Origin of the sequence: Massilia sp. CCM 8734, assembly GCF_011682155.1 — a bacterium.
Classification (GTDB): Bacteria; Pseudomonadota; Gammaproteobacteria; order Burkholderiales; family Burkholderiaceae_D; genus Telluria_A; species Telluria_A rubra.
Genome location: NZ_WHJI01000010.1, coordinates 112,203 through 169,482 on the forward strand (window position 1 = coordinate 112,203; position 57,280 = coordinate 169,482).

Here is a 57,280-nt window from a genome sequence, read left to right on the forward strand (position 1 = left end):
TCCTGCAAGACCTGCTGCTACCCGATGGCGATGGCCTGGAACTGGTGCGCACCTACCGTGACAATGCGCGCACCCGCGATGTGCCGGTGATCGTGTTGTCGGTCAAGGAGGAGCCCGCCGTCAAGAGCGATGCCTTCAAACTGGGCGCGACCGACTACCTGGTCAAGCTCCCCGACCCGATCGAACTGGTGGCCCGCATACGCCACCATGCCAGGGCTTTCCTGAACCAGATTCAGCGCGACCAGGCTTTCCGCGCCCTGCGCGAGAGCCAGGAACAGCTGGTGGTCATGAACCTTGAACTGAAGCGCCTGAGCAATAGCGACGGCCTGACCGGGCTGGCCAACCGCCGCCACCTCAACGAGCTGCTCGAGAGCGAATGGAAACGCGCGGTGCGCTCGCGCGAAGCGCTTTCGGTGTTGATGATCGACGTTGACGACTTCAAGCGCTACAACGACCATTACGGCCACCTGGCCGGCGACGAAGTGCTCAAGACGGTGGCCGACGCGGTCAGGGCGGCAGCCGAGCGCCCGGCCGACCTGGCGGCGCGCTTCGGCGGCGAGGAATTCATCCTGGTGCTGCCGTGCACGGAACTGGCGGGCGCGCTGTTCGTCGCAGAAAAACTGCGCATGACTCTGGACATGCTGGCACTGCCGCACGCGGCGGCCAGCAGCAATACCCACCTAACCGTCAGCATCGGCGTTGCCAGCACGGTTCCCTTGCTGGGGGACCGCACGCAACGCCTGGTCGGGGCCTCCGATGCTGCGCTGTACGAGGCCAAGCGCACCGGCAGAAACCGGGTATGCGGGCACCTGCTCGAGCCGATAACTGTAGCCTGACAAAAAATCCTTCGTCCCACTCCTACCCCTGCAGGCGGATGCCTCCGATGCCGCGATCAGGCAATGCTCTATACGCTTTTCCCTTGCGCACTAATCGACTACCAAAACTCCAAGGCGGAATCATATGCGTGCACTCACTTACCACGGCAGCCATGACGTTAAGGTTGAACGGGGCTCGGATCCAATACTGCAGGATCCGGACGACATCATCCTGAGCAATGACTGAGGTTGCAGGTGCAACGGAACGCTTATGCAAATCTTCACATAACCGTTCATATTTCTTATGGAAAGTGCGTGGTTATGCAAAGCTGCTTCCGAACAACGCCGCACATGCAAGTCGCAGACCCGTTTTTTCTTGGCATGATCAGGATCGCCTCTGAATGGCCGGTTACCCCCCTATAAAGACTATCCTGCCGTTAAAGCGCTGGCGACTTTAAGATTGGTGGCTCGGTCGGGTGACACGCAGGGCAGCAATTTACCGAGCGGTCAGTGCCGATAATTATTTTCCACCGTCGCAGGAACCGGATTATCTAAAGCGATGGCAATGAATATGATTTTTCACCGTGTTTAGGGCAAACGTGATGGTGAACGGCAGGTAGCTCCCGGCATCAAACAACAAACAGCGCCGCACGCGGGCCAGTCCGCCTGGCTGCGCAGCTCAGCATTCCTCCTGCACGAGTTTCAGCGCGTTCGCGACGAACGTCAGCTTCAGATTGAGAATCCTGTTCTTTTGTACCTGAACGTTCAAGGTATTCGACTCCGCGCGATCAATTTTTGTGGGGGCGGCCTCTCGAACAACAACACGATATGCACCAGGTTCCAGTCGCGCATGTAGGCCGTTGGCAGGGGCCGGATCAGCAAAGTGTGAAGGCGTTCCACGGATGTTACCGTTTACATACAACTTGTATCCTTGCATGCTATGGGGGACCGTTTGATCAGCGCTTACTACCAGGGACCCGCAATGTAACGCATCCCACTCTTGCTGGAAACGCTTCTTGTCATGGCCTTCCCTACGCTTCCATCGGGTTTGATCACAGACGAGATATCCATTTGCGAAGGGAACTTTAACGCCATCGCCGGTAAACGACTCCCGAAAATCAAGCCAGAAGCCGCCGCGAAGCAGCTCCTGTACTTCATCAGGCGCAGCTCCCTCCGTGAAGGGGTAATTCAGTTTCTCCAGGCAGAACGTGCCGTCGGATCTCAGTCTGTAGGTAGAAATATAGCCACGCCACAGTGCGCTACACATCGTCATCTTGGCCTTGTTTCCTTTTGTCTCGAACAGGTAAGGTCCCCAAGATGCAGGCTCGTCAAGATTACCAGCGACGACGCCGTACAGCGCCATTGCCGGCAGATCGATTGCTGCGCTCTCGATGATCAGGATTTCCGACGCCTGGTTGGTCATTTCTTGCTCGCTTTGTAATAAGATGATCCCACTTTATTGGCATCGAACAGTATCAGTTGCGAACGACTAATGCAGCCGGACACAAGACGATAAAGTGAGTCCCGAGTGATGTGTTTGGAGTGTACACGTGAGACAATATTTAAGGCTGATGCGTCGGCGCGTCGTGACTGCGCATTCCCAGCACGAACGCGATGCATTGTTAAAGCTGCTGACGGACGCGTGTGGAGTATCTGAAATTGATTTCCAGGGGCTGCATCCCAAAGGCGGGTATCGAGTTAGGTTGAATGTCGCTGACGAGTCCTTGCAAGACTTCATTGGCCTGCTCGAGAGAAGCGATTGGATGTCCGTGCTGTGACATCCTTGCGCCATTCCCGGCCCACTCCTCTGCTCGAACCCTTCGGGTCAGCGCTCGGGCGGCTCATCGCGTCGCTTGAATGGAGGACACCATGGGACTTTTGACCTTTAGCATCAATGTTACGCTTGATGGATGCGTGGACCATCAGGAAGGCATCGCCGACGACGAGACACACGCTTTCTTCACCCGCCTCATGGACGAGGGCGGGGCGATGCTCTGGGGCCGCGTCACCGACGAGATGATGGAAAGTTACTGGCCGGCGGTCGCCTGCGGCGACGCCGAGGCACCACCGGCGATGCGCGAGTGTGCGGTCAAGCTCGAGGCCAAGCCGAAGTACGTGGTGTCTTCGACGCGCAGTGATTTTCCGTGGACCAATAGCCACCACATCGCCGGCGATCTGCGCACAGGCGTACAGAAGCTCAAGGACGCGACCCCGGACGGTGTGCTCCTCGGTAGCGGCAAGCTCGCGACCGAACTCGATCGCCTAGATCTGATCGATGAATACAAATTACTCGTCCACCCCAGGATCGCCGGCCACGGCCCGACCCTGTATCAGAGCGGGCTGCCCGGCACGCGCCGGCTTGAATTGATGTCGGCGAGGGCGCTGCGCAACGGTGCGGTCGCCATGCACTACCGGCGCGCGCGCTGACGCGGATCATGAACGACCGCATTGTAGACGCTTGAACGTCCGCAATGGCGCCTTAGCTGACCTGCAACATTCGAAAGCAGCTGGACGCGCCGGGTTCCAACCGCTGCGACAGCATGTTTCGCTTGGATAGAAACGCATGACCGACGTCGTCTGATGGGAACAAAGAAATGCTGAGTAAAGACCTCCTGTACGCTCTGCAAACCCGCAGCAAGAAACTGATCCGCGAGTTAGAGAATTTCACGAACGATATCAAGAACGTTTCCGCCCAGGACGGCTGGACACTCGTGATTGAAACCATGAAGTTGGTCCGGGAACTGACGCCGACGCACGAAAAATACAGCCACGTCATCAAGGCGGTCAATCGGGCGTGGCTGGCGTTCGCCGACCAGGCGGATGCCGCCGCTGACGAGCTCTACCGGTACGTTGCCGAATGGTTGGGGCAAACGGACTGGATGCATGAGGATGAGGCGCAGGCCGCGTACCAGTTGCTGTACGCGTTTCACGCCAACCATCTGCGTTTCCCGGGAGCGAATGAACACCTGCGTCACGGCCTGCGCCAGCAATCGTCAAGCATGCTCTCTCTGATCCTGTACCTTGTTCCCTACTCGACGCAGACCTTGTTCAAGGTGCCTGTGAAACCACACACTGGCGTGGGCGCGGATGCGATCAGGATGCTGCTTCGCATGTATTTCTATCACACCGGTCTGTGCGAGGACGATGACTTGCGCGCAGATGCCGCCGGCATGCTGCCGTTATTGGTGCGCGCCAATCCACATATCGGCGACGGCCTCGCCTTGTGCCTCTTGAAGGGCCACCCGGAGCGCGCGGACATCGTCTGTCAGCTCATCGAACTGTACCTCGACGCCAGCGAACGGGAACGCGTGTTCGGCATGTTCCATCACACGATGCTGGAGCTCCTGGATAACGATGGTGACAGTTTCGTCTACGAGGAGCTCGACAAGATCACGGCAAGGCTGGCCGTGTCTTCCGCCAGATGGACGAGCGATCAGCTCGATACGTTTGCCGAGCATGCATTTTTCTACCGGTTGAACAACGATGAAGACCGACGCCTGCTGCTGTCGAAATCAGCGAAAGCCAGGCGACTGGCGCGCATGATCATCGACAGCGCACACTGCGGAACCCATATCGACATGCTCCGATCGCTGTATCACGCGCTTGGCGACGACAAGCCGGTGGCGCCCCCGCTGGCGAGCGCGCCGCAATTCGCCGACCTGAATTTCAAGCTGCTGGTTATTCAGAAGCTCATGTATGAGGAGGAGACACTGCTGCCGCGATTCGACGTTCAAGAGTTCATCAGGCAATACACGAGCCGGGAAATCATGATCAAGAAGGAAGGCTATGATGTCATCCCGGAAGTGCTGGGCTATTTCGACGCGCTGGTCATTCCCCCACAGCTCCTGGCGCAGGTTGAGGAACTGTCTTTCGACGCAAGCGCGGAGATTTATTCCCAGGTGTTCCCCTACTGGGATGGCGAATGCGACACGTTCGAGCTTGCCTCCGTCATCGATATCGGCTTGCTGCCGAATCTGAAATGCATGTCGTATATGTCCGATCAATTTCTCGAGCGGCATGCAACGACCTTGCGCCAAAAGGGAATTGACATAGACTGAGATGTGACGAACATTGACAGCTCGCTACAGGGTGTAAGTGCTTGATTCGAAGTCAGTCGGATTTTCTGGACAAAATACCGGTTGAAAACACGGTGTTTTTTCAGCGGCTGACTTTCTTGATTGCTAAGAGCGTTCTTCGTGTCCGGGACAACGCAATCGAGTCCGGGACAGATGTCATTTTTCGGAGAAACGCATCCACGATCGACACGCGGGGCCATCGCCTGCGCGATGCATGGCGCCGCCGCCGCAGACTGCCCCCTCAGTCCCTCACGGATACAAGCCGCGCACCTCGCGCCTGCAGCACGCGCGTGCATGCCACGACGAACGCGGCCGTCCCCAGCGACAGGTCCTTGTCCTGCGCCCCCTGCCAGATGGCCGCGAACGCATCGCGCATGATGCGCGTCAGGCGGGCGTTGATATCTTCCTCGCTCCAGAAAAAGCTCGAGAAGTCCTGCACCCATTCAAAAGTAGCTGACCGTGACACCGCCCGCGTTGGCAATCACGTCCGACACCACCAGCACGCCGACTTGCGCAGGATGTCGTCGGCCTCCGGCGTGGTCGGTCCATTGGCGCCCTCAAGGATGATGCGCGCGCAAATCTGGCCGGCGTTCTCCTTGGTGATCTGCTGCTCCAGCGCGGCCGGAATCAGGATGTCGCAAGCGACGCTCCAGAAGCGCTCCGGCGCAATGCTGTCCTCGGCGCCGGCAAAGCCCGCCACGCTGCCCGTGTGCGCCACGTGCGCCAGCAAGGCTGCCACGTCGAAGCCGCCGTCTGAAGGCGGCCGGTGTCGAGGCGTTCTAACGCCCGAGGTCCCTCCGGGCCGCCGAATTTGAGCAACGCAGCGTGGAAAAGAGGCCGGGGAACAGTGCCGCTCGCGCAATACCGGCCACATTCAAACGCCCCGCTCGCTGGCAAACCGCGACATCACGGCCTATTCGAGGTGCCTTAAAGCCGAAGGGAGCACGATGGCGGCAACCTTAGGTAGAGCGCTTACTTGCTGGCACGGAAATTTGTGTACGTTATGCGCCGGAACATGGCGGAAGACGCATAGATACAAATGAACAATCTGGTTAGGCTACATCGCCGACGCTATTTCCGTCATCACGGCTTCGGCATGCATCAGATATGGCGCGTTCCAGCCGGCTTCAAGCACGCACTTCGCGACGCTACTTGGCACAAGCGGAGCAACGGCCTGGAATCGCCATATGTATGCATTTTGCATGGTCCTATAAGCCCGGCATGCCGTTCACCCAATACCGATGGACATAGCCGGACAAACTCAGGAATCAACTAACCAAATGTTGGGGAGACACCCGTGAAAGAGAAATCGATTTGTGCAGCGATACGACTTCTATGTATGACTGGTCTGATCGGCGGCAGTACTGCACTTTGCCTGAGCGCTAACGCTCAGGAGGCAGGATTACAGCGAGTGGAAATCACTGGCTCGGCGATCAAACGCATCGCCAAGGAAGGGGCGCTGCCAGTTCAATTTTTGAGCGCGGCGGATATTCAGAAAACTGGCGCCAAAAGCGTTGAAGAGCTCGTTCAGTCGCTCTCATCAATGCAGGGCTTTACCACCGCATCGGAGTCCGTGAACGGCGGCGGCGGCGGCGTTCAAAACGCCTCGATCCACAGTATCGGAGCCGCTTATACGCTGGTATTGCTCAATGGTCGCCGGATCGCGTCCTACGGATCGGGCAGCGCCGTTAACCTTGCCAGCATTCCGATGAGCGCGGTCGAGCGCGTGGAAATTCTGACTGACGGTGCTTCAACCTTATACGGGTCCGATGCCATTGCTGGCGTCATCAATTTCATTCTGAAAAAGAACCAGCAGGATTTCCGATTTGATGCTGGCGCGAATCGCCCAGGAAAAAAGGGTGGAGCAAACGCCAATTTCTCGCTATCCAAAGGGTTCGGCGACCTCGACAAGGATGGCTACAACTTCCTGGTGACGTACGCTCATGACGCTCAACGTGAACTCAATGCGAAGGATCGTGATTTCGCAAAAACCGGACTGCGGCGCTTTAACGAAAACGGAAAAAACTATTCCACTTACCTTCTGGCGGCCAATACCGCACCGGCGTCGGCCACGTTGAGCCTCAAGGACAACACGGTGAAGATACTCTCGCCTGCCTACTATAAAACCGGCGCCTGCGCTCCTGACACCGCATTTGTTGGTACGGCGGACGACAAGTCGTGCTGGTACGACTACGCGGGGACTGTGCAGCTGGTTCCGAAGTCTGAGCGGGACAGTCTCTTCTCGTCCTTCAACATGAAGCTCAATCCTGACCTGAATGTGTTTGGTGAGCTTGTGCTCTCAAAATACAAGCAGACGGCGCGCTATGCGCCCGCTGCCCAGCGCCTGAGTCTGCCGTTGACCGGGGCTCTGTATGCCAATGAAGTGGTGCCGTATCTTGGTAAGATTGGCGTGTCGCCAGGCGACGTGGCATCCGCTTCGATGAATATCCGGTTCACGGACGCCGGAGGCAGGACCAGAGACTATATTACAGATGCAAAGCATCTCGCCTTTGGCGCTTCAGGCATGAAGAATGGCTTCGATTATTCGGCATCGTTTACGCACTCCGAGAATAGTCAGGAATCCAATTTTGTGGGCGGCTTCCTGAGCAAGAATGCCTATAACGACATTGTCGCTTCTGGTCAGTTCAATCCATTCGGTCCATCGGGTAGTTCGTCTGCTGTTCTGGCGCCGGCAATTTTGCATACCAACGAAAACAAGACCGAAGTAAAACTGGACAGGATTAGCGGGACGCTCAGCCACGCATTGTTCGACGCACCTGGTGGTACTTCCCAGCTGGCGCTCAGCGGTGACTATGCGCAGCAACGTTACAATTCCATGCCGAGTCCAATCTCGCAGGGGGCGAACGCGCAACAGCCCAATTTTACCGACACCCCTTTGGGCGACTCGGCCGATCACCTGCCTGTCGCGGCCAAGCGCAACAACTGGGGCGCGTCAGCCGAGTGGATGACGCCAGTGTTGAAGACCTTGGAAGTGACGGCTGCGGCCCGCTACGATGCGTATTCGGCCGTGAAAAACCGCATGGTCTTCGATCCCTCGGACGGGAAGCTTCTGCCTCCAGCGGAACAGGGCAATTCCAACAAGAAGGCGACCTACAAGCTCGCGTTCCGCTTCACTCCGGTCGAGAATTTGCTGTTCAGGGGATCGTATGGGACGGGCTTCAAGGTGGCGAATATGGACTCGATCGCTGCGCCGACCGTTCAGGCCGGCAATACTTCCGGGGCGTATGCTTGCCCTGTCAAAGCCCCGGATCCTCGCGCGGCGTACTGTACGGGAACGACGCAGCAGTACTTGCTCTCGGGTGGAAATAACCTCTCCGGAGCAAGTGGTTTGCGGCCCGAGACGTCTGAGCAATTCGCAGTCGGTGTTCGATTCGATCCGGTCAAGAGCTTGTCGCTCGGTCTGGATTTGTGGTCGGTGAACATGAAGGACCAGCTCACTACCCTTCCGGAACAGTTTCCCTTCGCAGATCCGGCCAAATTCAACAATAACTTTTCCGTCGTCTATGACCAGGGTATCGGCGCCAACAAGCTGGTCACCCTTCTTCCAACCTTTAACCTGGCCGCGGCGCGCTACCGCGGGATTGACTGGGACAACTCGTATTCAATGAAAACCGGCGTGGGCAAGTTCGACTTCAAGTGGAATGGAACCTACATGTTGAAATCCGAGGTCGACGTGCCTGGATCGCCCACGGAAAGCAGCGTTGGCCGGTTTGATGCATACAACAACGTCACCGCGCGCATTGTTTCGCGGCTGTCGGCCAGCTGGGCTAGTCTTGATACCTACACCCACACCTTGGCGATCAATTTCCGCTCCGGTTATCACGACCAGGTGTTGACGGCGGACGACAATGCCTTAAAGCTGGTCAACGATGACGGCACTTTGCCGGTCGGGTTCACCGGTCTCACACGTGACGTCAAAGCGTTCACGACCGTTGACTGGCAAACGCGAATTCAGCTGAAACAATACGCTAAGCTGGGCATTTCCCTGGGCATTCGTAATGTGTTTGATGCAGAACCACCTCTCAGTATTCGTACTGCGGGCGGCGGAAATCAAGCGGGATTCGACGCGCGCTATGCGAATCCGTTGGGGCGTCAGTTCTACGTCACTGGCGGGGTCAGCTTCTAAAGTACTTTGAACAAAGGGAAGTGCTCCTGGAACACTTCCCGCGTCTGTGAGGTTTTGGATCGGCGCCGCAGCATTCGAGATGCATGGCGCCGCCGACGCAGACTGTCCCCTCAGTTCCTCACGGATACAAGCCGCGCACCTCGCGCGCCTGCAGCACGCGCGTGCACGCCACGACGAACGCGGCCGTCCTCAGCGACACGTCCTTGTCCTGCGCCACCTGCCAGATGGCCGCGAACGCGTCGCGCATGATGCGTGTCAGGCGGGCGTTGATGTCTTCCTCGCTCCAGAAAAAGCTCGAGAAGTCCTGCACCCATTCAAAGTAGCTGACCGTGACACCGCCCGCGTTGGCGATTACGTCCGGCACCACCAGCACGCCGTTCTCGCGCAGGATGTCGTCGGCCTCCGGCGTCGTCGGTCCGTTGGCGCCCTCAAGGATGATGCGCGCGCGAATCTGGCCGGCGTTCTCCTTGGTGATCTGCTGCTCCAGCGCGGCCGGAATCAGGATATCGCAAGCGACGCTCCAGAAGCGCTCCGGCGCAATGCTGTCCTCGGCGCCGGCAAAGCCCACCACGCTCCCCGTGTGCGCCACGTGCGCCAGCAAGGCTGCCACGTCCAAGCCGCCGTCATGCACGATCGTGCCGCCGTGGTCCTGCACCGCCACCACCAGCGCGCCGGCCTCCGAAAACAAGCGGGCGGCGATTCCGCCCACATTGCCGAAGCCCTGCACCGCGACCCGTGCGCCCTCGATCCGCATGCCGCACTTGACGGCAGCCTCGCAGCCGGCGACGTACACGCCGCGCCCGGTGGCGTCGCGCCGTCCCAGGCTGCCGCCCAGCGAAATCGGCTTGCCCGTCACCACGCCGGTCGCCGTGCTGCCCTGGTTCATCGAGTAGGTGTCCATCATCCACGCCATGGTCTGCTCGTTGGTGTTGACGTCCGGTGCGGGAATGTCCTTGTTCGGCCCGATGATGATGCCGATCTCGCTGGTATAGCGGCGCGTCATGCGCTGCAGTTCGCCCTGCGACAGCGTCCTCGGGTCGACCCGGATCCCGCCCTTGGCGCCGCCGTACGGCACATTGACGGCGGCGTTCTTGACCGTCATCCATGCCGACAGCGCCATCACTTCCGACAGCGTCACGTCCTGGTGGAAGCGCACGCCGCCCTTGCCGGGGCCGCGCGACATATTGTGCTGTACGCGGTAGCCCTCGAAGTGGGCGATGCTGCCGTCGTCGCGCTCGATCGGTACGTCGACCACCAGGATGCGCTTGGGCCGCTTGAGCGTCTCGACCCAGCGCGCCAGTGAACCAAGGTGCGGCGTAACGCGGTCGATCTGTTCGAGGTAAACGCTCCAGGGGTTGTTTTCCTTGGGGACGAGGTAGGAGGGAATGTCGTGCTGGCGTGTCATGCGGCGGCTCCGTTGTTGTAGTTTGAAGGTGGTACTGTTTAAGTAAGTGCGCATAAATTCTTGTCATTTCCAGCTTCCATAAGCGGCGCCTTGCTGCGTTACCCACCGCTAGCAGCCTGTCGGACTTGGGATCGTCGGCTGCAAAAATACCTGGGACGGTCCATATTTCGCCGCTTTCTCGGCCAATAGCTCGCTATTGGCACTGCGAAATCGTCAAAATCTGGCCTCGCCCAGCTATTTTTTCGCTTCGACTCCCCAAGTCCGACAGGCTGCTAGCAGTGCTCGCACTGCGTCGCGGTGTGCGCCTTGCCAGGCATCTGCTTCTGTTCGCTATAAATGACAATAATTTCTGCACACTTACTTAGTGGATGATCTTGGCCAGGAAGTCGTGCGCGCGGTCCGAGCGCCGGGTGCCGAAGAACTCGTCCTTGGTGCAGTCCTCGATGATCTTCCCCTGGTCCATGAAGACGATGCGGTTGGCCACCCGCTTGGCGAAACCCATTTCGTGGGTGACCACCATCATCGTCATCCCCTCCTGCGCCAGGCCGACCATCACGTCGAGAACTTCGTTGATCATTTCGGGGTCGAGCGCGGAGGTGGGCTCGTCGAACAGCATCGCGATCGGATCCATCGACAAGGCCCTGGCAATGGCCACGCGCTGCTGCTGGCCGCCCGACAGCTGGCCCGGAAATTTATCCTGCTGCGCCAGCAGGCCGACCCGGTGCAGGTACTTCAAGCCCTTGGCGTTGGCCTCGTCGGCGCTGCGCCCCAGCACCTTGACCTGTCCGATGGTCAGGTTTTCCCGGATCGACAAATGCGGGAACAGCTCGAAATTCTGGAACACCATCCCGATCCGCGCGCGCAGCTTGGATAAATTGGTTTTCGGGTCGCCCACCGCCACGCCGTCCACGCTGATGCCCCCCTTCTGGAACGGCTCAAGGCCGTTGACGGTCTTGATCAAGGTCGACTTGCCGGAACCCGAGGGGCCGCAGATGACCATCACATCGCCTTTGCCCACCTGCGTGGTGCACTCGGTGAGCACCTGGAATTTGCCGTACCATTTGCTGATATTGTCAATTTTTATCATTTTTCTTCTCTAATTGGAAAGCGCTAGCGGATGATCGCCACGCGCTGCTGCAGGCGGCGCACCAGGGACGACAGCCCCAGGCCCAGGACCAAATACACCAGCGCCACGAAGCTGTACATCTCGACCAGGCGGCCGTCGCGCTGGGCGACCTTGCTGGCGGCGCCGACAAAATCGGGAATCGACAGCACGTACACCAGCGACACGTCCTGGAACAGCACGATCGTCTGCGTCAGCAGCAGGGGAATCATGTTGCGAAACGCCTGCGGCAGCACCACGTGGCTCATCGTCTGCCAGTAGGTCATGCCCAGCGCCCGCCCCGCCCATACCTGGCCGCGCGCGATCGAGCCGATCCCGCTGCGCATGATCTCGCAGTAGTAGGCCGCCTCGAACATGATGAAGGTGATCAGCGCGGACGTGAAAGCGCCCACTTGTACCGGCGTGTCGGCGCCGATGATCCAGGCGGCGATATACGGCACCAGGAAGTAGAACCAGAAGATCACCAGCACCAGGGGGATCGAGCGCACCAGGTTGACGTAGCCGGTCGCCAGCAGCGACACCGCGCGGATGCTGGACAGGCGCATCAGCGCCAGCAGCGTACCGAGGACGATCCCGCCGGTCATGGCCAGCACGGTCAGCTTGAGCGTGAAGACCATCCCGGTCTGGAACAGATAGACCCACGAGCGGGCTATCACGTCGAAATCGAAGTCGAGCGCCATCTCAGTGTCCCCCCGCCGCGCCGGCGACGATCAAGCCGGGAATCGCCACTTTTTTCTCGATCCGGTGCATGATGAACACGACCACGGCGTTGACCAGCACGTAGACCAGCGTCGCGGCGCTGAAGGCCTCGAATACCTGGAACGAAAACTCCTGGATCGCGCGGGCGCTGGCAGTCAGTTCCATCAGGCCGATGGTCAAGGCCACCGAACTGTTCTTGATGATGTTGAGGAACTCGCTGGTCAGCGGCGGCAGGATCACGCGCGCCGCCATCGGCAGCAGCACGTAGCGGTAGGTCTGCGCCAGCGTCAGGCCGAGCGCGGTGCCGGCCATTTTTTGCCCGCCCGGCAAAGCGGCGATGCCGGTCGAAACCTGGACCGCCACCCGCGCCGAGGTAAACAAGCCCAGGCACAGCACCGCCGTGACGAACGGCGCGTTGGGCAGGGCCTTGATCCAGTCGCCGGCGGCTTGCGGCAGCACGTCGGGAGCGACGAAATACCACAGGAACATCTGCACCAGCAGCGGCACGTTGCGAAAAAGTTCGACATAGCCGTTGGCCAGGCGTACCAGCCATTTGTTCGGTAGGGTGCGCACGGTACCGACCACAAGGCCAAGCGCCAGCGCCATGATCCAGGCCGTGAGCGCGGTGGCCAGGGTCCACATCAAGCCTGAGCATAAGGTGTCGAAATACGTGCCGGCACCATCGGGCGCAATCTCCCAGAAGATGCGCCAGTTCCAGTGATAATTCATAGTATTGTTCCAGGCTGGGCTACAGAAAAATTAACGCTTTTTGGATGCTGCTTTTTGCGCGTCCGGCACCACCGCATACGCGGCCGGGTCGGCCGAATCGGTCGGCCTGGCGAGCACGTTGATCAGCTCCGGCGGCATCGGGAAGCGCAGGTTGATGCCCTTTGGCGGAATCGGCGACAGGAACCACTTCTGGTACAGGCGATACACGTCGTCGCCCGACTTGTAATAGGCGATCAGGGCGTCGTCAACCGCCTTCTTGAAGGCCGGGTCGTCCTTGCGCAGCATGATTCCGTACGGCTCGACCGACAGCGCGTCGGCCGTGATCTGGTAGTCGTCCGGCTTCTTGGCGTTGGCGCGTTGCGACGCCAGCAGGATGTCGTCGTTGGCCTCGGCCGCGGCGCGCCCGGTCTCGACCATCAGGAACGATTCGGGATGGTCCTTGCCGACGACGATGTTCATGCCCAGGTTTTGCTCGCGGTTGAGGATCGTCATCTGCTTCAGGGTCGAGGTGCCGGCCGTGGCCACCAAGGTCTTGCCCTTCATGTCGGCCAGCGTATGGATGTTCGACGCTTTTTTGGCCAGCAGGCGGTTGGCGACCACGAACATGGTCGGGGCGAAGGCGACCTGCTGCTGGCGCTCCAGGTTGTTGGTGGTCGAGCCGCATTCGAGGTCGATCGTACCGTTGGCCATCAGCGGGATGCGGTTGGCCGAGGTCACCGGATTCATCGCCACCTTCAAGGAGGCCAGGCCCGGCTGCTTTTGCAGGGCGGCGACCACCTTCATGCACAGGTCGATCGAATAGCCCTGGTACTGCTGCTTGTCGTCCAGGTAGGAAAAGGGAATGGAACCGTCGCGCACGCCCAGCGTGATGACGCCGCTTTTCTTGATCTTGGCCAGCGTGCCGGTCGGTTCCTGCGCCTGCGCGGCGGCGCCGAACAGGGTTGCACTGAGCAGTACAACGAGATAGTTTGCATAATTCATGTCAGATAATTCCTAAGGGGTGAACAAGGCACGAAGCGATAAACCGGCCGCCCGGCGGCCGGGGGAAACTCAACAGGATCAGAAGGTGTGGCGGATGCCAAGGTTTGCCCCGGTGTTGCCGGTGCCATCCGTGGTGGCGTTGCCGACCTTGAAGGTGGCGCCATTGCGGTTGCCGATGCGCGCATAGGCCGCGTACAGGTCGGTGCGTTTGGACAGGGCATAGGTGTAGCCGAGCCCCCATTGGGATGCGTCGCGGTTGGCGTGCGTCGTGTCGTCATGCCGGACATACGAGGCATACACCTTGTGCGGGCCGAAAGGCACGCTCGCGCCGACGATCGCATCGTTGCTGCGTGCACCGAGCAGGCCCTTGTTGCGCGCGTAGCCCAGGTGCCCCTCGGCCACGCCCCAGTCGTACCTGGCGCCGAGCAGGGTATTGGCGCTGCTGTCGGAGGCCAGCGCATTTTGCTGCTGATGCCAGCCCAGCGTGACGACCAGGGTCTTGGCCGTATACGACAGTGCCGTGCTGTAGGCGCGCTTGGCGGCTGAATTGCCCGGCACTTCACCGACGCCCACGGCCAGCTCCGCCGCAAAGCCATAGAGTGTCGGCGACGCGTAGCCGACCATGTTGTCGAGGCGGGCGTTCGAGGCCGTAATGTTGCCCGCCTGGCCGGCCAGACCGTCGCAGAACGGATCGACGATGTCGCGCATGGCGCGGTAGTACGGCGAATACTGGCGCCCGAAGCTGACCGCACCGGACTGGCCGGACACGCCCAGGTAGGCCTGGCGTCCGAACAGCAGGCCGCCTTGGGCCGCGCTGCCGGTATCGATCTTCATGCCGTTTTCCAGGACGAAGTAGGCCTTGACGCCGCCGCCGAGGTCTTCCGTGCCTTTGAAGCCCAGCCGCGAACCGGAGGCGACACCGCTGTTGATCGTGTTGACACTGCCCTCCGCGCCGCCCGTTTCGCGCACGAATCCGACGTCGGCCACGCCATACACGGTCACCGCCGACTGCGCCATGGCGGCCGCCGGAACCAGGCTCGATGCCATGATGGCGATAATGATCTTATTCATTTGTTTCCTTAATTGTTTATCGTTTTTTATATTTGACCGGCAATACCGGTCCATTCCATGCGGTGCATGGAACAGCTGAATTGCCGCGCTGGCGAGTTATCTAAATGGCGCCGCCGGGATAATCCGAAGCGTGTCGCAGGATATGCTTGGCCTTGTGGACCTGTTGCATAATGCCGAGTGCATGGCCGCGGAATACGTGGCCTGCCGGCGTTAGCGAGGGAGGGTTGCAGCTGCGGTCCACGAGCGTGGCGCCGAGCCAGGTTTCAAGCGAGCGGATGCGCCGGCTGAATGCCGGCTGGCTGGAGTGCCGCTCGCTGGCGGAACGCGAAAAGCTTCGCGTATCGGCCAGGCAAAGAAAGTCTTCGACCCATTTCATATCCACTGCTGTCTCCTGCTCTTATATATTTTTTAATGGGGCGGCGCGATTGTCCGTCACCCATTGCACTGCCGATTATTCGACATGTGTTTCCATCCCTGCCTCCTATCCATAGCAGTTTGCATGCCAGCAATGTAAATATTCCGAGAAGCGCTCCACCGCCTTGATTGGAATAGATATTTTCAATTCTCGGGAAGCGCCAATCGGCAGCGCGCGTGCGGTATTCCACACAAACCCGTTTCCCGGCGTGTGGATTTAGAAACCTGATCTTTTGGCTATTGCCGAAATTGATATCCGGCAGAATTTTCTGGAGTAAGATAGAGCGCAGCCGCCTTCTCTCGCCGGACCGCGCCAACACTCACGGGGACCTCGAACAAGCTTACTGCGCGGCGCAATTTTCGAGCCCCCCTAACCACACGCGCCGAGGTGAGCCTTGCAGGCGTTCCGACAATTCGCCGTTTCCCGCTCCGCGGGCACATTCGCGGCATGGGCCGCGATCATCGGCCTCTGCGCCGCCGTCGTCTTCGTGTATGCATGGAGCGAACGGCGCGGCTATGCGCAGCTTGGCGAGGTCCAGGCGCAGCAGCTTGACCTGTACGCGGCGGCCCTCGAAAGCGAACTGGGCCGGCATGAATACCTGCCCGGCATCGTCGCCCTCGATCATGACGTCCATGCCCTGCTGAAGAACCCGGGCGGCGCCGGCCTGCGCGAGCGCGCCAACAAGCGCCTGACCAGCCTGAACGCGCGCGCCGGCTCGCTCGCCATCTTCGTGCTCGACACGGCGGGCCTGGTGCAAGCGGCCAGCAACTGGTACCAGCCGGAGACCAGCGTCGGCATGGACCTGGCAGCCCTGCCGTATTTTTCCGGCGCCATGCAGGGCGGGCCTGCGCGCTATTTTTCGCGCGCGGCGGCGCGCAACTCGCCTGAGTACTATTTTGCCCAGCAAGTGCTGCAAGGCGGCCTGGTGCTCGGCGTGGTGGTGGTCAAGATCAGCCTCGACCCGATCGAGTCGACCTGGGTCGCGTCGGCCGCGCAGTCGCACAACGATTTTTTCATGGTGCTCGACGCCGAAGACGTGATCGTTCTCTCGTCCGCGCCCCAGTGGCGCAACCGCAAGGCCGACCTCCAGGCCATCGACCAGGGCAAGCCTGTCGTCGCGTGGCGCGCGCTGAACCCGGCCGCGCCATCGACCCGCTACGCAAGCCAGAGCCGGCCCATGGCGCGCCAGGGCTGGCGCCTGCTCACGCTCACCAATGCCGCGCCGGTCAAGCTGCAGGCCGGGCAAAACGCCGTGGTCGCCGGCCTGTTGGCCGGGTTCCTCGGTTTGCTCGCGATGTTCGTGGCGATGCGCCGGCGCGCGATAGCGAGCCGCCTGCACGCGCGCGAAGCGCTGCAGCGCGCGCACGACGAATTGGAACTGCGCGTTGCCGACCGCACCGCCGAATTGCATGCGATGAACCGCGAACTGCTGCGCGAAATCGGCGAACGCGAACACGCCGAACAGGTGTTGCGCGCTTCCCAGGACGACCTGCTACACGCCAGCAAACTCGCTCTGCTCGGCCAGATGTCGGCCGGTATCACGCACGAAATCAGCCAGCCGCTCACCGCGCTGCGCTCGCTTTCCTTCAATGCCCAGCTGTTGCTCAAGCGCGGCGACCTGGCGCGCGTGGAAAAAAACCTGCGCTCGGTCAGCGACCTGACTGAACGCATGGGCCGCCTGACCGAGCAGCTCAAGTCCTTCTCGCGCAAGACGCCCCTGGCCATGGCCCCGCTCACCCTGTCCAAGGCGGTCGACAATACCTTGCAGCTGCTGGAGAACCGGATCCGCACCGAACACGCCTGCGTGCAGCTGGACCTGGCGCCGTCGGTGCGCGCCATGTGCGACGCCAACCGGCTCGAACAAGTGCTGATCAACCTGTGCGCCAACGCGCTCGACGCCATGCAGGGCGCGCCGGTCAAGAACCTGGCCATCCGCCTGTGGAGCGCGGGCGGACGCGCGCACATCCAGGTCAGCGACAGCGGCGCCGGCATTCCGGAAGCCGTGATGGCGCGCCTGTTCGAGCCGTTTTTCAGCACCAAGCTGCCGGGCCAGGGACTGGGCCTGGCCATTTCGGCCGACATCGTGCGCGATTTCGGCGGCACCTTGCGCGCCTCGAATTGTCAAGGCGGTGCCGCCTTCGAACTGGACCTGACACTAGTAGAGGAAACAAGTCATGTATGAAGGTTTCACCATCGTGTTCGTCGAAGACGACCTGGCCGTGCGCAGCAGCGTTACCGAAACGCTGGAGCTGGCCGGGTTCGACGTGGCGCCATTCGAGTCGGCCGAGGACGCGCTCGGGCAACTGCGCAGCAGCTTTGCCGGCGTCTTCATCAGCGACGTGCGCCTGCCCGGCATGGACGGGTTCGAACTGCTGCGCCGGGTGTGCGCGTTCGACGCTACCATCCCGGTCATCATGGTGACCGCCCATGGCGACGTCTCGATGGCGGTCGAGGCAATGCGCTGCGGCGCCTACGATTTCATCGAGAAGCCGTTCGCGATGGAGCGCCTGGTCGAGGTGGTGTCGCGCGCCATGGAAAAGCGCGCGCTGCGCCTCGAAGTGGACACGCTGCAGCGCCAGTTGCAGGACCGGCGCGGGATCGAGGCGACCTTGCTCGGCAACTCGCCGGCGATACGCGAACTGCGGCGCCAGATACTGAACCTGGCCGATACGCCGGCCGACGTGCTGGTGTTCGGCGAAACGGGCACCGGCAAGGAAGTGGTGGCGCGTTGCCTGCACGAGCACAGCAAACGCAGCAAGGCTAACTTCGTCGCGATCAATTGCGGCGGCCTGCCCGAAAGCCTGTTCGAGAGCGAGATCTTCGGGCATGAAGCGGGCGCGTTCACCGGCGCCAGCAAGCGCCGCGTGGGCAAGATCGAGCATGCCGACGGCGGCACCTTGCTGCTCGATGAAATTGAAAGCATGCCGATGGCGCTTCAGGTCAAGCTGCTGCGCGCGCTCCAGGAGCGCAAGATCGAGCGGCTCGGCTCGAACCAGGGCGTGCCGGTCGACTTCAGGATCGTCGCCGCCACCAAGAGCGACCTGAAGGAACTGAGCATGCAGCGGAAGTTTCGCAGCGACCTGTATTACCGGCTCAACGTCGCCGTGCTCGAACTACCGCCGCTGCGCGAACGGCGCGAGGACATTCCGATCCTGTTCGAACATTTTTCGCTGCAGGCGGCGCTGCGCTACGGGCGCGATGCCCCGGCCTTGGCCGGACAAGACATGCTCAAGTTGATGGCTGGCGACTGGCCCGGCAACGTGCGCGAACTGCGCAACGCGGCCGACCGTTTCGTGCTGGGACTGCCGGGGATGCACCTGGGCGCCGCCGATGCGGCTGCGGCCCCGATGACGCTGGCGCAGCAGATGGACATGGTCGAAAAGACCTTGGTGGAACAGGCGCTCAAACAGCACAGCGGACGTCCGCAAGCGATCTGCGATGCGCTCGGCATCGGCAAGAAAACCTTGTACGACAAGCTGCACCGGCACGGCATCGTCATCGACGACTTCCGGCCGGCGCCGGGCGGCGAGCGGGGAATTGGCGCGCTCTAGTGTCTGACTAATCGGCGCGAACAGATTCCATTTCGATACCGTTAATTCGTCGTTCCCGCGCAGGCGGGAACCCAATTTCGCACAGTAGCGGCTGGCGGCTCGCCTGCCTTGCAGGGCAGGCTCCCAGGCAGAACTTAGTAGGTATAAAACATCCGCTGAATCTCCTTGGTGCTGGTGGTCTTGGTCAGCGCCAGCATCAGCAGGATGCGCGCCTTCTGCGCATTCAGGGTGTCGGCCACCACGAAGTCCAGCTCGTCGTCATTGGCTTCGCCGTTGCGCGCCAAAATGCCTTGGCCCACGCGGCTGGCGCGCACGATGACCGCACCCTTGGCGCGCGCCGCCTTCAACGATGGCACCACTTTGCCAGCCAGGCTGCCATCGCCCACGCCGGCGTGGATGATGCCCTTCGCGCCGGCCGCCATGAAGGCGTCCAGCGCCACCGGATTCATGTTCGCGTAGCCGTACACAATGTCGACCTGCGGCAGCGATTGCAGCGCGCCGATATCGAACTCGGTCTCGGTGGTGTGCTTGCGCATTTGCTGGCGATAGAAGAATGGCTTGCTGCCCTGGATATAACCGAGCAGGCCCAGTTCCGGCGTGCGGAAAGAGTCCAGCGTCGAGGTATTGACCTTGGTCACATCGCGCGCCGACTGGATCTGGTCGTTCATCGCCACCAGTACGCCCTTGCCGACCGCCTCGGGGCTGGCCGCCAGCATCACCGAATTGTACAAATTGATCGGGCCGTCGGCCGAGATCGCGGTCGATGGCCGCATCGCGCCCACCAGCACCACCGGCTTGCGGCTCTTGACCACCAGGTTCAGGAAGTAAGCCGTTTCTTCCAGCGTGTCGGTGCCGTGGGTGATGACGATGCCGTCCACGTTCGATTGGGCCAGCAGTACATTGACGCGCTTGGCCAAGGTGAGCCAGTGCTCGTTGGTCATATTCTCGCTGGCGATCTGGAACACCTGTTCGCCGTTGACGTTGGCAACCTTGGCCAGTTCGGGCACCGCCGCGATCAGGCGCTGCACGCCTACCGTGGCGGCGGTGTAGCCGACCGTGGTGGTGCTGCTGGCGCCGGAGCCGGCGATGGTGCCGCCGGTGGCCAGGATGGTCACGTTGGCCAGCTTGGGCGCGGCATGTTGCGCCTGCGTGGCCGAGGCCATGCAGAACAAGAGGCCAAACAGCGCGATCATCGATTGCGCGGGATTTTTGTGAAGCATGCGATCTCCTAAAGGGACGAGGGTTTTTTGCAGGCGACGCCATTGTTCATGACGCGTTTTACTGCTGCGGGACGGCGGAAAATCTGTTCGAGGATTAAGTAAGTGCGCATAAATTCTTGTCATTTCCAGCTTCCATAAGCGGCGCCTTGCTGCGTTGCCCACCGCTAGCAGTGCTCGCACTGCGTCGCGGCGTGCACCTTGCCAGGCATCCGCTTCTGTTCGCTATAAATGACAATAAATTCTGCACACTTACTTAGCGGTAGGCGGCCGGGTCGCCCGAGTCGGTGGGGGCGGCAATCGCCTTTTTCAGCGCAGGGCTCATCGGCAGCTGGAGAGGTGCGAACCACTTGCGGTAGATCTGCTGCACTTCGCCGGACTTGAACAGCGCGACGATGGCTTCGTCCACCAGTTTCTTGAACTCGGGGTCGTTCTTGCGCACCAGGATCCCGTACGGCTGCACCGGCAAGTCGGTGGCGACGATGGCATACATGCCCGGGTCCTTGGCGGCGGCGACCAACCCGTGCAGAAGCACATCGTCCATCACGAACGCGAGCGCGCGGTCGGCCTCGACCAGCGAAAACGCTTCGGCGTGATCCCTGCCCGGAATGATGTGCAGGTCGAGCCCCTGCGCCTGGGCGGTTTCCCCCAGCGCGTTGATGGCCGTGGTGCCGGCCGTCGAGACGACGGTCGAGCCCTTGAGCGCTTGCAGCGAATCGATGCGGGCTGCCTTTTTCGCGACCAGGCTGGTGGCCGCGACGAAGGTCGTCACTGAAAACGCCACCTCCTTTTGCCGCTCGAGCGTGTTGGTGGTCGAGCCGCATTCAAGGTCGACGATGCCGTTGAGCATGAACGCGCTGCGGTTGGCGGAGGTGACCGGGCGCAGCATCACTTCCAGGCCGGGCGCCTTGAGCCGGGTGCGGATGGCGTCGACGATGCGATAGCACAGTTCGATCGAATAGCCGGTCGGCCGCTGCTGCTTGTCGAGATAGGAAAACGGGATCGATTTGTCGCGAAAGCCAATGCTGATGACGCCCGTTTCCGCGATTTTTCGCAAGGTCGGCGACTCCTGCGCCGCGCCATGGGGGGCGAGCGGGAGCAGTGCGGCAAATGCGAAGAGCAGGTGTCTGGTGTTCACGTCGTTTTTTCCTTACGGCCCGGGAATTCCAGCCGTCGCATGACACAATATTCCCATGAACAGGTGGCAACGACAATGCTTATGCAAAATTCACATGGGAGGCGATGACGCGCTGGGCAGTAAGAACAACGGGAGCTCCGGGTTCATTGCTGGGCGTGGTGTCAAACGCTATTCTTCGATGCCAGGGTGGCCGTTGAGCATAAATCCTTGGTTGAATGGGGGCGATAGTGTCAAACTCCTTTATTCGGCGACAATCTGTTGTGAAAAAACAATAAAGTCGGACACAAAACAATAAAGTGAGACCCAAGGCGCCGAGGCGGACATGCGTATGGAACTTCCGCTTTCGTCAAAAGCGGTCATCCGCTAAGCTTTCGACTGTAGCGCTACTTATCCATCAACACCTCTTCCTGGATCGATATGAATTTACCTGCAACTGCTTCGGAACTTTACGCTGAAGCTAAAGGAGCCACCTGCCCGGTTTGTGGAAGCGGTGAGCTTGATCGAGCACCGCCTTCATCCTCAGAAAAGGGTTCGATTATTGTTTGGGTTGGCTGCGCTACTTGCCGACATGTGTGGTTGGAACATTATCGATTGACAGGCTTCAGTGACCTTCAGCTAACAAACCGTCCAGCAGACATATCTACACTTTATCCATTGGGAAGCGCAGAGTAGAGCGCGCGCATACAGGTCCGCTTCGGGGGCGGTACCGGCAGGTCATGTGCAGTCTGCTACTTTTTCAGTTCGGCAACCTGTTATGCTGACGCGAACGGCAGAGATCGGCCAGAAGTGGTCGATCGTGGACCGTGGCGTCAAACAGCACGTTCTTACCTCAGGCCGGATGACGATGTATATTGGCGAGTTGGAAGTGTTTCGAATTACGCGTATCGCTGCGCACGGTACGGGGCGATCGCCCGGCAGCTGCCGCGACAGTACTTGATTCAACAATGCTGGAGGTGTCGATGGGGCTTGCTTTTTTGCCGTGGGAACGACTACCAGCATGGCTTACTGGGCCGATCTTGGTCCTAGCCGGTGTGTTTATCCTATTTCAAGCAGAACCGTATTCATGGGAGCAGGGGGAGGCGGTAGCGATGGTCGTTGGCGGCGTCTGGATGTTCGTTTCCGGCGTCAGGACACTGCTTGCGGAGCCGGACACGGTGCCGCAGGTCAACCGTATTAGGCCGGCGCATCCGGGCGTTCCCGACTACGCAAGGTACTCCGAGCGCGAGCTGCGCCAGGTACTCACGCGGATTGATCGCGAGCGCTTCCCCGGTCGCGTCAACGAGATTGAAACGCGGCTAGCGGTGCTGGAATTCCAACGGGACCAGCCAATCGGTCCGTGAGCGCAGCGCCGGCCTGTTCGGCGTCATCGATGCTAGCAATGTCGGCAATTGTCGCGCGACGTTTTCGGGCTGCACCCGCCTTTCAGGGTGGTTTCTCACGGTCGAGTACAATCGACAGGTGTCGGCCAAAAGCGGACCCTCACTAGCTAAGGAACTATGCGATTACAAATTGCTATTATTGCACTAGGTCTAGCAGTGACGAACGCGTTTGGATGTCAACCTCTGGGACAAAAATATTGGGTGGACTCGCCACGTCGAGTTAAACAGAACTTTGACAACGCGCAATTTGTCGTCGTGGCCACGGTAATAGACGTGAGAACAGTAACCGAGTCTGCGCGGCTTGACCCAAATTTTAAGATGGAACTCGAACGCGCTCAATTTCGCGTGGATCGGACTTTCAAAGGGAAGCTGAAGCCAGGTGACATTTTCACGATAGATTCGGGCAGAAACACGTGCGCGCGAGGCGTACGCGATCAAGAATGGGTTCGACCGCGACAAGATCCGTCAAAGAATCAGAACTATCCTAGGCAATGGGTCATTTATCATACTTCTTATCCAGAAATTGCTGGGTCACCTATGCAGCCGCCGTCGTTCGAGATAACGGTCTCACCATTGAGTAGGCCTGTTCAAGAGGCGGGCTACGACATTAAAGTTCTGGAGTCGCTCAGTAGACATTAAGCGCGCTGCAAAATACCGGTACACCGAGCCATCCGAACGTCTGCAACGGGGCGTAAGCTGCCATTCAACGCGTAGGCTTCCTTTACAGTTAGCGCGAGCACGTCGTCGTCGAATGCGAGCCAGCTCGGTCGATTGCAAGCACGTTTGCAAATAGCATGAGCACGGCCATACCGTCAGTCGCAATTAATTCGAGCCGGAAAACACGTCAAATGCGAGCAAGGCCCTTTTCAGACGCAAGCCGCTACAACTAATGATAGCCGAGCGCCTGGCCCGGTGCGGCCGGCGGTACCCGATTCGCCGAGACCATATTGAAGTGCAGCAGGATGTTATTTGGCTTCTCTTGCGAGACGACGGAACTGACCCAGCCGATTGGATTGGTCGAGAGGCTATTGTCGGCGGGCAGCACGCAGACGAAATAGTTGTCGTCATCACCATCATCCTCATGGTTGACGTGCGCCCAGTGCCAGCCGAATTCGCGCACATATTGTTCCCCGAGCAGCACGCCCAGAGCAACGGTCGCATCCTCGTCCAGCACCTGGCCTTCGTCGCGCACGTGAGCGGCCTTTTCCTTGATCATGCGGACGATCTCGGCCGGCGCCGCGCCTTGGTCGATTCCAATGGCGTCGGCACCGATCTGTTGAAACTCCTTGATTTCGCTGGCCAGTTCAAGTGGCAATGGGCGGATTTGGGGCATGGGTTGAGGTACTACGTTGATGGAAAACCAGTATTGTAATGCCGTCAACTCAGTCGGGCCCGTATTGTTAGCACGTAAGCGACCACGCGGCGGCGCAGTTGCGTCGGCCGCCGAGGTCATGCAAGTCCGACCTGAACGGATTCGCGGGGAACATCTTCTTCCAGATCCGTGGCGTGAGCTGATTCACTAGTGACGCCGGGTGCTCGCCAACCCCTCTGTGCCAGAAGCGGTCAGTCGTGACCCAGCTCAATCTTAAACCACACTTCGGATGAGTTTTGTAAAATTTCGTAAGTCCGGTTTGGGGCGGCAGTTGCCGATGAAGCCTCCACACCGTAACCGTCGAGTACAATCGGCAGAGGCCGGCCAATCGCGTATGGTCTCGGATAATATATTTATCTCCTATTTAGCCAGGTTCTCAACAACAAAACGCTGTGAAAGCTATCGATGCATGACCTCAAAGATAACGCAGCTCTAACAGTCGAGCTAGTGGTCGCATTCGCAAAGGAAGTCGCCACAATCAACCCAACTTGGCAGCGCGCCTTCCTTCGTATCGCCAAGAGCACTGGAGTTGCTGAAGCAAAAGCGTCCTATGTCGGACTAACCGGGACAAGCATTGTCAACGTTTTGGAACACAAAATCTTCTTCCACTGGGTGACCGAAACCGCTGCACTACTATTTGAAACGCTGGAAGCGACACGGCCTGTTAAGGTAGCACTGGTCGTGCTCAATCCTGATCTTTCGTACGAACTGACTTACGAATATTCTGACCCGGAGCGGTGGACGATCAGCAAGTTCAATGGTGGAACTGGGGTGCCTTCTGGCCTTTGAGTGAATGTCTGCAATGGGGCGCTACCGGCCGTATACTAAACGCCGAGTTCAGCCAAAACCGAGCAGGCGTGACTAGATCATTCAGCAACACTAACAGATGTGAAGGATGCGATGCCGACGCAAATAAGGTTCTGGGATGGGCTCCTATTCTGCCTGTGCTGTCAGCTAGGCACGTGTGCGTGGGCTCAGTTAGCAGTCACCGCGACTGCACCGGAAGTCGTGCGCACGAAAGAAGTGCTGAACGAGGCACTCGCGTCAAGCAAGCCGACGCCACTGGACGCGCTGACGGCCTACGGCAAGCGCGAGGCCATCCGGCAAATGCAGTGGAGTGGAAATGGGCTGGTCGGGTTCGGTACCGCGCCCCTGATCCGTGAGCTCAACCATGAGCAACTTGCTGCGGTTCTGCGCTTCCTCGATGCAGAAAACTACCTGCCCATGCTGGAAAAGAAGCTGGTCGGCCCCCCACTGCGCCTTTCCCCGCCATTCGCGCAGGTGGAGCAAGACCTGCAATCGCTCCGGAAATTCGCGGATGCGGACAATACGCGGCGCGCCGAAGTCACGGCGCCGGCAACCGAGACAGGCGCGCCGGCAGTCCTGCGGCGTTACCAGGAATTGTTCGGAGCGCGCTTGAACCCCGCAACGCTGACAATTCAACCTCTTGGCGATCTCTTGCCCCTATTCGACGCCGCAAGCCTAGCAGCCACCGGCAACCCGGCGTCACCAGCGCTCGACGACATGCTGCGGGTGCACCGTGAATTCACTGCACGTGGTATCGATACCCGCCGAACGCTTGATGACAGCATGCTTTACGCCATGTTAGCAGCACGCCGATTCGAGCAGGCAGGCGCCTTTGTCTCCATCCGGCCACACATCGCGGATTTGCCCATTCCTCAGGTAGTCGATCCGCTCGGCCCGAGTTTTAAGGGCCGAAGCGTGTTCGCATACGACGCGGTGCGTAATTCCTTGACCCGAATTTCCCTGCCGCTTCAGTCCGGAAAGGAACTCGTAATGGTCGTCGGCGCCGGCTGCCATAATTCGACCAACGCCCTGCAAGCCGTCCACGACGATGCCGCACTCCAGGCCCGGTTGCATGGAGTAAATGTCGTGCTGGTCACAGCACCGAGTGCCCCCATCGAGACGCAACTAATCACGGAATGGAACGCGGCCAATCCCACGATGCCAATACGCGTGCCTTACAGCGGACAGGAATGGCAGGCAATTGAAGTAACCGGAATTCCGTCCTTCTATCTACTTAGCAAAGGCAAAGTGGTCGACCGGCGTATCGGCTGGCCGGCAGAAGGCAAGGCGGAGCTCGCCAAGCTGATCGACGCAGCCACTAAATAGGAACGACAGTCCCGTCAATTTCACCCCAATACAACAGGTGCTGCCGAATGGATTGATTTAGGGCGTCGCCGTTCAGCTACTGACGATTGTTGAGCGACCGTCCGCAATGGGGCGGCAGCTGCCGAGATCGAACCATACCGCAGCCGTCGAGTACAATCGGCAGCTGTCGGCCAGGAGCAGTCCTTCGCCGACCTCGGCCAACTTTGAATCTTACTTATGAACCAACTGACTTGGGACGATCTATTCGTTGATGCATCACTACTCGACTTCCACGCACTGCTCTCGGAATGGTCAGGACTGAAGGTTGGCCAGATTCGCCCGATAGGCGCTTCGGCGTTTGGCGACCTCTTTTTCGAGCATAGGTCAGGCGAGGTGGTGAGGCTGGATGTGCTCGAAGGCGGCCTGCATCCGGTTGCGACCGACCTACGGCAGTTTGGCGAGTTGATGAATACCCTTGAATGGCAGGAGCAGAATCTGCTAAGTCGAGGGATCGCCTTGCTCAATGAGAAAGGAATTTGTCGTGGGCCAGGCCAATTCTTCGGGTTCGCGCCTCATCCTTCATTGGCGGGGAAGGTCGAATGGTCGCGTGTAGTGCCGTTAGATGCCGTCGTCTGGATTCGATCTGTGCGCAGATTTTGGGCACTTTACCTCCACAACAGTCCGTGTTGCCCGAAGTACCCTCCACGCGGCCGTCATAAAAGCTTGGGAAGGTTTAACGCGAAGGTCAGCTATGGGTCGGTACCAGCCGGTCATGTGCAGTCTGCCACTTTTTCAGTTCGGCAACCTGTTATGCTGACGCGAACGGCCGAATTCGGCCAAAAGCGGACATCACAAGATCAAATCAATCCAGTATCGGTAGCGCAAAATCAAACCGGGTGTGGATCTGGGGAGCAATTGTCACATTTTGACGTGTATCGGCTGGTACAATTGCTCGTTATAGGTGTGTTGCCTACGCTAATGTAAGGGGACACGTATGTCCACGCAACTCCAAAATCCGACTCTCCATCAATCTCATCCTCCATCTCATTTCGTACGCTTCTACCAAGACGAGGTCACGCTTCTGAGCGAAGTTGCCGAGTTCATTGAGCAGGGATTGCGCACTAGTGGCACGGCAATTGTCATTGCTACCAACGATCACATAATCGCGTTACAAGATCAGCTGCAAGGGCTGGCTTCCTTGAACGGCGAGGAACAACCCCTAAAGCACCTGATCGTCCTGAATGCGGAAGACACGCTACCGCTGTTCATGGTCGACGACTGGCCGGACGAGCGACTGTTTGACCGCACGGTCGGCAGTGTCGTCCGCAGTGCCTGTGATTCTGGAACAGTAGTTCACGCGTTTGGTGAAATGGTCGCTGTACTATGTTCCCGCGGCCTGTATAACGCAGCAGTGCGGCTTGAAGAACTGTGGAACAGCTTGGCTCGGGAATGCCGATTTGCGCTTTTTTGTGCCTACCCATGGCAACAATTTTCGAGGGTCGGAGACGCTGCTGCGTTTCAACGCATTTGCTTCGCGCATGACCATGTCTGTCCTTCGACCCAGGCTCTAGAGAAGAGCAATCCAGATGTGTCTCGACAGCTCGCCATCCTGCAGCAGGAGAATCATGCCCTGCGCTGTGAGGTTGTCCGAGGCAGAGAAGCGGAAGCGACACTGCAGAACCGCGAGCGGGAATTAATGGACTTCCTAGAGAACGCTGCCGAAGCCCTGCACCGCGTTGGACCAGACGGTACGATCCTCTGGGCCAACAAGGCCGAACTAGCGATGCTCGGTTACCGATGGGATGAATATGTGGGGCATCACATCTCGGAGTTCCATACCGACTCCGATGTCATCGCGTCCATCCTGACTCGACTGCAGCAAGGACAAACTTTGCTTGACGAGCCAGCGCGGCTAAATCGCAGGGACGCCTCAATCCAGCATGTGGTCATCAGTTCAAACGGTTGCTTCGAGAATGGCCGCTTGCGCTACACCCGTTGTTTCACACGCGACGCGACCGAACGCCACTTGCTGGTACAACTGCACCGTGAGCGAGAAGTCTTGGTAACAAAACTCTCCGAAGCCAACCGTGCGAAGGACGAATTCCTTGCGATGCTCGGCCATGAATTGCGAAATCCGCTCGCGCCTGTCAGCGCAGCTGCAGAGGTGCTCAAAATCGTCGCGAACGATCCTGAACGGGTGCAACATGTGGCTGGTGTCATCAAGCGGCAAGTACGGCACATGACTGGCCTGGTTGACGATTTGCTTGACGTCGCTAGGGTCACGCGGGGTCTGATCGCTCTCGACACGTCCGTGCTCGATCTTCGTGCGATCTTAACTGATGCCGCAGAGCAGATTGCCTCGCGTGTCCAAGCTAACAATCAAAGCTTGCAGCTCGACATCCCGCGCGAACCAGTGCTTGTCATGGCCGACCGCAAACGCATCGTCCAGGTTGTGGCTAACATCCTCGTCAACGCCAACAAGTTCACACCAAATGGCGGCACCATCAATATGCGCTTACGTGCCGATATGGGCGAAACAGAATTGATCGTGTCAGACACAGGCATTGGCATGGATGCGGAACTATTGGCACACGTATTCGACCTGTTCGTGCAGGGGCGTCGTACGCCCGACAGAGCTCAGGGCGGGCTAGGTCTCGGACTCGCCTTGGCGAGGAGTTTGGTGGAGCTACACGGAGGGTCGATCACTGCTGCCAGCAAGGGTATCGGTATGGGAAGTACATTTACAGTCCGCTTGCCGCAGTTGTCGAACGATCTTGGCAATGCAGATAATGAGCGAAGTGGACCCAAACTCGTCCCAATCCTTGGATAGCGCAGCAAATGTCGCCTGTCTTGGGCCACACCGATCAGGTGGCAGACTGAAGTGACCAATATTCCCGGAATACAAGCGCGACATCCACCCATTGGGCAGTAAACTGATCCTTGCGAATGCGCACACAAACTTTCAACAGTGAACGCAAATGATCACTTCCTAGTCCGCGCGAATGTCCGGTTTGGGGCGGCAGCGGCCTGCCGTGTGCAGTCTGCGACTTTTTCAGTTCGGCAACCTGTTATGCTGATGCGAACGGCAGAGTTCGGCTAGAAGCGTCATATGGGATCGAAAAAAATGGAATGTGTTGCCGTACATGAAAACTAAAGCGCTGCTGATCAGCACCGATGAAGATGAAGGCGGCCTCGCGCTGCTGTCGATAAACGGCAACGAAGTAGGTGCGATGAATTGTCTAGGGTATGGTCACACAGCGTACCCCAAGATTGGATCGCTCTTCGAGCCTGCCTTCACGTGCCTATTCGACGAGGACCCCAATGTGAACTGGGATTCTGTATTTGGAGGCAACCCAGCCCAAGAGAAGCGTTTGCACAGTACCGGTGAATGGAGCTACCAGGCACTTGGTCAAATTGTGGAAATCAAAGATGATTTCACGGCGCTTGCAGACTGTGGCGGATGTCTACTTCCTCTCCCAATCCCAATGTACGATCCCGAGTTTATCGGGGCGTATGTAGGCTTCGATGTGAGGCGGCTCTCTGTGGGGAGCAATTAGAAACTTGACTCCTTAATTTCTAAATTGCGGACGGATGCTGCTTTCGGCCAACAGCGGCCACTGGCCGAAGAACGTCAGCTCGGGCAGCCGGCTAGTCAGCAACCCTGCCAGTCTCCGCTAGTCGCTTGAGCGATGCCAAGGTGATTGGAAGCCCAGTACGCAACGGATTACCGACGATACGGCCCAGCAGAAAAGACAATGCACCGGAAAAAGTAACTCTATGGACGACTTCGGTACCGGTAGCGGTGACGTTGAGCTCGTGCTCAAACACCATACGGAAGAGTGGAATTTGCGAGTCGACAGTGAACGACTTGTTGGGAACCACCGAGATGAAATTCATTGGCACAGTGATTCCTTTCGGCGGAGTGATTTTGCCTTTGCTCCCGGTCTGGAATGGCCCGTCAATCGACGCCTCTTTGGTATCTGGGTCCCATGTTTTCCAGTTAGAGACATCCGCGTAAATCTCGAATATTTTTTCGGGTGGCACAGAGATTTCGACTCGACTTTCCACTTGCATTCGGAGCTCCTGTTTAGTCAACAAATTACATAACTCATTCTACGAGTTCAGCGGCACGTTTGCAAAGGGGCGGCTTCAGCCGCCCAGATCCCTATGAGCTGGGTCAAGATGCTTCGAGGCAATTCATTTGAATTTCAGGATGGGCGACATCGAGCTTGGTGGATCGCCCTGCGCCATCCGGAATTCGTGCCGCTGTTGGTTCCGGCAAAGCAGCATGCCAGGTTCGAAACTTTTTTCCAGTCCTGCTAGCGTCTCCCGCTGACAGACATCGAGGGCAACTTGCTGGTGCTTGCCTCTGTCGCGTTGCCGGGCACAGGCGTCGTGGCGGTGGCTCTGAAGCCAACACTGCGTGGTTGGACAACAAAACAGAAGGTTCCATGAACAGCAAGGTCATGATCATCACCGGCGGCGGACGCGGAATTGGCGCGGCAACTGCCTTGAAGGCGGCAGCGCGCGGCTATGCCGTCTGCGTCAATTATTTGAAGGATGCTGCAGCCGCGCAAGCAATCGTCGGGCAGATTCACGCCGCCGGCGGCACCGCCATCGCGGTGGCGGCCGATGTCAGCGACGAAGACGAGGTCGTGCGGCTGTTTCGCAGCGTCGACGAGCAGCTCGGCACGGTCAGCGCGCTGGTCAATAACGTGGGCGTGCTTGAAAACAAGATGCGCATCGTGGAGATGGACATGGCGCGCCTGAACCGCATATTTTCAAGCAACATCACCAGCCAGTTCCTGTGCGCGCGCGAGGCCGTGCGGCGCATGTCGCGCAACAATGGCGGCGCGGGCGGGGCCATTGTGAATGTGTCGTCGGCTGCCTCGCGTCTGGGGGCGGCCGGGGAATATGTCGACTATGCCGCTTCCAAGGGCGCGATCGACACCTTCACGACCGGGCTGTCGCTGGAGGTCGCCAGCGAGGGGATCAGGGTCAACTGCGTGCGGCCGGGATTCATTTATACCGACATTCATGCCAGCGGCGGCGAGCCCGGCCGGGTGGACCGCTTGCGCTCCATGATCCCCATGCAACGCGGCGGGCAGGCCGACGAAGTGGCCTACGCCATCTTGTGGCTGCTCTCCGACGAAGCATCCTATGTCACCGGCTCGTTTCTCGATATTGCCGGCGGCAGATGAGGCCACCGCCGGGGTTGTGGACATCCGGCCCCACGCGTGGGGCGCTCGTTCAATGGGCGCCGGCGTCGAAAAGTTCATTCGCGGCCAAGCCACGCCTGCCGGCCAGGGGCAGGACCAGGGCATGATCGACGACCGTGCGACGCAGATGGAAAAACAGTAAGGGCGCTTGCCGATGAACCGTACCGCGACATTCCCATTCACCCGGTCCCCCGATTCCTTCTGGCTCATTTGCCCGGCGGGCGAGGCTGGCATGACGGTTCGGCCCTATGTGTCGCAATGGGGAGAAACCGGGGAACTGCTGTGCCATGCCGGCGGTGTGCTGATGGGCAGGCTGCTGTCACGTCACGCCGACCCGGCCGATGTGCTGACCATCGCTTTGCTTCCCCGCCTGGACCGCATGCGTCCCTACGACTGGCCGAGCGCCGATGACTTCCTTCACGCCTTGTTGCGCATCCTGCGGCAGGTTCCCACGGCCATGCTGTCGTGCGAGCGCGATACCGACCAGGCAGGGATCGACCATCTCGCCAGCTACGGCGAGGTGGAACAGGCGCTCCAGCTGCTCATGCGGTATTGCCGGGATGACGGCGACGTCTGCCCGAATTTCATCTATCCCCGGCCGGCGCTTGCGTAAAAACGCCGTTAGCGCCAGGCAGGGTCGATTGCGGCCTGCCGTGCCGGCACGGCGCCGGATGCTGGCGGAGCGCTTGACGCAGGTGCTTACAGGGCGTTGAGCGCCTGCAAGGCCGACGCATCGAGGCGCAGGCCGCCCGCCGCCACATTCTCGCGCAGATGCGCCACCGACGAGGTGCCCGGTATCACCAGGATATTCGGCGCGCGCTGCAGCAGCCACGCCAGCGCCACCTGCATCGGATTGGCGTCCATCGCCGCCGCCACCTCGTTCAGGACGCCCGATTGCAGCGGCGAAAATCCGCCCAGCGGGAAAAACGGCACGTACGCGATGCCCTGCGCCGCCAGCGTGTCGATCAGCGCATCGTCGCCCCGATGGACCAGGTTGTAGTGATTCTGCACGCAGACGATCTCGGTTACTTGCTGCGCTTCGGCCACCTGCCGCGCATTGACGTTACTCAGTCCGATATTGCGGATCAGCCCATCTTTCTTCAAGGCGGCCAGCACCGCCAGCGCTTCGCCGATCGATGACCCATCGGCGCCTTCCAGACCCGGCGCGCGAAAGTTCACCACGTCGAGCGCGTCCAGTCCCAGGTTCTTCAGATTGCTGTGCACGGCGTCGCGCAGTTGCGCCGGCGACGCCGCCGGAAGCCACGACTGGTCCTCGCCGCGCAGAAAGCCGATCTTGCTCACAATCGTCAGCTCGTCGCGGTACGGATGGAGCGCTTCGCGAATGAGTTGGTTGGTCACATGCGGGCCGTAAAAGTCGGCCGTGTCGATATGGTTGATCCCCAGTTCAACCGCCTCGCGCAGCACGGCCACGGCGGCGGCGCGGTCTGCCGGCGGACCCCACACATGCGGGCCGGCCAGTTGCATGGCGCCGTAACCGATGCGGTTGAAATGACGCTCGCAGTGGGCCGGCGTGAATTGGTGTTGGGAAGGCGAATAGGTGTTCACAGAAAATCCTTGGCTGGGGTTGGATGGATGTGCGACCTGCGCGTCGCTTGCAGGTCGACACATGCACACAGTCTAGCGGGGATCATTGCATGTGATAATCGGGGTAATCGCGCACGGGCTGTACACAATTGCGCACAATGAGGATGGCACCGATGAGCACAGAACTCCCTTCCATGGCCGATTTGTCGACCTTTGCGCTGGTTGCGCAGCACTGCGGCTTTCGCCAGGCCGCGCGCGCCAGCGGACAGTCGGCCTCGGCCTTGAGCCAGGCGGTACGGCGGCTGGAAACGCAACTCGGCATCCGCTTGCTGGAGCGCACCACCCGCAGCGTGGCGCCGACCGCAGCCGGCGCACTGCTGCTGGGCCGTTTGCAACCGGCCCTGATGCAGGTCGCCAGCGCGCTCGATGTACTCAACGAGCTGCGCGACAGTCCGCGCGGCGCCTTGCGCCTGAACGTGCCGGTCAGCGCGGCGCGCCATTTCCTGCAGCCGATGCTGAGCCGCTTCATGGAACTGTATCCGGACATCATGCTCGACATCGTGGTCGACAACAATTTTGTCGACCTGGTCGCCAGCGGCTGCGACGCCGGGATTCGCTACGGCGAGCGCCTGGAGCAGGACATGATCGCCTTGCCGATCGGCCCGCGCACCGAACGCTTCGCCCTGGCCGCCGCGCCCGCCTACCTGGCGCGGCGCGGCGTGCCGCAACATCCGCGCGAGCTGTTGCAGCACGCCTGCCTGCGCGGCAAGTTCCTCAGCGGCCTGGTGTATCCATGGGAGTTCGGGCGCGACGGCCAGACCCTCACCGTCGACCCGGGCGGGCCGCTGATCGTCACGCCCACCGTGGCCGACCTGGCGGTGCATGCCGCCGTGGCGGGGCACGGATTGATCTACCTGTTCGAAGACTGGCTGGCGCCTTACCTGGCGTCGGGCCAGCTGCAGCCGGTGCTGCCAGAATGGTGGCTGCGTTTTCCCGGCCCGTTTTTATACTACGCGGGCCGGCGCCACCTGCCCGCGCCCTTGCGCGCTTTCATCGACTTCGTCCAGTCGCCTCCGCCGGCTGCGTCCCCAGGCCTGGCGACCGGTTCCGCATAAGCGGGCGATACGCTATCGGCGCTGCTTACCACGCCAGTGCGGCAGAAGCATCTTCCTTCATCGCGTTGTCGAAGTCTTCCCGGCACTCTTGCACTGTCCCGAACGTACCGCATACCGCCTGCTGCAATTGATCGTCAATGCTGTTGAAGGTATCGAAACGATCGGTGAATTCGAACATGCTCGTGACCATCATCGCCTTGAGAAGCGTGCTGTCGAGGTCGGCGTCGGCCGATTGCATGTGCTCCCTAAGCACGCCGAGCAAGGCCCGGCAGGCCAGATCCGGATCCCCTTCGCCTTGCACCGCTTTCAGATCCGCAATCAGCTGCGCCAGCGGCTGTTGCCAGGATATATCGATCATCTCGCCGGGCGGTTCGTCCATCCGCTCGATCTCCGCTATCGCCCACGCCCTGGCCTGGTCGGCTTGCAGGACGCCGCTTTCCAGGCCCACGCGAAAGTAAAGTGCGGCGGTTGCCAGGGATGCTGCCATGTTGACTCCAAACAATAGATAGCTTTCATCATATCCTGCGTTCGCCGGCGGGATCCGACGCCAGCGGCGTTAGCATTTTTTACCATTTTCACCACAGTGACAATGTGTGAGATTGCCTGTAAATACGCCACCTATACTCAGTGAGTCACTTGTTCGATGTTCCCTGGAAGGATGCAACATGGACTCTCTACCCCCGCTCCCGCCCCGCTTTCAGCTGCGCCCCTTGTTCGCTGCCATTTCCCTGCTGGCGTTCAGCTGCGCCGCCCTCGCCGCCGCTCCCACCGACCCGCGCCGCGTCGCCAGCGGCCCCGGCCCGGCGGACATCGTGTTCCCTTCGATCGACCCGCCCGACATCAAGCCGGCCCGCGCCCCGGCGGTCGATCTGCGCGCCTTGCCCAAGGGCGCGCAAGTGTCCCTGCCCAGCCAGGACATGGGCCACATCTTCATGCGCGTGCCGCCCACCCTGGCCGACACCTTGTCCTCCACCGAGGTGGCCGATAAAGTGATCGCCCCGCTGCTGGCCGCGCTCAAGTTCGAAGGCGGCCTGCGCCGCTTCGGCCGGGTCCCCGAAACCGGCCTGCCGCAGGTGCGCCCGCAACTGGCCGGCGTGGCCGAGCTGCTCGCCACCGAATACCAGGGCAACGAAAAGGCCACCCGCCCGCGCACCCTCGACATGGTCGACGCCTTCCTCGGCAAGCGCGCGCCCACCGACGATGTCGAGCGCAACCTGTTGATCGCGCGCGGCCTGACCTACGCCCAGTTCAAGGCCGACATCGAGCGCCAGGAAATCACCTATCCCTTCATCCAGGTCGAAGGCGGCGTGCCGATCGAACACACCCTGCTGCTGGCCTCGCGCTGGGAAGGCCAGGGCGTCACCAGCGTGCGCGGTTCGCTCATCAACCGCTACAGCCTCGCCAACGCGCGCCCGCAAAGCGCCGAAGGGGCCGAACTGCGGGCGTACGCGGCCCTGAAAACCGTGCGCGGCATCGACAGCGTGGACGGGCGCCGCGTGAGCGATGGTCCCTCCCTGGTGCTGCTGCCGTATGGTAACGACGCCGCCGGCGGCGTCTCGCTGCGCTACGCCTGGCGCATGGTGGTCGAGGGCGTCAGCTTCGGCCGGCCGGTCCCGTTCCGGGTCTGGTCCGACGCCGCCACCGGCGCCATCCTCAAAATGCGCCCGCTGGTCTCGGACGTCACCGCCACCGGCACGGTGTGGCGGCGCGATCCCGGCACCGGCGCGTCCCAGGTGCGCAGCTTCGCGGTCGACCCGGCGGTCGGCGGCCAGTACACGCTCAAGCTGGCCGGCGTGGTCTCGCGCGTGGACCACCAGGCCGACGGCTTCGACGCCCAGGACGTGTCGGTCTCGAGCACCCTGGGCGGCAGCAGCGCCACCCTGGCCAACTTCAACCAGGCCCCGATCAACAACGGCGCCACCGGAATCTGCGCCAGCGGCGGCAACCCCGCCTTCCAGCAGGTGAACTATTTCGGCGTGTTCCACCTGAACTGGAAGCAATCGATTTCGCACGGCATCTTCACGCCCTTCCCGACCAACCCCTGGAATCCGCGCCTCGAATCGGTCTCTGCCGGCTGCAACGCCTGGTCCAGCATGGACTTCGGCGCCTGCCAGGGCTACTTCGACGCCGCCTGCCCGAACTTTTCGGATGGCACCGCGAACGCCCCCAACTACATGAACTTCGCCCACGACAACACCATCGTTGGCCACGAACTGGCGCACAACGCCGTGCAGCGCTTCACCGACGGCCGCCCGGCCAACTGGTGCGGCATCGGACCGTGCCCGATTCCCGTCGGCATGGGCTTGATGCACGACCTGGCCGACGCCTGGGCCGACCACTTCGACAACACCAACTGCACCGCCGGCTGGACCGCCAAGAACCTGGGCGGTGTCAACGCCAGCAATAACTGCCAGGGCAGCCGTGGCCATCACGAGGGCGGCGGCTTGCCGCGCCTGCACGAAGTGAGCACGCCGTTCAATCCCGCCACGCCGGGCGACCATTTCCCGGAACACCGCGACCTCGCCAGCGGCCCCTACGCCGACATGCAGATCGGTTCGGCGATCCTGTGGCAAGTGCGCGAGGGCATGCGCAGCAAGTGCCGGCCGTCCGGGCATCCGCAGTATTTCGTGCGCTTTACGCGCGCGCTCAAGAACGCCGGCCTGTCCGGGGCGGTGGGCGGCGGCGACCGTGGCATCTATAACCTGCTGCGCGACCTGGAACTCGAAATGGTCGAGCAATGGGCCACCTCCGGCCTGCCCGGCGGACCGCCGGCGTTTGCCCACAACGGCAACCACACCACCAACAAGGTGCTGGCCGGCTTCGCCAAGGGCGGCGTGTTCGCCATGCCCTCGGCCTGCATCGACAACGACCCCGGCACCTCGGACGCGGCCATCTGCCCGACCGGCGAGAACGGCGGCGACGCCGTGATCGACATGAACGACAACGATCTCGGCGACGACCTGACGGTGGACGGCATTACCCATCGCGAAACCGACTTCCTCAAGCTGGGCGGCCCGGCGCCGACCTTCCAGGTCTGGACCGGCCCGCGCTTTCGCTTTACCGGCACCGGCGCGCGCCCGGTCAGCGGCACCGCCATCTGCAACGCCAAATACATCGTCGAAGCGTCCACCGACCAGGCCTTCTCGCCCGCCTCGACCGTCAACAGCGGCTGGATCAATGTGGACCTGAACACCGCCACCCCGGCCTCGCCCGAGTGCTCCGGCACCTGGACCCCGAACGCGGCCCAGTGGACCACCTTGCAGGCCGGCGGGCATCTGACGCGCGTGTACTACCGCACCCGCACGCGCGACGCCCTGGACGCCAACGAACGCCTGTCCACCTCGCCCGGCGCCGGCCTGTGGACCGTGCCGCCGCCGTACGCCGTCATCACCACCACCGGAGGGTCCGACTACTGATGCGCACACCTTCCAAGCTGAACGGGCGACTGCTCGCCGCCCTGCTCGCCACCCTTGCCTGTGGCCAGGCCGCCGCCGCCGCTCCCGCGCCGGCGGCGCGCCGCGTGCTCGATCCGCCCCTGGCGGGCGCCGCCATGACCGTGGTTGACGGCCGCCTGTGGGTGGCCAGCCGTGGCGGCGGCCTGATCGGGTTCGAACGCGGGGCGCGCAGCATGCGCTTCGATCTTGGGCAGGGCTTGCCGTCGGCCGTGGTGCAAGAACTGGCCAGCCTGCCCGACGGCCGCCTGGCCGCCGGCACCCAGGCCGGGCTGGTCCTGCTCGACCCGCGCAATGGCGCCAGCAAGGCGATCGCGCCGCCGGGCATGGATGGGCACGACATGACGGCCGACCTGGTGCTGGCGGCCAGCCGGGGCAGCTCGGTGCTGTTCCAGCTCACCGCCCGCGAGCCCGACGGCGCCGAAGGCCAGGCCGGCGCCTCGCTGTGGCACTGGGACGGCGAGCGCGTGCAAGCGTGGGACCCGGGCCTGGGCGGGGCGCTGGTGGCCACGGCCGGCACGGTGGACCGCGGCGACGGCTGTTTCCACGTGGCCGGCATGCGGGTCGATGGCGCGGCGCAATCGCCCTGGTACGCGCGCCAGTGCGGCGCCCAGCTGCGTACCTGGCGCCTGGCCGAGGGGGCGCCCGCCGCCACGGTCGGCATTGCCGCCCTCGCCCGCGCGCCGGATGGCCGCTCCACCGCGCTGGTAATGGTCACCCAGCCGTCGGCCGACCCGGCCTCGCGCCGGCATGTGCTGATGACCCTGGACGAAGACGGCCGCCTTCATCCCCATTGCTCGCAGGCCAGCTTCAGGGAGCCGGTGACCGGACTGCTGCATTCGGGTCCCGAACTGATCGTCGCGCGCGCCGGCGCCGGCGTGCATGCGCTGGGCTGCGGCGAGCCCAGGCCCCTGTCCGACGACGCCCGCGTGAGCAACGCCACCGCCCTCATCCGTGACGCCCGCCTGGGCCTGTTGGTGGCGACCGATGCCGCTGTCTGGCAACTCGGTGCGGACGGCGCGCCGCTGGCCATGACGCCCGCGCCGGGGCGCGAAATTCCCATCGACGCCCTGCCGATGGAAGCGAAAGCGAGCGGCGATCTGGTGCTTCTCAGTTCGCCGGGCGCCGGCCCGCTGGAGCTGGCGCGCACCCCCAGCGGCTGGCGCGTGGTGCGCCAGTGGCGCGCCGGCGTCGACCTGCCGTCGGCCGTGTACGGGCCGGCCGCCTACGCCGGGCCGGACCAGGTGCTGGCCGTGCAGCTGTCGCAGGGCCTGCTGCGCCTGCGGCAAGGGCAAGCGCAAGCGGTGCCGCTCGACGCAGGCGCGTTGCCGCTCGATGTGGCGGTCACGCCCGGCGGCATCTGGATCGCGGCCGGCAGCACGCCGTTCGGCGGCGCGGCCGGCTTGCACTACCTGGGCAACGATGGGCTCACCCGCTTCGTGGCGCTGCCCGACCGCCAGGCGCAGCCGAGCGGACGCCTGCTGGCCTGGCCCGACGGGCGCATCTGGGCCGGCACGCGCATGGGCATCATCGAAGCCGATGCCAAGGGCGCTGCGCGACGCATCTCGGCGGACCGGGTCGAAGCGCTGTTTCGCAACAGCACGCGCAATATCATCGGCGCGGTCGGCGCCAGCGTGCAGCGCTGGGATGGCGAACGCATGGCGCCGGTGCTGTTTGCGATCGAGCCCAAGCCGGCCCGCGCGCTCGGGCATCCGGTCGACCTGGTCATCGACGACGCGGGCCGCTGGGTGATTCTGTTTTCAGGGGGACAAGTGATCCTGCTCGACGCGCAGTTGCGCCATGTGGCCACGCTCGACGAGCGCGCCGGCATTGCGCCGTCGAGCCGGCGGCTGCTCTACGTGCCTGGCTCGCGCGAGGTGCTCATCGGTTCGGCCAGGGAAGGGGTGTTTTCGCTGAGCTGGCCTTGAATAGCGCAGCGCTCCCTGCGCTGCTTCAATCGCAAATGTCATCTTCCGTGCCGGTAAATTTGAAACACCTCGGTTTGCGGTTGGTTCCGCCTGGTTGCCCCATGACGCACCATGGCGCGCATACAACAGCAAGAAACGGATAGATCGCCACCACCGCCTTCCCTAAGCTGGAAATCCGAATGACAACCAGCAAAAAAGGGATCGGCAAATGAACGCATTATCAGGAAAAGTGGCAATTGTGACCGGGGCCAGTTCCGGCATCGGCTATGAAACGGCCAAATTGTTCGCGCGTGAAGGCGCGCAGGTGGTCGTGAGCGCGCGCCGCCAGGCCGAATTGAACGCGCTGGTCGCCGAGATTGAAGCCGGCGGCGGCCAGGCAATCGCGGTTGCCGGCGATATCTGCGCCGAAGACACCGCGCGCGCCCTGGTCGAGGTCGCCGTCGGCCGCTTCGGCGGACTCGATATCGCCTTCAACAACGCCGGCATGACGGGCGAGAGCACGCCGCTGGCCGAGTTGTCCGTCGGCGCCTGGAACACCATCCTGGCCACCAACCTGAGCAGCGCCTTCCTGTGCGCCAAATACCAGATTCCGGCCATGCTCAAGCGCGGGGGCGGCTCCCTCATTTTTACTTCGACCTTTGTCGGCCACACGGTCGGCTTTCCGGGCATGGGGGCGTATGCGGCGAGCAAGGCCGGCCTGATCGGCCTGATGCAAGTGATCGCCGTCGAATACGGCGCGCAGGGCATCCGCGCCAATGCGCTGCTGCCCGGCGGCACCGATACGCCGATGGGGCGCGCCGTCGTCAACACCCCCGAAGCGCGCGCTTTCGTCGAAGGCCTGTATGTGCTCAAGCGCCTGGCGCAGCCGCAGGAAATCGCGCGTTCGGCGCTGTATCTGGCGTCCGACGCGTCCAGTTTCACGACCGGATCGAGCCTGCTCGTCGATGGCGGTGTGTCGATTAACCGGACTTAAGGTCTTGCAGGATTGCCAACGCGGGCGCGCCGTGACAAGATGAATGCCTACTTCATCGATCGAAAGGCGCGTTCCGGCATGTTTTCCTATAAATGCACCGCATGTGGCGGGATTCACGAAGGCATTCCCAGCTATGCCGCCCTCGCCCCGCTCAGCTACGAGCAGATTCCCGAAAGCGAGCGCGCGGCGCGGGCCGTATTGGGTAGCGACGATTGCGTGATCGACGAGACGACGTATTTTGTCAGGGGCTGCATCGACATTCCGGTCGACGGGGATGCCGAACCGTTTATATGGGGCGTCTGGGTGTCGCTGAGCGAGGCCAGTTTCATGGAGTGGGGACACTCCTTCGACCTGGAGAAGCGATCGCATATCGGCCCGTTCGTCGGCTGGCTCGATACCGAGCTGACGCTGTATCCGACCACCGTCAATCTCAAAGCCAGGGTACGCCTGCGCGATGGATTTGCGCGTCCGTCCATCGAACTCGAACAGAACGGCCACCCGCTCGCCATCGAGCAGCGCGACGGCATCAGCCGCGAGCGCCTGGCCGACATCCTCACCCTGATGAGGCACGGCCCTCAGTAAGTGCGCATACATTCTTGTCATTTCCAGCTTCCATAAGCGGCGCCTTGCAAAACATCCGCTTCTGTTCGCTAAAAATCACAATAATTTCTGCACACTTACTTAGCCGCTTACTGCCGGGAGCGCAGCACTTCCAGTTCGGCCCGCAAGGCGCTGCGTTCGGCGTTCGAAGCGTCGAAGCGGGCGCGCAATTCCTTGATGTCGGCCTCGAAATTGTCGCGCGCGGTCACCGCGCCGATCAGTTCCATCTCGGCAGTCAGGCGCGCATCCGACACCGTCGCCTGCGACGCCACGTTGCGCTCGATCTGCGCGCGCAAGTCCACCAGCTGCTCGTTCTTGCCTTCGATGGCCAGCTGATCCTTCGCCTTGCCGACCAGGGCGTCGGTGGCCACCAGGCGCGCGTTGCGCAACTCCATCGTCAGGCGCTGGATATCTTCGTCGCGCTCGGTCACCGTGGCCAGCGCCTGGTCGCGCGCGATCGTCATGCCGGTCAGCTGCGCGCGCAATTCGTCGCGCTCGGCTTCGAGCTGCTGGCTCGACGCCAGCAAGTCCGCCATATCGCTCTCGGACTGCGCCAGCGCCTCGCGCACGCCGGCGCCGGCTTCGTGCGCGAACTGCTGCGCCCAGTTGCCGAGCGCGCTGGCGACCGATGGCGGAATCTCCGCCGAGGGCGGCGCCGGCGGCGTGGCCTCGCTGGCGCGCCATTCGAGCAGATGCTGGTGGATGACGTTGGGCGAACCGGCGCCGAGCGCCGCGCGCACCGCGTCGATGCTGGCCCGTGTACCGTCTTCCTGCAAGCTGATGGCTGCCGCCGCAACCTCCTCGTAGGTAACTTCCTGACGTGCCATAGCGTCTCCGGTGAAGATCTCGTTGTCGATAGCTAACATCATACGCTGCCCGTCTCATCCGACGCGCACCCTTCTCGCACCCTTCTGTTTGTAGCGCATTACCCACATTCACGCCAGTACTTCCATTGTTTTGATGTTTCCAGTAAAATCGAAATGAAGCGGCGCCCTGCGCATTCATTCCCAAGCAAACCACATCGGACCTGGCATGAACATCCTGTTTCTCTGCACCGGCAACTCCTGCCGCTCCATCCTGAGCGAAGCGACCTTCAATCACCTCGCGCCCGAGGGCCTGCGCGCCATCAGCGCCGGCAGCGAGCCGGCCGGGCAGCTGCATCCGCGCGCGCTCGCCCTGCTTGCGCGCAAGGGCATTTCCACCGAAGGCTATAGCAGCAAATCGTGGGATGACTTGCCGGTCACGCCAGACATCGTCGTCACCGTGTGCGGCAGCGCCGCCGGCGAGGCCTGCCCGGCCTACCTGGGCCCGGTCCTGCGCACCCACTGGGGCGTGGACGACCCCAGCCACGTCAGCGGCGCCGACCAACAGATCGAGGCCGCCTTCGAAGCGGCCTACGCCATCATTCGGGCCCGCATCGAGGCCTTTTTGCGCTTGCCGCTGGCGCAGCTGCGACACGACCCGGTCCGTTTCAAGGCCGAGCTCGACCGCATCGGCGCCTTGAACGCCTGAACGCCGCGTGCGGCCCGCGCCGCACGTTGAACCGAACTTGACCTGACTTTCCGTCCCTTGAGGATGGCAGGTTTCCTGTTGTCCGCACCACCGCCAAGGATATTGCCGTGCTTGCCGCTTCCCTGATCTTCCTCGCCACCCTGGTCCTCGTCATCTGGCAGCCGCGCGGCCTCGGCATCGGCTGGAGCGCCGCCGCCGGTGCGCTCGCCGCCCTGCTGGCCGGCGTGGTCCAGGTCGCCGATATCGCGGTGGTCTGGCACATGGTCTGGAACGCCACCGCCACCTTCGTCGCCGTCATCCTCATCAGCCTGCTGCTGGACAAAGCCGGCTTCTTCGAATGGGCCGCCCTGCACGTGGCGCGCTGGGGCAAAGGCCATGGCCGGCGCCTGTTCATCCTGCTGGTGCTGCTCGGCGCGGCCGTGGCCGCCCTGTTCGCCAACGACGGTGCCGCGCTGATCCTCACGCCGATCGTCATCGCCATGCTGCGCGCACTGCGCTTTTCGGCGCGCGCCACGCTGGCCTATGTCATGGCGGCCGGCTTCGTGGCCGACACGGCCAGCCTGCCGCTGGTGGTCTCGAACCTGGTCAACATTGTCTCGGCCGACTACTTCGGCATCGGCTTCGCGCGCTACGCCGCGGTCATGGTCCCGGTCAACCTGGTGTCGGTGGGCGCGACCCTGGGCGTACTGTGCTGGTTCTTCCGCAAGGACATTCCGTCCGATTACGACCTGGCGCAATTGAAGAATCCTGGCGACGCCATCCACGACCGCGCCACCTTTGTCGCCGGCTGGTGGGTGCTGGGCCTGCTGCTGGCCGGCTTCTTCTGGCTTGAGCGCCTCGGCGTGCCGGTCAGCGCGGTGGCCGGCGCCGGCGCGCTGCTGCTGCTGCTGGTGGCCGCGCGCGGACAGCGCATCGCCACGCGCGCGGTGTTGCGCGGCGCGCCGTGGCAGGTGGTTGTGTTTTCGCTCGGAATGTACCTGGTGGTGTACGGCCTGCGCAATGCCGGCCTGACCGGCTACCTGACCGCGTTCCTGGATCAGTGCGCCAGCCACGGCGTGTGGGGCGCGGCGTTTGGCGCCGGCCTCGCCAGCGCGCTGCTGTCCTCGCTCATGAACAATATGCCGACCGTGCTGGTCGGCGCGCTCGCCATCGATGCCGGCCACGCCAGCGGCGCCGTGCGCGAAGCGATGATCTACGCCAACATCATCGGCAGCGACCTGGGTCCGAAAATCACCCCGATCGGCAGCCTGGCCACCCTGCTGTGGTTGCATGTCCTGGCAAGCAAGGATATCCGGATATCGTGGGTATACTATTTCCGCGTTGGCATCGTGCTGACCTTGCCGGTGCTGCTGCTCAGCCTGGCAGCGCTGGCGCTGCGCCTGTCTTGAACCCGCTGTGAGAAAAACATGAACGAATCCGACCCGAGCCACGTCACGCTGACCCTGACGAGCGATGAATCGCTGGTGCTGTTCGCGTTCCTGCAACGCTTCAGCGACACCGATCGGCTGACCATCGAAGACCAGGCGGAACAGCGCGCACTCTGGAACCTTTGCTGCGTCTTCGAAAAATCGAGCGTCGGCGCCTTCCAGGGCAGCTACCAGGAGGCGCTTGCGGCCGCCCGCGCGCGTTTGCGCGACGAAGACTAATGGTTCGGTGAGGAACCATCCGGCCGCGCCGCCGCCGTGCGCAGGGCCGGCCAGGCCCACAGCAGGCTGCCCACGGTGGCCAGCAACATGTCCTTGTGCGCGTCCCATATATCGCCCTGCTGGCCGTTGTAGGCCTCGGCGTCGTTATCGGACAAGGTCATCGCGATGGCGAACTCGAACCATTCGTACCACAGGCTGGTCACCATCACGGTCGAGACGGCAATATAGAATCCCAGCCGCCGCGACAGCCGGCGCCGCGTTGCCAGGTAATCGACGGCGGCCGGCGTCAGGCACAGGCCGTACAAGAAATGCACCAGCCGGTCGGCGTGATTGCGGGTCCATCCAAAGCGCTGGTCGATGGAAAAGTGAAACAGCGCCCGTCCCCACGCATCGTAGGGCACGTTCGAATACAGCCAGCGCGCCGCGATCGAATGTACCGACAGGAACACGGCAATGAGCAGGAAGTCGCGCGCGCTGATACCCCAGCGCGCGGAAAACCTCCACAGCAGTGCAAAGCCGATCACCGTGAGCGAGCTGTGCAGCGCCTGTTCCATCGGCCACGGCGGATTGATCCAGGTGGCGGCGAAGATGAGCAGCATGATGACGGTGGTGATGCGCTTGGACGGGATCATAAACATGAGAAAGAATTGAACAAGAACCAGCCCCTGGCCGGCGCTTCGCTACGGTCGCTATGGTATGCGATGCGTCGCTATTGTCCATCAAGAATATTTTCTTGATCACATCAGGATGCCAGCGGCCACGCCACGACCGCCGGGTTATGATTGTCACTCGATTCAACTGACCGACCTGCCCATGCTCCTGCGCCGCCTCACACCCGCCGATGCACCCGCGTACCAGTCGCTGCGCCTGGCCGCCCTGCGCGAATGCCCGACCGCCTTCAGTTCCAGTTACGAGGACGAGTGCGACACGCCGCTGTCGACCATCGAAGCGCACATGGCGCCGGACTCCGCGCGCAACCGCTTCGGCGCCTTCGATGGCGATGCGCTGGTCGGCGTCGTCGGCGTGGGGCGCGAGGGTGCGGCCAAGCTGCGTCACAAGGGCTTCGTGGGCGGCATGGTGGTGGCCCCGGCCTGGCGCAACAAGGGCGTCGGCCGCCAGTTGCTGGCGCACGCGCTGGCCTTCGCCGACGCCATGCCCGGCATGCGCCAGGTGACGCTGGCCATCACCGCCGGCAACGGGGCCGCCCTGGCGCTGTATGCCTCCATGGGATTTCGGGTGTTCGGCCAGGAGCCGCGCGCGCTGTGCGTCGATGGCGTGTTCTACGACACCATCCACATGCGGCGCGAGGTCACCACAGCCGCCGCCGGTCCACGCCGCGCGACACTGTAAGATGGCGGCCAGCCCTTCCCACTCATGAAAGAAACACGATGTTCAATCCACAGAGCGCCGCCATCGTCTCACTGCTGTTCGCGGCCGGCGCCACCGGCCTGTTCATCGTGCGCCTGCGCGAAAGCCGGCGCGCCCGTGCCTGGCCCACCGCCGACGCCGTGATCCTCACCTCGACGGCGCAAAGGCGGCAAAACGGCAAGGGCTACGATTTCGTCGTCTCCTACGAGTACACCGTCGACGGCAGCAAGTACGTCAGCACCCGGATCGGCTTCAGTGGCCCGTTCGATGACCGATGGCAGCCAACCCCGGAGTCGATGTTGGCGACCTACCCACCCGGCCTGGGCATCAAGGCGCACTACTGCCCCGATCGGCCCGAGGAAGCGGTGCTGGTGCCGAACGTGCATCCGACCGTGCTCCTGGTGCTCGGCATTTGCGTCGGCATGGCGCTGTTTACCGGATTCAGATACCTGTTTTTCTATTACTGAGTGAAGCTCGCCGCTACAACCGCAGCGCGTCCGATGGCAGCATGCGCATCGCCAGCCACGCATGGCGCGTCACCGCCGCCAAGGCTACAGCCACGGTCGACGCCAGTGCGAACAGCAAGGTCCAGTAGCCGACCGGAGCGTGCTCCACATAGGTCGCCAGGTAGCTGTTGATCGCCAGCCCCGCCAGCGGCAAGCCGATCGTCGCCGCCACCAGCGTCAAGGCGCCGATCTCGCGCACCACCAGCAGGCCGATGGCGGTCCGGCGCGCCCCGTGCAGTTTGCGCAGCACGATCTCTTTCGAGCGCCGCTGCACCGTGTGCGCCGACAGCACATAGGTGCCGAAGGCCGCAATCGCCAGCGCGATGGCGGTTGCAATCGCCAGTATCCTGGCCACCCGCGCATCTTCCGCGTAATTGAGCGCCAGGATCGCGTCGGCCCGGTGCGTCTTGATCATCGCGTCCGGAAAATACCTTGGCCACAAGGTCCGCACCGCCGCCTCGACCGGCGCCAGATCGCCCGTGGCGCGCACCGAGAGCGTCATCCCGGCGGTCCATAATTCGTAGGCCATCGCATGCGGCGTTTCGCGCAGCGACTGGAAGCGCAGCTCCGGCGCAATGCCCACCACGCGCTTCTCGAGGGTCTTGTTATCGAAGCCGGTAAACAACAGCGTCTGTCCCAGCGCCGCTTCGGGCGTGGCAAACCCGAGCTCGCGCGCGGCGATGGCGTTGAGCACCAGCGGCACCGGATCGTCTTCCTTGTCGATGCGCGCCGAAAACAGCCGTCCCGCGCGCGGCGCAATCCGATACTGCTCGAAAAATGCGGCGCTGACCGACTTCATTTCCATCGATGCGCTGATCCCGCCGGGGCGCTTGAGGTCGCGCAGCCACGACACCTGGTGGCGCCCGACCGCGTCTTCCGACACCGCCGTGCCGGCCACGCCCGGCTGGGCCGACAGGGCCGCGATGAAGCTGCGCGCCCGCGCGCTGTCGCGCACCGTCTCGGGCAGGTCGACAATCATCAGCGGCGCCGGATCGAAGCCCGGCGAGACGCGCATGGCGAACGCGGTTTGCCATGCAATGGCCAAGGTGACGCCGGCCAGGCCCATCGCCGCGGCCACCTGCACCACCGTCAGCACGCGCCGCACTTGCATGCCGCGCACCGACTCGCTGTCGCCGCGCCCGGCCAGCACCGCGCCCGGGCGCACGCGCAGCGCGATCCACGCCGGATACGCCGCCGTCAGCGCGCCCAGCGCCAGGCCCAGCGCCAGCGCCGCGCCGATATTGGCGATGGACAGCATGCCATCGAGCTTGCGGTCGACCAGCTGCGCGAACAGCGGCAGCGCCAGCCACGCCAGCAGCAGTCCGAGCCCGGTCGCCAGCAGCGCCACCAGCATCGACTCGGCCAGCAGTTGCAGCACGAGCTGGCGCATGCCCGCGCCCAGCACCTTGCGGATCGCCACCTCGCGCTGGCGGCGCAGCACGCGCACCGCCGCCAGGTTGACGTAATTCATGGCGGCCATGGCCAAGATCAGCGCCGCCATCGCGCCCAGCGCGGCGATCACCACGCGGCTGCCGCGGTTGCCGACCGCGCTGATCTCGTTCTGGCCCACGTCGCGGTCAAAATAGGCGTCGCGCAGCGACAGCAGCGCCACATCCATCACCCTTCTCGTGCCCAGCCGCTGTCTGGTTTCGGGCGGCACGTCCTGCACCGCCGGTGAGCGGTCGACGGACTGCTGCAGCGAGGCGGTCAAGGCCGGCACCGATGCGGCGGGATCGACCCGCACCAGCACCTTGCCCCACCAGCCGGCTTTACCGGTCATCATCTCCTCTTTCACCGGCGCCTCGGCCAGCACCGACTGCACGCCCACCAGCACCTCGAACGGGATGGTGGTGTTCGCGCCAGGCGTGCGCAGCACCGCGCCGGCGCGCAGCAGCTTGCCCTCGACCAGCATGGTGCGCCCGACGATGTCGCCGCTGCCGAAGTGGCGCAGCGCCGCTTCTTCGGTGATGACAAAGCCTTCCGGCTGCTCCAGCGCCATCTTGAGGTTCCCGCGCAGCGCGCGCAGGCCCAGGATATCGGCGAAGCCCGGCATCACCGTCAACCCGTCCATCCCGTGCAACTGGCCGTTGATGCTTGCGGTGAGCCCCATCACGCGCGGCCGGGTCGGAATGTACGCGGTCGACGCCACCACGCCGGGCGCCCTGGCCGCCGCCAGGCGCAGCAGCATCGGCGCCTGGTCGAACCACGGCGCCTTGGGGTCGACGTTGAAGCGCTGCTTGACGATGTAGACGTGGTCGGCGTCCGGCACGTCGGCGTTGTACTGCCACGAATAGCGCACGAAGCCGAGCAGCAGAAGGGCGGCCGCAAAGCCCACCCCCAGCCCGGCGATGACGACCAGCGAATACGCCGGGTCCTGCAGCAAGGTGCGCCAGCCGATACGAAAATCCCTCATGATCATCATCGCTCCCTCACGCCGCTTGCAGTGCGTCGACCAGGATGCGCCCGTCGAGCAGGCGCAAGGTGCGCGATGCCTGCGCCGCGTGCGCCGGCGAGTGCGTCACCATCACGATGGTGGTGCCTTCGGCGTTAATCTGGCGCAGCAGGCGCATGACCTCATCGCCATGCGCGGTATCGAGGTTGCCGGTCGGTTCATCGGCCAGCAACATCGCCGGGTTGGCCACCAGCGCGCGCGCAATCGCCACCCGCTGCTGCTGCCCGCCCGACAATTGCGACGGCCGGTGTTTGGCGCGGTGCGCCACGCCCAGCTTGTCGAGCATCGCCCCGACCCGTTCGCGCCGCTCCCTGGCCGGCACGTTCATGTACTCCAGCGCCAGTTCCACGTTCTCGGCCACCGACAATTCTTCGATCAGGTTAAAGCTCTGGAAGATGAAGCCGACGCGCCCGCGCCGCAGGCCGTTCAGTTGCGCTTCGCGCCAGCCGGCCACGTTCTGGCCGTCGAACCAGTACTCGCCGCTGTCGGGCGTGTCGAGCAATCCCAGCACCGACAGCAGGGTCGACTTGCCGCAGCCGGACGGCCCGGTGATGGACACGTATTCGCCGGCGTCGATATCGAGCGTGATGCGGTCGAGCGCCGTGGTGCGCACGTCGCCGCCCTGGAACGTTTTGCTGACGTTAAGTAGCTTGAGCATGCCGTCCTTCCGGTGTGGTGTGGGGTTGTTCATTGTGTCATCTCCGCGTCGATCCATTATGAAAAAAAGTCTACTCCGTGAACTGCAGCCGCGCCGCCTTGCCGTAGGCCGCGTACGACGACACGATCACCCGCTCGCCGCCCGCCAGGCCCGCCAGCACCTCGACCTGGCTGTTGTTGCGGCGCCCGCTGCGCAGCGCGCGCCGCTCGGCCGTCTTGCCATCCTTGTCCAGCACATACACCGCCACGCCGCCGCTGTCGTTGAGGTAGGCGTCGTTCGGCAGCAGCAGCGCCTCGCTGGCGCCGCCCAGGGTCACCAGCACTTCCGCCGCCTGGCCCGGATTGAGCGTCTCGGGCTGGCCATTGGCGAACGCCAGCTCCACGGTAAAGCGGCCGTCCTTGATCTGCGGGTAGATCCGGCTCACCGTCAACGCATGCGCGCGGCCGTTGATGGTGGCCGTGCCCTGGCGGCCCACGGCCACCCGGTTCAGGTAATACTCGTCCACCTGGGCCGACAGCTTGAACTGGTCCACGTCGTCGATGCGGCCCAGGTGCTGGTCGGGCTTGACGGTCTCGCCGACCTGCAAATGAAAATCGGTCAGGCGCCCGGACACCGGCGCGCGCACCGCCAGCGCGTCGATGGTCGCGTTGACCAGTTGCAGGCCCGCTTCCAGGCGGCCGATGGCCTGCTCCATCTGGCGCACCGCGTCGCGCTGGGTGGCGGCCTCGGTTTTGTAGCCGGCGTTGTCGCTCTGGTACAGGCGGCGCTGCTGCGCCACGCGGTCCAGCGAATCCTCCAGCGCGTTGGGCGACACGAAGCCCTTCTGCGCCAGCGCCGCGTTGCGCGCGTGCTGTTTTTCGGCCAGGGTCAATGCGAACGCCAGCTCGGCGCCGCGCCGCTCGCGCTCCATGCGGCTCGCTTCGAGCGCGATGCGCAGGTTGGTCAGGTTCGAAATCTGCTGCGCGTGTTCGGCCTCGCGCGCCAGCAGGTCCAGCCGGCGCTGCGGGTTCGACAGCCGGAACAGTACCTCGCCTTGCCTGACTGGTGCGCCGTCGCGCGCGAAGACTTCTTCCACGCGGCCCGATTCGACCGCGTCGAGCATCACCGAGTGCAGCGGCGCGGCCGTGGCGCGCAGGGCCACGTCGTCGCGGAACACGCCGCGCGCCACGGTGGCGATACGGGCGTCGGCGCGCGCCACCTGCAAGCCGCGCGGGATCTGCTGCCACAGGGCCGCCGCACCAAGCGCCAGCGCCAGCACGATGGCCGCACCAAGCAGCACGCGCCTGCCGCGCCGCTGCCGCAACGGCTGGTCCATGGCGGCGCCGCTGCTGCGCTCTGGTGCTGGGGCGATCGGAACAATCATGGCGGCTCGGGTTGCGAAGTAATGCGGGAACTGATCGCAACATCCGTGCCATGCGCGCAGCACGGGGCGATGGCCGCGTGTTTGGCCGCATTCGTGCGAAAGCGCACAGCGCAGGTGTGCGCTTCCGGACACCCGGCCCGTTTTGATTGGTGGCGCCGGCATGCTGCTGCTAGAATCGGCGCACCTGCTTCCACCCTCCCCGCCATGGCCGACAACCCCTCCCGCATCCTGATCCTTGACGACGACGCCGACGTGGCCTATGCGGCGCAGTTGGTGTTGCGCCGCTGCGCGGGCAAAGTGGCCACCCTTGCCGATCCGCGCCAGCTGGCGCGCCACCTGCTGGGCGGCGTGCCCGACGTGGTGCTGCTCGACTTCAATTTCACGCCCGGCCGCACCGACGGCGCCGAGGGCCTGGCGCTGCTCGACCAGTTGCGCGCCCTGCCCGACCCGCCGCTGGTCATCGTCATGACCGCGTACGCCGACGTGGCCCTGGCGGTCGAGGCGATGAAGCGCGGCGCCAGCGATTTTTTGACCAAGCCTTGGGATAACGCGCGCCTGCTCGCGGTCGTGGAAGGCGCGCTGGCGCAACGCGCCATGCCGGCTGCACCGGCCGCGCCGGCCGCCGCCAACGATCCGCTGATGGGCGACTCGCTGCCGATGCGCCAGTTGCGCGCCCTGATCGCCAGCGTCGGCCCGACCCAGGCGAACGTCATGGTGCTGGGCGAAAATGGCGTCGGCAAGGAGCTGGCCGCGCGCGCGATCCATTTGGCCTCGCGCCGCGCCGCCGGCCAGTTCCTCGCCGTCGACATGGGCAGCTTGCCCGAAGCGACGCTCGAGAGCGAGTTGTTCGGCCACCGCAAGGGTTCCTTCACCGACGCCCGCAGCGACCGCGCGGGGCGCTTCCAGGCGGCGTCCGGCGGCACCCTGTTCTTGGACGAAATCGGCAACCTGCCGCTGGCCGCGCAATCGAAGCTGCTGACGGCGCTGGAACGGCGCGAAGTCACGCCGCTCGGGGCCGACCGCCCGCAAGCGATCGACGTGCGCATCGTCAGCGCCACCAATCTCGATGAGGCCAGGCTGTATGACGCCCAGGTGTTCCGGCCCGACCTGCTGTTCCGCCTTAATACCATCGTGCTGCGCGTGCCGCCGCTGCGCGAGCGGCGCGACGATATTCCGGCCCTGCTGCGCCACTACCTGGCGCATTACCGGGAGCTGTATGGCAAGGCGCCAGGCACCATTGCGCCCGAGGCGTTCGACGCCTTGTGCGCGCACCACTGGCCCGGCAATGTGCGCGCGCTGCGCCACGCCTGCGAGCGCGCGGTGATCCTGGGCCAGCCAGGTGCCTACGGCCTGGCCGATTTCGGCCTGCACGGCGGCGCGCCGGCCATCGTTGCGCCTGTGCGCGCCGCGGGCGCCGACATGCTGGCCCTGGACACCCTTGAGCGCGACGCGGTGGGCGCCGCCATGGCGCAGGCGCGCGGCAACATCACCCATGCCGCCATCCTGCTCGGGATCAGCCGCGCCGCCCTGTACCGCAAGCGCAGCAAGCATGGCCTCTGACGCCGCCGCGCGCCGCGTGGCCTGGGCCGGCACGGCGCTGCTCGGCGCGGCCGCCGTCAGCGCCGGCGCGCATGGAGCGGTGTTCTCGCTTGCGACGGCGGCCAGCGCGCTCGCGGCGCTGGTGGCCGTGGCCATGATCGGCCACGGCCTGTCGGCGCAAGCGGTGGCGCCGCTGGAAGTGCCGGTCGGCCTGCCGCACGACCAGATACTGCTCGCCGCGCGCGTGCTGGCGCTCGAATCGCAGCTCGAACATGCGCCGATCGCCCTGTTCCGCGTCGACAGCGCCGGCGGCACCTGCGGCGCCGAGCCGCTCAACGCCAATGCGCGCCGCCTGCTGGCGCCCGGCCGCGCGAGCGACCTCGATGCCCTGCGGCGCACCCTGGCCGGCCTTGTGCCGGGCCGACGCGGCATGATCGATGTCGACACCGAGCAAGGCGTCGAGCGCGCCCTGGCCACCGCCAGCGTCTTGAGCGTGGAAGGCAAGCCGCAACGGCTGGTGGCGCTCACGCCGATGGAAAACGAGCTCGCGGCCGAGGCCATGCAGGCCTGGCAAAGACTGGTGCACGTGTTGACGCACGAGATCATGAATTCGCTCACGCCGGTGGCATCGCTCTCGCACAGCGCGCGCGACATGGTGCAGGGCGTGCGCGCCATCCTGCCGGTCGATGTGGCGGACGACCTGGCGCTCGCGCTCGACGCCATCGGCCGCCGCGCCGCCAGTCTGACCCATTTCGTCAGCGGCTACCGGGCGCTCGCCAGCGTGCCGCCAGCGGCGCCGCAGCGGGTGGTGGTGCAGGAGATGTTCGCGCGGCTGTCGGCCCTGATCGCCCCGGCCTGGCAGGCGCGCGGCGGCAGCGCCGATTTTCGGGTGGAGCCAGGATCGCTCGAATTGATGGCCGATCCGGGCCAGCTGGAGCAAGCGCTGGTGAACCTGCTGCAGAACGCGGCCGAAGCGAGCGCGCCGGGCAAGGCGCCGCAGGTCACCGTGAGCGCGAAACTGGCGCGCGGAGGACGCTTGCGCATTGACGTGTGCGACAACGGCCCCGGCGTGCCGGACGACGTCATCGCCGATATCTTCACGCCCTTCTTTTCCACCAAAAGCAAAGGCAGCGGCATCGGCCTGGCCATGGTGCGCCAGCTGGTTCACCGCAATGGCGGCGCGGTGCGGTACGCCAGGTCGATCGGCGGCGGCGCGCGCTTTATCATCACCTTTTGACTGTCGATATGAACGATCCGCACCGCCAGGCATGCCTGGGCGAGCTACTGCAAGTCTGGAAGCAAATCCGTGAAGAATCGCGTCCGCCCAGCGTCTGGATCGCCGAGCATGGGCCTGTGACGCTGGCTGTGGCGACGGACGACTACACCTACCCTTCCCCTGTGATGAACGCATGGCTGCTCAATGACCATGGCGTGGAAAGACGCGACCCGCAGGAATACGTCCGTTTCATGACGGTGCAATCGGGGATTCATTGGGCGTGGGGTACGCCGCCGCGCGGCATCTTCAGCAACACCGGGCGGCATCCCATCGGCCTGGCCGGCTTTGCACCGATCGCAGGCACCGATCTGATTGTCCTGCATTACATCTTGGGAGGCTTGTGGGGACGTGGTTCGCACTACCGCTACGACCCGCTCGCCAATGCCCTCGAGTGCACGGCGAACATCTGGTTATCCTGATGCCGTGCTGCGTAGACGGCCCCGTGTAGAATCCGGCGTGTGCGATCGGCACGCGTCAACCCACAGAAGGAAATCGTGAAGGCTACTCACCTCAAACTTGGCATCGCCGCGCTGTGCCTCAGCGCCGGCGCCGCGTACTGGTACTACTCCCCCGTGATCGCGCTGCATCAGCTGCGTACGGCGGCCCATGAGCGCAACGCCGAAGGCTTCAACGCCCGCGTCGATTACCCGCGCCTGCGTGCGAGCGTCAAGGCGCAGCTGAGCGCGGCCATGAACGAGCAGGTCAAGCCGCGCCACAGCGCCGGCGGCGACGATGCCGCCAAGGTCGGCGCGGATTTCGGCAAGATGCTGGGCATGGCCTTCGCCGACAAGATGGTCGACGCCATGGTCACTCCCGAATTCGTCATGGGCGCGATGCAGCGCGGCTCGATCGAGCCGCGCCGCGACAGTGCGGACAAGGACGACGCTGCCAAACCCGATCCGAAGTACACGTCGGAGCGCATCGGCTTCGACAAGTACATCCTGCACCTCGAGACCGATCGCGGCCTGTCGCTGGTGATGGAACGGCACGGCTTCGCATCGTGGAAGCTGGCGGACGTGCTCCTGCCGCCCACTCCCGCCACGCGGAACTAGCGATTACGGGGCGATCCAGGCGTCCTGCCAGTTCGCGCCCACGCCCGGCTCGTAATGGGTCGACGCCGCCGTCCACTGCGAGCACCAGCCGCTGTACGGGAACGGCTTGCAGGTGTAGACCTTGCCGTTCTTCGGCTGCAGCACGCGGGTGCCGGCCTTGTAGGTCGCCAGCGACGCCGGGAACACGTGCTCGTAAGCCGCGTTGCCGCCGTCTTCCGTCAGCGTCAGCGGGAAGGTCTTCTGCAGCACCGCGCCGCCGTCCTTGACCACCGCTTTGAGCACCAGCTGGTGCGCACCCGCCTTGGGCGCGTTCAGGTTCAGCGCCAGCGCCGCGCTGTTGTTGTTCAGCGGCGCCGTGGCGAAGCCTTTCGACACGCCGGCCTGGTCGTACACATAGGCGCTGACATCCATGTCGGCATTGGCGCTGACGCCAAAGTTGATCGTCAATTCACCGCCCTTGATCGCATACGAGGCGCGCAGGTCGCTCACGGTAAATTCCGCCGGCGGTGGGGTCTGGTCCTTGTTGATCTGCACTTCGACCCGGGTCAGCGCGCTGCTCGTTTTTGCATACACCGTGTTCTGCCCGTACACCGGCGTGATCTTGCCGTCCTGGCCTAGTTGGCCCGCATGCAGCAAGGGCTGTTCGGCGTTCACGCGCGTGGCCAGCAGGTAGGCCCAGTTGTTGCGCAGGCCGTCGCTGGCGCTGTTGATGGTGACCTTGGTTTGCAGCTCCGGCTTTTCGCCGGCCGCGTCGAACACGCGCGTGGCCACGCTGTCGCCCACGGCCAGGTCGACCGATGGATAGATCGCGCCGCGCTGGGTCCATTCCGGCACCGGCAACGGCGGGCCATCCTTGAACAGCACATCGACCATATTGTAAAAACTGTTCGGGGTATCGCCGATTTCCCACACGCCCAGGATTACCTGGTAGCCGCTGCGCGCGGGTACCGTGCAGTTGTGGCTGACCTGCGCCGGCGGCTGGCGGTTGCCGCCGTCGATGACGCAGAACGGGGTCAGGTCGAACGAGGCGCGGGTGAGCTTCTGGTTCGGATTCCAGCCGCTTTTGGTGATGTAGTAGCGCCAGTTGCGGGTGGCGTGGTTGGCCGTGAACTGCCACTTGAAGACGTTGGCGCCGGCCGTCATGGGGCGCTTGGTCCAGCGGCTGTTGGTCTGTTCATTGAGTTCGCCGAACTGCGCCAGCGCGGCCGAGGCGATGACGCCGTCCGCCGGTCCCTGCGCCGGAAAACCGGAAGGCGCTTCGAGGCTTTGCGGTTCCCATTGAATGGCGCCGCACGCGCTGTTGCCGCCTTGTTTGCACAGCAGGTTGCGCGACTCCGGCTGGGTGATGTAGCCGTGCGCGATGGCGCTGGCGCTGCACAACAGCGCGCAGGCGCCGGCGATGGTGGTGAGTGTTTTCATGGTGATTTACCTTTTGGGGCGGGACGACATCGGTCAGCACGCAGGGAGCCGGGCTGGCCGAAGTCGCGCGCTCGCTTGCAGTTCAAAAAGCGTCAGGATGATGGTCGTGAAATTGGTCGTCAACTGGTTTTCAAAATTGCCCCTGTAAGCAATACCAGTGCGTGATGGAAGCTTATGTTGCAAGGGTAATCCCGGTGCGCCGGCCGGTTGACTTGGGAGTGTGTTTACCGCACAATCCAAAAAAGCAAAAGTTATACATTTGCTAATGAAAACGTTTTCACGATTCCTTGCATTCAATGTTGCAACTGACAAAAACCATTCCGGAGACCCGATGCGATTCTTTTCTGCCACTTTCAGTGTTTGCCTGCTTGTATCCGCTTGCGTCTCCGCTTGCGTCTCCGCTTGCGGCGGCGACGCCGACCCGGGCGCGCCCGCCGCCACGCCGGCGCCACCGGCCGCCGCCGAAGCCGTCGCCGCGATCGGCGCGCCTGCGGACGTCCCTGGTGACGCGCCTGCGCCCGCCTTGGCGAACCAGATGGACGACGCCATGACCGGTTCCGACTCCGGCTGGTCCGAAAAAACCAGCGGCGCCGAGGTGAGCAAATTGAGCAAGCTGGCCAAGTTCCCGGTCGGCGTGTCGCTCGCCTACGGCAATGAAGCCTTCAGCTACACCAACAGCCCGGCGCAGCAGGCTGTCATCAAGACCCATTTCAGCCAGCTCACGGCCGGCAATATCATGAAGATGAGTTATCTGCATCCGGACCGCGATACCTACAACTTCACCCAGGCCGACGACTTTGTCAAATTCGCCAAGGACAATGGCAAAACCCTGCACGCGCACGCCCTGATCTGGCATTCGGATTATCAGGTGCCGGCGTTCATGAAAAACTACCAGGGCGACAAGGCGGCGTGGCTGGCCATGCTCAAGACCCACGTGCAAACGATTGCCACGCATTTTTCGGGCAAGGTCGCGAGCTGGGATGTGGTCAACGAAGCGATCAATGATGGCGGCGGCTACCGCAATTCGCTGTTTTACCAGAAGACCGGCGCCGACTACATCGAGCAGGCCTTCATCAATGCGCGCGCGGTCGACCAGAAGGCCGACCTGTACTACAACGATTACAACATCGAGGCCGACGCTGCCAAGCTGCGCACCCTGACCGGCATGCTCGATGGTTTCAAGGCGCGTTCGGTGCCGATCACCGGGGTCGGCTTCCAGATGCACATCTATATGGATTATCCGTCGGTGAGCACCATCTCGGCGGCCTTCAAGCAGGCCGTGGACCGCAACCTGAAGGTGAAAATCACCGAACTCGATATCCCGATCAATAATCCGTTCAGCCCACCTTACCAGGCCGGCGACATCAAGCGCGAACTGACGCCGGCGCTGGCGCAGGCGCAGAAGAAGCGCTACTGCGAAGTCGTCA

Annotated in this window: 49 protein-coding genes and 2 pseudogenes (2 of these 51 only partly in view); 30 read left to right on the top strand and 21 right to left on the bottom strand. The window is 62.8% G+C overall.

Annotated features, from left to right (window positions below; genetic code table 11):
* Both F2P46_RS11760 and F2P46_RS11765 read left to right on the top strand, forming a co-directional pair.
* Nucleotides 1-836: the 3' portion of a diguanylate cyclase gene (locus F2P46_RS11760; protein WP_306667688.1), read on the top strand. It extends 205 nt beyond the left edge of the window; 836 of the gene's 1,041 nt are visible here — the last part of the coding sequence; its start codon lies beyond the left edge, outside the window; it ends in the stop codon at nt 834-836.
* A gap of 124 nt (nt 837-960) precedes the next feature.
* Nucleotides 961-1,050 (top strand): annotated as a pseudogene (locus F2P46_RS11765) (alcohol dehydrogenase); the annotation flags it as partial.
* A 444-nt stretch (nt 1,051-1,494) separates the two neighbouring features.
* Here the strand turns inward: F2P46_RS11765 and F2P46_RS11770 are convergent.
* On the bottom strand, nt 1,495-2,238 hold the full coding sequence (locus F2P46_RS11770) for a hypothetical protein (protein ID WP_166889207.1): 744 nt from the start codon (nt 2,236-2,238) through the stop codon (nt 1,495-1,497).
* A gap of 446 nt (nt 2,239-2,684) precedes the next feature.
* On the opposite strand from F2P46_RS11770, the gene F2P46_RS11775 reads away from it, so the two are divergent.
* The gene (locus F2P46_RS11775; protein ID WP_166889210.1) at nt 2,685-3,242 is read left to right on the top strand and encodes a dihydrofolate reductase family protein; all 558 of its coding nucleotides are present in this window, start codon (nt 2,685-2,687) and stop codon (nt 3,240-3,242) included.
* A 167-nt stretch (nt 3,243-3,409) separates the two neighbouring features.
* Nucleotides 3,410-4,873 (top strand): hypothetical protein, encoded by a 1,464-nt coding sequence (locus tag F2P46_RS11780; RefSeq protein WP_166889212.1) that lies wholly within the window; start codon nt 3,410-3,412, stop codon nt 4,871-4,873.
* A 267-nt stretch (nt 4,874-5,140) separates the two neighbouring features.
* On the opposite strand, the pseudogene F2P46_RS11785 reads toward F2P46_RS11780, so the two are convergent.
* Nucleotides 5,141-5,639: pseudogene (locus tag F2P46_RS11785) on the bottom strand (Glu/Leu/Phe/Val dehydrogenase); the annotation flags it as partial.
* A gap of 591 nt (nt 5,640-6,230) precedes the next feature.
* Between F2P46_RS11785 and F2P46_RS11790 the strand changes: the two are divergent.
* Nucleotides 6,231-9,038, top strand: coding sequence for a TonB-dependent receptor (locus tag F2P46_RS11790; protein ID WP_208296590.1), 2,808 nt, complete (start codon nt 6,231-6,233; stop codon nt 9,036-9,038).
* 118 nt (nt 9,039-9,156) lie between these two features.
* Here the strand turns inward: F2P46_RS11790 and F2P46_RS11795 are convergent, their stop codons facing one another.
* From F2P46_RS11795 to F2P46_RS11825, 7 genes are all read right to left on the bottom strand, one after another.
* Nucleotides 9,157-10,443 (bottom strand): Glu/Leu/Phe/Val dehydrogenase, encoded by a 1,287-nt coding sequence (locus F2P46_RS11795; protein WP_166889215.1) that lies wholly within the window; start codon nt 10,441-10,443, stop codon nt 9,157-9,159.
* 361 nt (nt 10,444-10,804) lie between these two features.
* Entirely contained in the window at nt 10,805-11,530 is a 726-nt protein-coding gene (locus tag F2P46_RS11800; RefSeq protein WP_166889218.1) for an amino acid ABC transporter ATP-binding protein, read from the bottom strand.
* Between the two features lie 23 nt (nt 11,531-11,553).
* Nucleotides 11,554-12,246: an ABC transporter permease subunit gene (locus F2P46_RS11805; RefSeq protein ID WP_166889221.1), complete on the bottom strand. Its 693-nt coding sequence runs from the start codon at nt 12,244-12,246 to the stop codon at nt 11,554-11,556.
* Between the two features lies 1 nt (nt 12,247).
* A complete protein-coding gene (locus F2P46_RS11810; RefSeq protein WP_166889223.1) occupies nt 12,248-12,994 on the bottom strand; it encodes an amino acid ABC transporter permease in 747 nt (248 codons plus the stop codon).
* Nucleotides 12,995-13,024: 30 nt separating this feature from the next.
* A complete protein-coding gene (locus F2P46_RS11815) occupies nt 13,025-13,975 on the bottom strand; it encodes a transporter substrate-binding domain-containing protein (RefSeq protein ID WP_166889226.1) in 951 nt (316 codons plus the stop codon).
* Nucleotides 13,976-14,053: 78 nt separating this feature from the next.
* Nucleotides 14,054-15,046 (bottom strand): porin, encoded by a 993-nt coding sequence (locus tag F2P46_RS11820; RefSeq protein ID WP_166889229.1) that lies wholly within the window; start codon nt 15,044-15,046, stop codon nt 14,054-14,056.
* Nucleotides 15,047-15,146: 100 nt separating this feature from the next.
* Nucleotides 15,147-15,422, bottom strand: coding sequence for a LysR family transcriptional regulator (locus F2P46_RS11825; protein ID WP_187362455.1), 276 nt, complete (start codon nt 15,420-15,422; stop codon nt 15,147-15,149).
* Between the two features lie 433 nt (nt 15,423-15,855).
* Here F2P46_RS11825 and F2P46_RS11830 point away from each other — a divergent pair, with 433 nt between their 5' ends.
* Both F2P46_RS11830 and F2P46_RS11835 read left to right on the top strand, forming a co-directional pair.
* Complete coding sequence (locus F2P46_RS11830; RefSeq protein WP_166889232.1) at nt 15,856-17,643, top strand: ATP-binding protein; 1,788 nt, start codon at nt 15,856-15,858, stop codon at nt 17,641-17,643.
* Nucleotides 17,636-19,012, top strand: coding sequence for a sigma-54 dependent transcriptional regulator (locus F2P46_RS11835; RefSeq protein ID WP_166889235.1), 1,377 nt, complete (start codon nt 17,636-17,638; stop codon nt 19,010-19,012). Before F2P46_RS11830 ends, F2P46_RS11835 begins: the two co-directional genes overlap by 8 nt.
* A gap of 134 nt (nt 19,013-19,146) precedes the next feature.
* On the opposite strand, the gene F2P46_RS11840 is transcribed toward F2P46_RS11835, so the two are convergent.
* Entirely contained in the window at nt 19,147-20,205 is a 1,059-nt protein-coding gene (locus F2P46_RS11840; RefSeq protein ID WP_229509240.1) for a type II asparaginase, read from the bottom strand.
* A 280-nt stretch (nt 20,206-20,485) separates the two neighbouring features.
* Nucleotides 20,486-21,367: an amino acid ABC transporter substrate-binding protein gene (locus tag F2P46_RS11845; RefSeq protein WP_166889241.1), complete on the bottom strand. Its 882-nt coding sequence runs from the start codon at nt 21,365-21,367 to the stop codon at nt 20,486-20,488.
* Between the two features lie 944 nt (nt 21,368-22,311).
* Between F2P46_RS11845 and F2P46_RS11850 the strand changes: the two genes are divergently transcribed.
* Nucleotides 22,312-22,707, top strand: coding sequence for a hypothetical protein (locus tag F2P46_RS11850; RefSeq protein WP_166889244.1), 396 nt, complete (start codon nt 22,312-22,314; stop codon nt 22,705-22,707).
* A 925-nt stretch (nt 22,708-23,632) separates the two neighbouring features.
* On the opposite strand, the gene F2P46_RS11855 is transcribed toward F2P46_RS11850, so the two are convergent.
* Nucleotides 23,633-24,199 carry a hypothetical protein gene (locus F2P46_RS11855; protein ID WP_166889247.1) on the bottom strand — a complete coding sequence of 189 codons (567 nt, stop codon included), beginning with the start codon at nt 24,197-24,199 and terminating at the stop codon, nt 23,633-23,635.
* Between the two features lie 324 nt (nt 24,200-24,523).
* Here F2P46_RS11855 and F2P46_RS11860 point away from each other — a divergent pair, with 324 nt between their 5' ends.
* The 5 genes from F2P46_RS11860 (at nt 24,524) to F2P46_RS11880 (ending at nt 29,787) form a co-directional block, all read left to right on the top strand.
* On the top strand, nt 24,524-24,907 hold the full coding sequence (locus F2P46_RS11860) for a hypothetical protein (RefSeq protein ID WP_166889250.1): 384 nt from the start codon (nt 24,524-24,526) through the stop codon (nt 24,905-24,907).
* Between the two features lie 219 nt (nt 24,908-25,126).
* A complete protein-coding gene (locus F2P46_RS11865; protein ID WP_166889252.1) occupies nt 25,127-26,251 on the top strand; it encodes a hypothetical protein in 1,125 nt (374 codons plus the stop codon).
* A gap of 216 nt (nt 26,252-26,467) precedes the next feature.
* Complete coding sequence (locus F2P46_RS11870) at nt 26,468-27,214, top strand: hypothetical protein (protein ID WP_166889254.1); 747 nt, start codon at nt 26,468-26,470, stop codon at nt 27,212-27,214.
* A 10-nt stretch (nt 27,215-27,224) separates the two neighbouring features.
* Complete coding sequence (locus F2P46_RS11875) at nt 27,225-29,060, top strand: ATP-binding protein (RefSeq protein ID WP_166889257.1); 1,836 nt, start codon at nt 27,225-27,227, stop codon at nt 29,058-29,060.
* A 313-nt stretch (nt 29,061-29,373) separates the two neighbouring features.
* A complete protein-coding gene (locus tag F2P46_RS11880) occupies nt 29,374-29,787 on the top strand; it encodes a hypothetical protein (RefSeq protein WP_166889260.1) in 414 nt (137 codons plus the stop codon).
* Nucleotides 29,788-29,878: 91 nt separating this feature from the next.
* Here the strand turns inward: F2P46_RS11880 and F2P46_RS11885 are convergent, their stop codons facing one another.
* A complete protein-coding gene (locus tag F2P46_RS11885) occupies nt 29,879-30,304 on the bottom strand; it encodes an SRPBCC family protein (protein WP_166889263.1) in 426 nt (141 codons plus the stop codon).
* 377 nt (nt 30,305-30,681) lie between these two features.
* Between F2P46_RS11885 and F2P46_RS11890 the strand changes: the two genes are divergently transcribed.
* Together F2P46_RS11890 and F2P46_RS11895 are read left to right on the top strand one after the other, a co-directional pair.
* Nucleotides 30,682-31,431, top strand: a complete 750-nt coding sequence (locus F2P46_RS11890; protein ID WP_166889266.1) for an SDR family oxidoreductase — start codon at nt 30,682-30,684, stop codon at nt 31,429-31,431.
* Between the two features lie 172 nt (nt 31,432-31,603).
* Nucleotides 31,604-32,062 carry a hypothetical protein gene (locus F2P46_RS11895; protein WP_166889269.1) on the top strand — a complete coding sequence of 153 codons (459 nt, stop codon included), beginning with the start codon at nt 31,604-31,606 and terminating at the stop codon, nt 32,060-32,062.
* Nucleotides 32,063-32,148: 86 nt separating this feature from the next.
* On the opposite strand, the gene F2P46_RS11900 is transcribed toward F2P46_RS11895, so the two are convergent.
* Nucleotides 32,149-33,015, bottom strand: a complete 867-nt coding sequence (locus F2P46_RS11900) for an oxidoreductase (RefSeq protein ID WP_368737909.1) — start codon at nt 33,013-33,015, stop codon at nt 32,149-32,151.
* A 152-nt stretch (nt 33,016-33,167) separates the two neighbouring features.
* On the opposite strand from F2P46_RS11900, the gene F2P46_RS11905 reads away from it, so the two are divergent.
* Nucleotides 33,168-34,109 (top strand): LysR substrate-binding domain-containing protein, encoded by a 942-nt coding sequence (locus F2P46_RS11905; RefSeq protein WP_166889275.1) that lies wholly within the window; start codon nt 33,168-33,170, stop codon nt 34,107-34,109.
* A 25-nt stretch (nt 34,110-34,134) separates the two neighbouring features.
* Here the strand turns inward: F2P46_RS11905 and F2P46_RS11910 are convergent, their stop codons facing one another.
* Entirely contained in the window at nt 34,135-34,596 is a 462-nt protein-coding gene (locus tag F2P46_RS11910) for a hypothetical protein (protein ID WP_166889278.1), read from the bottom strand.
* Between the two features lie 178 nt (nt 34,597-34,774).
* On the opposite strand from F2P46_RS11910, the gene F2P46_RS11915 reads away from it, so the two are divergent.
* The 4 genes from F2P46_RS11915 (at nt 34,775) to F2P46_RS11930 (ending at nt 41,044) form a co-directional block, all read left to right on the top strand.
* Complete coding sequence (locus F2P46_RS11915) at nt 34,775-37,525, top strand: hypothetical protein (RefSeq protein ID WP_166889282.1); 2,751 nt, start codon at nt 34,775-34,777, stop codon at nt 37,523-37,525.
* Nucleotides 37,525-39,489 (top strand): hypothetical protein, encoded by a 1,965-nt coding sequence (locus F2P46_RS11920; protein ID WP_166889284.1) that lies wholly within the window; start codon nt 37,525-37,527, stop codon nt 39,487-39,489. The genes F2P46_RS11915 and F2P46_RS11920 overlap by 1 nt, the downstream gene beginning before the upstream one ends.
* Before the next feature lie 208 nt (nt 39,490-39,697).
* The gene (locus tag F2P46_RS11925) at nt 39,698-40,462 is read left to right on the top strand and encodes an SDR family oxidoreductase (RefSeq protein WP_166889287.1); all 765 of its coding nucleotides are present in this window, start codon (nt 39,698-39,700) and stop codon (nt 40,460-40,462) included.
* Between the two features lie 78 nt (nt 40,463-40,540).
* Nucleotides 40,541-41,044 carry a DUF2199 domain-containing protein gene (locus F2P46_RS11930; RefSeq protein WP_166889290.1) on the top strand — a complete coding sequence of 168 codons (504 nt, stop codon included), beginning with the start codon at nt 40,541-40,543 and terminating at the stop codon, nt 41,042-41,044.
* Between the two features lie 107 nt (nt 41,045-41,151).
* On the opposite strand, the gene F2P46_RS11935 is transcribed toward F2P46_RS11930, so the two are convergent.
* Nucleotides 41,152-41,889, bottom strand: coding sequence for a DNA-binding protein (locus tag F2P46_RS11935; RefSeq protein ID WP_166889293.1), 738 nt, complete (start codon nt 41,887-41,889; stop codon nt 41,152-41,154).
* 205 nt (nt 41,890-42,094) lie between these two features.
* Between F2P46_RS11935 and F2P46_RS11940 the strand changes: the two genes are divergently transcribed.
* From F2P46_RS11940 to F2P46_RS11950, 3 genes are all read left to right on the top strand, one after another.
* A complete protein-coding gene (locus F2P46_RS11940; protein WP_166889296.1) occupies nt 42,095-42,574 on the top strand; it encodes an arsenate reductase ArsC in 480 nt (159 codons plus the stop codon).
* Nucleotides 42,575-42,681: 107 nt separating this feature from the next.
* The gene (locus tag F2P46_RS11945) at nt 42,682-43,962 is read left to right on the top strand and encodes an arsenic transporter (protein ID WP_166889299.1); all 1,281 of its coding nucleotides are present in this window, start codon (nt 42,682-42,684) and stop codon (nt 43,960-43,962) included.
* Nucleotides 43,963-43,980: 18 nt separating this feature from the next.
* Nucleotides 43,981-44,220 carry a hypothetical protein gene (locus F2P46_RS11950; protein ID WP_166889302.1) on the top strand — a complete coding sequence of 80 codons (240 nt, stop codon included), beginning with the start codon at nt 43,981-43,983 and terminating at the stop codon, nt 44,218-44,220.
* Here the strand turns inward: F2P46_RS11950 and F2P46_RS11955 are convergent.
* Complete coding sequence (locus F2P46_RS11955) at nt 44,217-44,858, bottom strand: DUF2238 domain-containing protein (protein WP_208296591.1); 642 nt, start codon at nt 44,856-44,858, stop codon at nt 44,217-44,219. The genes F2P46_RS11950 and F2P46_RS11955 overlap by 4 nt on opposite strands.
* A 175-nt stretch (nt 44,859-45,033) precedes the next feature.
* Between F2P46_RS11955 and F2P46_RS11960 the strand changes: the two genes are divergently transcribed.
* A complete protein-coding gene (locus F2P46_RS11960; RefSeq protein ID WP_166889304.1) occupies nt 45,034-45,570 on the top strand; it encodes a GNAT family N-acetyltransferase in 537 nt (178 codons plus the stop codon).
* 38 nt (nt 45,571-45,608) lie between these two features.
* On the top strand, nt 45,609-46,055 hold the full coding sequence (locus F2P46_RS11965; protein ID WP_166889307.1) for a DUF3592 domain-containing protein: 447 nt from the start codon (nt 45,609-45,611) through the stop codon (nt 46,053-46,055).
* Nucleotides 46,056-46,068: 13 nt separating this feature from the next.
* On the opposite strand, the gene F2P46_RS11970 is transcribed toward F2P46_RS11965, so the two are convergent.
* The 3 genes from F2P46_RS11970 to F2P46_RS11980 all read right to left on the bottom strand — a co-directional run bounded on the left by F2P46_RS11970 (nt 46,069) and on the right by F2P46_RS11980 (nt 50,567).
* A complete protein-coding gene (locus F2P46_RS11970; RefSeq protein ID WP_229509235.1) occupies nt 46,069-48,507 on the bottom strand; it encodes an FtsX-like permease family protein in 2,439 nt (812 codons plus the stop codon).
* Nucleotides 48,508-48,523: 16 nt separating this feature from the next.
* Nucleotides 48,524-49,204, bottom strand: a complete 681-nt coding sequence (locus F2P46_RS11975) for an ABC transporter ATP-binding protein (RefSeq protein WP_166889453.1) — start codon at nt 49,202-49,204, stop codon at nt 48,524-48,526.
* Nucleotides 49,205-49,274: 70 nt separating this feature from the next.
* Complete coding sequence (locus F2P46_RS11980) at nt 49,275-50,567, bottom strand: efflux RND transporter periplasmic adaptor subunit (RefSeq protein WP_229509236.1); 1,293 nt, start codon at nt 50,565-50,567, stop codon at nt 49,275-49,277.
* 204 nt (nt 50,568-50,771) lie between these two features.
* Here F2P46_RS11980 and F2P46_RS11985 point away from each other — a divergent pair, with 204 nt between their 5' ends.
* The 4 genes from F2P46_RS11985 to F2P46_RS12000 all read left to right on the top strand — a co-directional run bounded on the left by F2P46_RS11985 (nt 50,772) and on the right by F2P46_RS12000 (nt 54,434).
* Nucleotides 50,772-52,127: a sigma-54 dependent transcriptional regulator gene (locus tag F2P46_RS11985; protein ID WP_166889310.1), complete on the top strand. Its 1,356-nt coding sequence runs from the start codon at nt 50,772-50,774 to the stop codon at nt 52,125-52,127.
* The gene (locus F2P46_RS11990) at nt 52,117-53,343 is read left to right on the top strand and encodes a sensor histidine kinase (protein WP_166889313.1); all 1,227 of its coding nucleotides are present in this window, start codon (nt 52,117-52,119) and stop codon (nt 53,341-53,343) included. The genes F2P46_RS11985 and F2P46_RS11990 overlap by 11 nt, the downstream gene beginning before the upstream one ends.
* 8 nt (nt 53,344-53,351) lie before the next feature.
* A complete protein-coding gene (locus tag F2P46_RS11995) occupies nt 53,352-53,801 on the top strand; it encodes a hypothetical protein (RefSeq protein ID WP_166889316.1) in 450 nt (149 codons plus the stop codon).
* A 75-nt stretch (nt 53,802-53,876) separates the two neighbouring features.
* The gene (locus F2P46_RS12000) at nt 53,877-54,434 is read left to right on the top strand and encodes a DUF2939 domain-containing protein (RefSeq protein WP_166889319.1); all 558 of its coding nucleotides are present in this window, start codon (nt 53,877-53,879) and stop codon (nt 54,432-54,434) included.
* A gap of 3 nt (nt 54,435-54,437) precedes the next feature.
* Here F2P46_RS12000 and gbpA read toward each other — a convergent pair whose 3' ends face one another.
* On the bottom strand, nt 54,438-55,853 hold the full coding sequence (gene gbpA, locus F2P46_RS12005; RefSeq protein WP_166889322.1) for an N-acetylglucosamine-binding protein GbpA: 1,416 nt from the start codon (nt 55,851-55,853) through the stop codon (nt 54,438-54,440).
* A gap of 331 nt (nt 55,854-56,184) precedes the next feature.
* On the opposite strand from gbpA, the gene F2P46_RS12010 reads away from it, so the two are divergent.
* Nucleotides 56,185-57,280, top strand: the 5' portion of a protein-coding gene (locus tag F2P46_RS12010; protein ID WP_208296592.1) for an endo-1,4-beta-xylanase. 200 nt of this gene lie beyond the right edge of the window; 1,096 of the gene's 1,296 nt are visible here — the first part of the coding sequence; its start codon is at nt 56,185-56,187; its stop codon lies beyond the right edge, outside the window.

Bases quoted from the DNA above. Each gene is read 5' to 3' on its own strand.
- F2P46_RS11815 (WP_166889226.1), bottom strand. From the start codon at position 13,975: ATGAATTATGCAAACTATCTCGTTGTACTGCTCAGTGCAACCCTGTTC.
- F2P46_RS11795 (WP_166889215.1), bottom strand. From the start codon at position 10,443: ATGACACGCCAGCACGACATTCCCTCCTACCTCGTCCCCAAGGAAAAC.
- F2P46_RS11835 (WP_166889235.1), top strand. From the start codon at position 17,636: ATGTATGAAGGTTTCACCATCGTGTTCGTCGAAGACGACCTGGCCGTG.
- F2P46_RS11805 (WP_166889221.1), bottom strand. From the start codon at position 12,246: ATGGCGCTCGACTTCGATTTCGACGTGATAGCCCGCTCGTGGGTCTAT.
- F2P46_RS11855 (WP_166889247.1), bottom strand. From the start codon at position 24,199: ATGACCTCGGCGGCCGACGCAACTGCGCCGCCGCGTGGTCGCTTACGT.
- F2P46_RS11895 (WP_166889269.1), top strand. From the start codon at position 31,604: ATGAACCGTACCGCGACATTCCCATTCACCCGGTCCCCCGATTCCTTC.
- F2P46_RS11820 (WP_166889229.1), bottom strand. From the start codon at position 15,046: ATGAATAAGATCATTATCGCCATCATGGCATCGAGCCTGGTTCCGGCG.
- F2P46_RS11930 (WP_166889290.1), top strand. From the start codon at position 40,541: ATGTTTTCCTATAAATGCACCGCATGTGGCGGGATTCACGAAGGCATT.
- F2P46_RS11860 (WP_166889250.1), top strand. From the start codon at position 24,524: ATGCATGACCTCAAAGATAACGCAGCTCTAACAGTCGAGCTAGTGGTC.
- gbpA (WP_166889322.1), bottom strand. From the start codon at position 55,853: ATGAAAACACTCACCACCATCGCCGGCGCCTGCGCGCTGTTGTGCAGC.
- F2P46_RS11840 (WP_229509240.1), bottom strand. From the start codon at position 20,205: ATGATCGCGCTGTTTGGCCTCTTGTTCTGCATGGCCTCGGCCACGCAG.
- F2P46_RS11955 (WP_208296591.1), bottom strand. From the start codon at position 44,858: ATGTTTATGATCCCGTCCAAGCGCATCACCACCGTCATCATGCTGCTC.
- F2P46_RS11990 (WP_166889313.1), top strand. From the start codon at position 52,117: ATGGCCTCTGACGCCGCCGCGCGCCGCGTGGCCTGGGCCGGCACGGCG.
- F2P46_RS11925 (WP_166889287.1), top strand. From the start codon at position 39,698: ATGAACGCATTATCAGGAAAAGTGGCAATTGTGACCGGGGCCAGTTCC.
- F2P46_RS11910 (WP_166889278.1), bottom strand. From the start codon at position 34,596: ATGGCAGCATCCCTGGCAACCGCCGCACTTTACTTTCGCGTGGGCCTG.
- F2P46_RS11995 (WP_166889316.1), top strand. From the start codon at position 53,352: ATGAACGATCCGCACCGCCAGGCATGCCTGGGCGAGCTACTGCAAGTC.
- F2P46_RS11880 (WP_166889260.1), top strand. From the start codon at position 29,374: ATGAAAACTAAAGCGCTGCTGATCAGCACCGATGAAGATGAAGGCGGC.
- F2P46_RS11810 (WP_166889223.1), bottom strand. From the start codon at position 12,994: ATGAATTATCACTGGAACTGGCGCATCTTCTGGGAGATTGCGCCCGAT.
- F2P46_RS11890 (WP_166889266.1), top strand. From the start codon at position 30,682: ATGAACAGCAAGGTCATGATCATCACCGGCGGCGGACGCGGAATTGGC.
- F2P46_RS11980 (WP_229509236.1), bottom strand. From the start codon at position 50,567: ATGATTGTTCCGATCGCCCCAGCACCAGAGCGCAGCAGCGGCGCCGCC.
- F2P46_RS11935 (WP_166889293.1), bottom strand. From the start codon at position 41,889: ATGGCACGTCAGGAAGTTACCTACGAGGAGGTTGCGGCGGCAGCCATC.
- F2P46_RS11915 (WP_166889282.1), top strand. From the start codon at position 34,775: ATGGACTCTCTACCCCCGCTCCCGCCCCGCTTTCAGCTGCGCCCCTTG.
- F2P46_RS11965 (WP_166889307.1), top strand. From the start codon at position 45,609: ATGTTCAATCCACAGAGCGCCGCCATCGTCTCACTGCTGTTCGCGGCC.
- F2P46_RS11850 (WP_166889244.1), top strand. From the start codon at position 22,312: ATGCTGGAGGTGTCGATGGGGCTTGCTTTTTTGCCGTGGGAACGACTA.
- F2P46_RS11800 (WP_166889218.1), bottom strand. From the start codon at position 11,530: ATGATAAAAATTGACAATATCAGCAAATGGTACGGCAAATTCCAGGTG.
- F2P46_RS11885 (WP_166889263.1), bottom strand. From the start codon at position 30,304: ATGCAAGTGGAAAGTCGAGTCGAAATCTCTGTGCCACCCGAAAAAATA.
- F2P46_RS11985 (WP_166889310.1), top strand. From the start codon at position 50,772: ATGGCCGACAACCCCTCCCGCATCCTGATCCTTGACGACGACGCCGAC.
- F2P46_RS11775 (WP_166889210.1), top strand. From the start codon at position 2,685: ATGGGACTTTTGACCTTTAGCATCAATGTTACGCTTGATGGATGCGTG.
- F2P46_RS11905 (WP_166889275.1), top strand. From the start codon at position 33,168: ATGAGCACAGAACTCCCTTCCATGGCCGATTTGTCGACCTTTGCGCTG.
- F2P46_RS11940 (WP_166889296.1), top strand. From the start codon at position 42,095: ATGAACATCCTGTTTCTCTGCACCGGCAACTCCTGCCGCTCCATCCTG.
- F2P46_RS11780 (WP_166889212.1), top strand. From the start codon at position 3,410: ATGCTGAGTAAAGACCTCCTGTACGCTCTGCAAACCCGCAGCAAGAAA.
- F2P46_RS11970 (WP_229509235.1), bottom strand. From the start codon at position 48,507: ATGAGGGATTTTCGTATCGGCTGGCGCACCTTGCTGCAGGACCCGGCG.
- F2P46_RS11920 (WP_166889284.1), top strand. From the start codon at position 37,525: ATGCGCACACCTTCCAAGCTGAACGGGCGACTGCTCGCCGCCCTGCTC.
- F2P46_RS11875 (WP_166889257.1), top strand. From the start codon at position 27,225: ATGTCCACGCAACTCCAAAATCCGACTCTCCATCAATCTCATCCTCCA.
- F2P46_RS11975 (WP_166889453.1), bottom strand. From the start codon at position 49,204: ATGCTCAAGCTACTTAACGTCAGCAAAACGTTCCAGGGCGGCGACGTG.
- F2P46_RS11825 (WP_187362455.1), bottom strand. From the start codon at position 15,422: ATGAAATGGGTCGAAGACTTTCTTTGCCTGGCCGATACGCGAAGCTTT.
- F2P46_RS11790 (WP_208296590.1), top strand. From the start codon at position 6,231: ATGACTGGTCTGATCGGCGGCAGTACTGCACTTTGCCTGAGCGCTAAC.
- F2P46_RS11770 (WP_166889207.1), bottom strand. From the start codon at position 2,238: ATGACCAACCAGGCGTCGGAAATCCTGATCATCGAGAGCGCAGCAATC.
- F2P46_RS11870 (WP_166889254.1), top strand. From the start codon at position 26,468: ATGAACCAACTGACTTGGGACGATCTATTCGTTGATGCATCACTACTC.
- F2P46_RS11950 (WP_166889302.1), top strand. From the start codon at position 43,981: ATGAACGAATCCGACCCGAGCCACGTCACGCTGACCCTGACGAGCGAT.
- F2P46_RS11960 (WP_166889304.1), top strand. From the start codon at position 45,034: ATGCTCCTGCGCCGCCTCACACCCGCCGATGCACCCGCGTACCAGTCG.